Annotated in this window: 50 protein-coding genes, 1 tRNA gene and 2 pseudogenes (1 of these 53 running past the window's edge); 25 read left to right on the forward strand and 28 right to left on the reverse strand. The window is 66.0% G+C overall.

Going from position 1 to position 57671, the window contains the following annotated elements:
- The 7 genes and pseudogenes from HALKA_RS22055 to HALKA_RS0117540 form a co-directional block, all read right to left on the reverse strand.
- A pseudogene (locus tag HALKA_RS22055) lies at nt 1-121 on the reverse strand (Lrp/AsnC family transcriptional regulator); the annotation flags it as partial.
- 1 nt (nt 122) lies between these two features.
- Nucleotides 123-809, reverse strand: coding sequence for a potassium channel family protein (locus HALKA_RS0117515; RefSeq protein ID WP_018257756.1), 687 nt, complete (start codon nt 807-809; stop codon nt 123-125).
- 512 nt (nt 810-1321) lie between these two features.
- On the reverse strand, nt 1322-1810 hold the full coding sequence (locus HALKA_RS0117520) for a phosphopantetheine adenylyltransferase (RefSeq protein WP_018259216.1): 489 nt from the start codon (nt 1808-1810) through the stop codon (nt 1322-1324).
- Between the two features lie 62 nt (nt 1811-1872).
- Nucleotides 1873-2481, reverse strand: coding sequence for a winged helix-turn-helix domain-containing protein (locus HALKA_RS0117525; RefSeq protein WP_018259217.1), 609 nt, complete (start codon nt 2479-2481; stop codon nt 1873-1875).
- Between the two features lie 288 nt (nt 2482-2769).
- Nucleotides 2770-3852 (reverse strand): glutamate--cysteine ligase, encoded by a 1083-nt coding sequence (locus HALKA_RS0117530; protein ID WP_018259218.1) that lies wholly within the window; start codon nt 3850-3852, stop codon nt 2770-2772.
- Nucleotides 3853-3877: 25 nt separating this feature from the next.
- Entirely contained in the window at nt 3878-4519 is a 642-nt protein-coding gene (locus HALKA_RS0117535) for a fibrillarin-like rRNA/tRNA 2'-O-methyltransferase (protein WP_018259219.1), read from the reverse strand.
- Nucleotides 4516-5355, reverse strand: a complete 840-nt coding sequence (locus HALKA_RS0117540) for an NOP5/NOP56 family protein (RefSeq protein WP_018259220.1) — start codon at nt 5353-5355, stop codon at nt 4516-4518. Before HALKA_RS0117540 ends, HALKA_RS0117535 begins: the two co-directional genes overlap by 4 nt.
- A 167-nt stretch (nt 5356-5522) precedes the next feature.
- Here HALKA_RS0117540 and HALKA_RS0117545 point away from each other — a divergent pair, with 167 nt between their 5' ends.
- Complete coding sequence (locus HALKA_RS0117545) at nt 5523-7505, forward strand: AMP-dependent synthetase/ligase (protein ID WP_155119453.1); 1983 nt, start codon at nt 5523-5525, stop codon at nt 7503-7505.
- 112 nt (nt 7506-7617) lie between these two features.
- On the opposite strand, the gene HALKA_RS0117550 is transcribed toward HALKA_RS0117545, so the two are convergent.
- The 3 genes from HALKA_RS0117550 to HALKA_RS0117560 form a co-directional block, all read right to left on the reverse strand.
- Entirely contained in the window at nt 7618-9069 is a 1452-nt protein-coding gene (locus tag HALKA_RS0117550; RefSeq protein WP_018259222.1) for a DASH family cryptochrome, read from the reverse strand.
- A 75-nt stretch (nt 9070-9144) separates the two neighbouring features.
- Entirely contained in the window at nt 9145-9333 is a 189-nt protein-coding gene (locus HALKA_RS0117555) for a hypothetical protein (protein WP_018259223.1), read from the reverse strand.
- A 175-nt stretch (nt 9334-9508) separates the two neighbouring features.
- Complete coding sequence (locus HALKA_RS0117560) at nt 9509-10456, reverse strand: IS1595 family transposase (protein ID WP_018259224.1); 948 nt, start codon at nt 10454-10456, stop codon at nt 9509-9511.
- A gap of 575 nt (nt 10457-11031) precedes the next feature.
- On the opposite strand from HALKA_RS0117560, the gene HALKA_RS21165 reads away from it, so the two are divergent.
- Nucleotides 11032-11898 carry a hypothetical protein gene (locus HALKA_RS21165; RefSeq protein ID WP_155119454.1) on the forward strand — a complete coding sequence of 289 codons (867 nt, stop codon included), beginning with the start codon at nt 11032-11034 and terminating at the stop codon, nt 11896-11898.
- Nucleotides 11899-11981: 83 nt separating this feature from the next.
- Here the strand turns inward: HALKA_RS21165 and HALKA_RS0117570 are convergent, their stop codons facing one another.
- From HALKA_RS0117570 to HALKA_RS0117585, 4 genes are read right to left on the reverse strand one after another with little or no spacing between them, the layout of a single operon-like run.
- Nucleotides 11982-15209 (reverse strand): SpoVR family protein, encoded by a 3228-nt coding sequence (locus HALKA_RS0117570; protein ID WP_018259226.1) that lies wholly within the window; start codon nt 15207-15209, stop codon nt 11982-11984.
- The gene (locus tag HALKA_RS0117575; RefSeq protein WP_018259227.1) at nt 15206-16522 is read right to left on the reverse strand and encodes a YeaH/YhbH family protein; all 1317 of its coding nucleotides are present in this window, start codon (nt 16520-16522) and stop codon (nt 15206-15208) included. Before HALKA_RS0117575 ends, HALKA_RS0117570 begins: the two co-directional genes overlap by 4 nt.
- Nucleotides 16513-18795 (reverse strand): PrkA family serine protein kinase, encoded by a 2283-nt coding sequence (locus tag HALKA_RS0117580; RefSeq protein ID WP_018259228.1) that lies wholly within the window; start codon nt 18793-18795, stop codon nt 16513-16515. The genes HALKA_RS0117575 and HALKA_RS0117580 overlap by 10 nt, the downstream gene beginning before the upstream one ends.
- Nucleotides 18795-20867 carry a PrkA family serine protein kinase gene (locus tag HALKA_RS0117585; RefSeq protein ID WP_018259229.1) on the reverse strand — a complete coding sequence of 691 codons (2073 nt, stop codon included), beginning with the start codon at nt 20865-20867 and terminating at the stop codon, nt 18795-18797. Before HALKA_RS0117585 ends, HALKA_RS0117580 begins: the two co-directional genes overlap by 1 nt.
- Before the next feature lie 423 nt (nt 20868-21290).
- Between HALKA_RS0117585 and HALKA_RS0117595 the strand changes: the two genes are divergently transcribed.
- A complete protein-coding gene (locus tag HALKA_RS0117595) occupies nt 21291-21674 on the forward strand; it encodes a DUF5820 family protein (protein ID WP_018259231.1) in 384 nt (127 codons plus the stop codon).
- A gap of 106 nt (nt 21675-21780) precedes the next feature.
- On the opposite strand, the gene HALKA_RS0117600 is transcribed toward HALKA_RS0117595, so the two are convergent.
- Both HALKA_RS0117600 and HALKA_RS0117605 read right to left on the reverse strand, forming a co-directional pair.
- The gene (locus tag HALKA_RS0117600; RefSeq protein ID WP_018259232.1) at nt 21781-23760 is read right to left on the reverse strand and encodes an ATP-binding protein; all 1980 of its coding nucleotides are present in this window, start codon (nt 23758-23760) and stop codon (nt 21781-21783) included.
- Nucleotides 23761-23806: 46 nt separating this feature from the next.
- Nucleotides 23807-25765, reverse strand: coding sequence for a PAS domain-containing protein (locus HALKA_RS0117605; protein WP_018259233.1), 1959 nt, complete (start codon nt 25763-25765; stop codon nt 23807-23809).
- A 98-nt stretch (nt 25766-25863) separates the two neighbouring features.
- On the opposite strand from HALKA_RS0117605, the gene HALKA_RS0117610 reads away from it, so the two are divergent.
- Nucleotides 25864-26325, forward strand: a complete 462-nt coding sequence (locus HALKA_RS0117610) for a UPF0179 family protein (RefSeq protein WP_018259234.1) — start codon at nt 25864-25866, stop codon at nt 26323-26325.
- 154 nt (nt 26326-26479) lie between these two features.
- Here the strand turns inward: HALKA_RS0117610 and HALKA_RS0117615 are convergent, their stop codons facing one another.
- Together HALKA_RS0117615 and HALKA_RS0117620 are read right to left on the reverse strand one after the other, a co-directional pair.
- Nucleotides 26480-27274, reverse strand: coding sequence for a M14 family metallopeptidase (locus HALKA_RS0117615; protein ID WP_018259235.1), 795 nt, complete (start codon nt 27272-27274; stop codon nt 26480-26482).
- Between the two features lie 48 nt (nt 27275-27322).
- Nucleotides 27323-27817 (reverse strand): DUF309 domain-containing protein, encoded by a 495-nt coding sequence (locus HALKA_RS0117620; protein WP_018259236.1) that lies wholly within the window; start codon nt 27815-27817, stop codon nt 27323-27325.
- A 274-nt stretch (nt 27818-28091) separates the two neighbouring features.
- Between HALKA_RS0117620 and HALKA_RS0117630 the strand changes: the two genes are divergently transcribed.
- The 4 genes from HALKA_RS0117630 to HALKA_RS0117645 all read left to right on the forward strand — a co-directional run bounded on the left by HALKA_RS0117630 (nt 28092) and on the right by HALKA_RS0117645 (nt 30962).
- Nucleotides 28092-28175: transfer RNA gene (locus HALKA_RS0117630), tRNA-Leu, on the forward strand.
- A gap of 273 nt (nt 28176-28448) precedes the next feature.
- The gene (locus tag HALKA_RS0117635) at nt 28449-28646 is read left to right on the forward strand and encodes a hypothetical protein (protein ID WP_015763178.1); all 198 of its coding nucleotides are present in this window, start codon (nt 28449-28451) and stop codon (nt 28644-28646) included.
- Between the two features lie 58 nt (nt 28647-28704).
- Nucleotides 28705-29547, forward strand: a complete 843-nt coding sequence (locus HALKA_RS0117640) for an inositol monophosphatase family protein (RefSeq protein WP_018259237.1) — start codon at nt 28705-28707, stop codon at nt 29545-29547.
- Between the two features lie 248 nt (nt 29548-29795).
- Nucleotides 29796-30962 carry a DUF63 family protein gene (locus tag HALKA_RS0117645; protein WP_018259238.1) on the forward strand — a complete coding sequence of 389 codons (1167 nt, stop codon included), beginning with the start codon at nt 29796-29798 and terminating at the stop codon, nt 30960-30962.
- Here HALKA_RS0117645 and HALKA_RS0117650 read toward each other — a convergent pair.
- The 4 genes from HALKA_RS0117650 to HALKA_RS0117665 form a co-directional block, all read right to left on the reverse strand.
- Nucleotides 30959-32275 carry a hypothetical protein gene (locus HALKA_RS0117650; RefSeq protein ID WP_018259239.1) on the reverse strand — a complete coding sequence of 439 codons (1317 nt, stop codon included), beginning with the start codon at nt 32273-32275 and terminating at the stop codon, nt 30959-30961. The genes HALKA_RS0117645 and HALKA_RS0117650 overlap by 4 nt on opposite strands.
- A gap of 106 nt (nt 32276-32381) precedes the next feature.
- A complete protein-coding gene (locus tag HALKA_RS0117655; protein WP_018259240.1) occupies nt 32382-34115 on the reverse strand; it encodes a SagD/YcaO family ATP-dependent cyclodehydratase in 1734 nt (577 codons plus the stop codon).
- 33 nt (nt 34116-34148) lie between these two features.
- Nucleotides 34149-34967, reverse strand: a complete 819-nt coding sequence (gene tbsP, locus HALKA_RS0117660; protein ID WP_026190405.1) for a transcriptional regulator TbsP — start codon at nt 34965-34967, stop codon at nt 34149-34151.
- Between the two features lie 192 nt (nt 34968-35159).
- Nucleotides 35160-37220 (reverse strand): hypothetical protein, encoded by a 2061-nt coding sequence (locus HALKA_RS0117665; RefSeq protein WP_018259242.1) that lies wholly within the window; start codon nt 37218-37220, stop codon nt 35160-35162.
- 140 nt (nt 37221-37360) lie between these two features.
- Here HALKA_RS0117665 and glyA point away from each other — a divergent pair, with 140 nt between their 5' ends.
- From glyA to HALKA_RS0117685, 4 genes are all read left to right on the forward strand, one after another.
- A complete protein-coding gene (gene glyA / locus HALKA_RS0117670; protein WP_018259243.1) occupies nt 37361-38635 on the forward strand; it encodes a serine hydroxymethyltransferase in 1275 nt (424 codons plus the stop codon).
- Nucleotides 38636-38729: 94 nt separating this feature from the next.
- Complete coding sequence (locus HALKA_RS0117675) at nt 38730-39335, forward strand: hypothetical protein (RefSeq protein WP_026190406.1); 606 nt, start codon at nt 38730-38732, stop codon at nt 39333-39335.
- A gap of 72 nt (nt 39336-39407) precedes the next feature.
- A complete protein-coding gene (locus HALKA_RS0117680; RefSeq protein WP_018259245.1) occupies nt 39408-40301 on the forward strand; it encodes a bifunctional methylenetetrahydrofolate dehydrogenase/methenyltetrahydrofolate cyclohydrolase in 894 nt (297 codons plus the stop codon).
- Nucleotide 40302: 1 nt separating this feature from the next.
- Nucleotides 40303-40785 (forward strand): NUDIX domain-containing protein, encoded by a 483-nt coding sequence (locus tag HALKA_RS0117685; protein ID WP_018259246.1) that lies wholly within the window; start codon nt 40303-40305, stop codon nt 40783-40785.
- On the opposite strand, the gene HALKA_RS0117690 is transcribed toward HALKA_RS0117685, so the two are convergent.
- A complete protein-coding gene (locus tag HALKA_RS0117690) occupies nt 40786-41499 on the reverse strand; it encodes a DUF7117 family protein (RefSeq protein ID WP_018259247.1) in 714 nt (237 codons plus the stop codon). It lies immediately after the preceding gene.
- A 657-nt stretch (nt 41500-42156) separates the two neighbouring features.
- Between HALKA_RS0117690 and HALKA_RS0117700 the strand changes: the two genes are divergently transcribed.
- Nucleotides 42157-42435: a PadR family transcriptional regulator gene (locus tag HALKA_RS0117700; RefSeq protein WP_015763165.1), complete on the forward strand. Its 279-nt coding sequence runs from the start codon at nt 42157-42159 to the stop codon at nt 42433-42435.
- 82 nt (nt 42436-42517) lie between these two features.
- Here HALKA_RS0117700 and HALKA_RS0117705 read toward each other — a convergent pair whose 3' ends face one another.
- Nucleotides 42518-43699: an AI-2E family transporter gene (locus HALKA_RS0117705; protein ID WP_018259248.1), complete on the reverse strand. Its 1182-nt coding sequence runs from the start codon at nt 43697-43699 to the stop codon at nt 42518-42520.
- Between the two features lie 96 nt (nt 43700-43795).
- Between HALKA_RS0117705 and HALKA_RS19830 the strand changes: the two are divergent.
- Nucleotides 43796-45147 (forward strand): annotated as a pseudogene (locus HALKA_RS19830) (MgtC/SapB family protein).
- A 70-nt stretch (nt 45148-45217) separates the two neighbouring features.
- Nucleotides 45218-46552 (forward strand): aminotransferase class III-fold pyridoxal phosphate-dependent enzyme, encoded by a 1335-nt coding sequence (locus HALKA_RS0117715; protein ID WP_018259249.1) that lies wholly within the window; start codon nt 45218-45220, stop codon nt 46550-46552.
- Between the two features lie 33 nt (nt 46553-46585).
- Here the strand turns inward: HALKA_RS0117715 and HALKA_RS0117720 are convergent, their stop codons facing one another.
- Together HALKA_RS0117720 and HALKA_RS0117725 are read right to left on the reverse strand one after the other, a co-directional pair.
- Nucleotides 46586-47818: a digeranylgeranylglycerophospholipid reductase gene (locus HALKA_RS0117720; protein WP_018259250.1), complete on the reverse strand. Its 1233-nt coding sequence runs from the start codon at nt 47816-47818 to the stop codon at nt 46586-46588.
- A gap of 182 nt (nt 47819-48000) precedes the next feature.
- Complete coding sequence (locus HALKA_RS0117725; protein ID WP_018259251.1) at nt 48001-48333, reverse strand: DMT family transporter; 333 nt, start codon at nt 48331-48333, stop codon at nt 48001-48003.
- A 168-nt stretch (nt 48334-48501) separates the two neighbouring features.
- On the opposite strand from HALKA_RS0117725, the gene HALKA_RS0117730 reads away from it, so the two are divergent.
- Nucleotides 48502-49290 carry a TrmB family transcriptional regulator gene (locus tag HALKA_RS0117730; RefSeq protein WP_018259252.1) on the forward strand — a complete coding sequence of 263 codons (789 nt, stop codon included), beginning with the start codon at nt 48502-48504 and terminating at the stop codon, nt 49288-49290.
- 28 nt (nt 49291-49318) lie between these two features.
- Here the strand turns inward: HALKA_RS0117730 and HALKA_RS0117735 are convergent, their stop codons facing one another.
- Nucleotides 49319-49648, reverse strand: a complete 330-nt coding sequence (locus HALKA_RS0117735) for a ribbon-helix-helix protein (RefSeq protein WP_026190407.1) — start codon at nt 49646-49648, stop codon at nt 49319-49321.
- Between the two features lie 97 nt (nt 49649-49745).
- On the opposite strand from HALKA_RS0117735, the gene HALKA_RS0117740 reads away from it, so the two are divergent.
- The 3 genes from HALKA_RS0117740 to HALKA_RS0117750 all read left to right on the forward strand — a co-directional run bounded on the left by HALKA_RS0117740 (nt 49746) and on the right by HALKA_RS0117750 (nt 51649).
- Nucleotides 49746-50663, forward strand: a complete 918-nt coding sequence (locus HALKA_RS0117740) for an HhH-GPD family protein (protein ID WP_018259254.1) — start codon at nt 49746-49748, stop codon at nt 50661-50663.
- Nucleotides 50664-50708: 45 nt separating this feature from the next.
- Nucleotides 50709-50990: a DUF7967 family protein gene (locus HALKA_RS0117745; protein WP_018259255.1), complete on the forward strand. Its 282-nt coding sequence runs from the start codon at nt 50709-50711 to the stop codon at nt 50988-50990.
- Nucleotides 50991-51070: 80 nt separating this feature from the next.
- On the forward strand, nt 51071-51649 hold the full coding sequence (locus HALKA_RS0117750; RefSeq protein ID WP_018259256.1) for an NADPH-dependent FMN reductase: 579 nt from the start codon (nt 51071-51073) through the stop codon (nt 51647-51649).
- A gap of 155 nt (nt 51650-51804) precedes the next feature.
- Here HALKA_RS0117750 and HALKA_RS19835 read toward each other — a convergent pair whose 3' ends face one another.
- The gene (locus tag HALKA_RS19835) at nt 51805-52548 is read right to left on the reverse strand and encodes a CPBP family intramembrane glutamic endopeptidase (RefSeq protein ID WP_018259257.1); all 744 of its coding nucleotides are present in this window, start codon (nt 52546-52548) and stop codon (nt 51805-51807) included.
- 396 nt (nt 52549-52944) lie between these two features.
- On the opposite strand from HALKA_RS19835, the gene HALKA_RS0117760 reads away from it, so the two are divergent.
- From HALKA_RS0117760 to HALKA_RS0117785, 6 genes are all read left to right on the forward strand, one after another.
- Complete coding sequence (locus HALKA_RS0117760) at nt 52945-53619, forward strand: hypothetical protein (protein ID WP_018259258.1); 675 nt, start codon at nt 52945-52947, stop codon at nt 53617-53619.
- A 48-nt stretch (nt 53620-53667) separates the two neighbouring features.
- The gene (locus HALKA_RS0117765; RefSeq protein ID WP_018259259.1) at nt 53668-54285 is read left to right on the forward strand and encodes a YIP1 family protein; all 618 of its coding nucleotides are present in this window, start codon (nt 53668-53670) and stop codon (nt 54283-54285) included.
- Between the two features lie 50 nt (nt 54286-54335).
- Complete coding sequence (locus tag HALKA_RS0117770) at nt 54336-54599, forward strand: hypothetical protein (protein ID WP_018259260.1); 264 nt, start codon at nt 54336-54338, stop codon at nt 54597-54599.
- A gap of 97 nt (nt 54600-54696) precedes the next feature.
- Nucleotides 54697-56868, forward strand: coding sequence for a DHH family phosphoesterase (locus HALKA_RS0117775; protein ID WP_018259261.1), 2172 nt, complete (start codon nt 54697-54699; stop codon nt 56866-56868).
- 93 nt (nt 56869-56961) lie between these two features.
- On the forward strand, nt 56962-57264 hold the full coding sequence (locus HALKA_RS0117780) for a hypothetical protein (RefSeq protein WP_018259262.1): 303 nt from the start codon (nt 56962-56964) through the stop codon (nt 57262-57264).
- Nucleotides 57265-57352: 88 nt separating this feature from the next.
- Nucleotides 57353-57671, forward strand: partial view of a cupin domain-containing protein gene (locus HALKA_RS0117785; protein ID WP_018259263.1) — the 5' portion only. Its footprint extends 197 nt past the window's final position; 319 of the gene's 516 nt are visible here — the first part of the coding sequence; it begins with the start codon at nt 57353-57355; its stop codon lies beyond the right edge, outside the window.

The following is a 57671-nucleotide window of genomic DNA, read 5'->3' on the forward strand; positions in this document are numbered from 1 at the left end:
TGAAGTCTACGTCCCCGGCGACGATGTGAGCGGCCGTGACGCCGTCGATGGCTTCGATTTCGCCCTTGAGCCGGTCGGCGTCGCCGGTGTACACCTTGACCATCACGTAGGCGACGACCATCTCAGGCACCTCCCATGGTGGCCGCGCGTCCGGTCTCGCCGACGACGATGCTGCGCACGTCTCCGAGCGCGTCGAAGTCCGCGAGGACGACGAGGTGATCGCCGAGATCGAGGGTCTCGTCCTCGCCGGGCAGGTCCAGGGGCTCGTCGCGCTTGCCGAACGCGAGCAGTCGGGCGTTGGCCGGCAGTTCGAGTTCGCTGATGGAGTAGCCCCGCATCGGCGACTGCTCGGTGATGGTGAACTCCACGAGCTGGAGGTTCTGATCGATGTCGGCGACGGCACGGATGTTCCCGCCCAGCAGGGCGTTCTTCGCGGCGATCGCCCCCAGGCGCTCGGGGTAGATCACTTCGTCCACGTCGCCGGCGTACTTGCGGTAGATCTCCTCGCGGTAGTCCTCGTCGATGCGCATCACGGTCCGGCAGTCAAACTGTTTGGCGATCATACAGGCTACGAAGTTGTCGTTGAGGTCGCCGGTCAGCGCGCCGAGTGCGTCCGCACGGTCGAGATCGGCGTCGTCGAGGATCGTCTCGACCGCACCGTCGCCCTCGATCACGTCGTGTCCCTCTTCGCGGGCACGCGCTACTTTCGTGGGGTCGTTCTCCACGAGAACCACGTCGTGCCCGCCGTCGTCGAGCACGCGAGCGGTCCGGAGTCCGACGCGACCGGCACCCACGATAACGAATCTCATGGTAACGCTTACGAGTCGGTGGTGGATAAAGGTACCCCGTGGTCCTGAGGTAGTGTTCAGATAAGCCGCTGCATTTTCTGAGTTGGAGACACCGAAAGCCCTCGGCCCGCTATAGTAACAATTGAAACAATTTACACACCGATCGCACTGCAGTCGTGCGATCGGATGTGCATTGATTTTCAATGGCTACTATAGCCCGATCTGGGGCGGCACTATTCGACCGGAGAGAGAATATCCGCCACAGATCGGGCTACCGAGCGGCGTCCGCGGCGCTTGCGCCGCGGGCTCGGAAGAGCGTGCTCTTCGGGCGCTCGATCCCTCCCGGGCGACGGTGAGCCCAGCGGAGCGAGGCGAACGTCGGGAGAGCTTGCTCTCCCGGAACAAGCACGCGCACGGAGTGAGCGCGCGCAACGAGCCCCGGAGCGGTCGAGCGACGCGAGGGCGTTCGGTGACCGAATGACGCTACTCTCTCCTATCTGAACACCACCGTCACGAAACCGCACGCCGGCAGGTCAGGCCCGTTCCGGGCGACCGTCCCGGTCGGGCGTGACGGTGCCGTGCTGGTCGATCTCGCCGCGGACGATCCGCGTGCTCGAAATCACCTCGTCGTCGTCGGCGTAGACGTGCGGGACGACCTCGATGTCGAGCGTGTCGTGGCCACGCTCGCTCCGGATCTCGTTGATCCGCTTGCCACCGGTCTCGGTCTCGGGAGAGACGATCAGTACGTCGAACTGGGGTTCGGTGGCGATTCCGGTCGGTTCCGTCAGCTCTCGGACGTCGTACTCGCGGTCGTACTCCGCGGCGAAGTCGGCGAGTTCCTCGTCGAGGTCCCGGCAGCGCTCGTCGAAAGAGCGGACGTAGCGGTCTTCGTCCCGGAGCTCGGGCGCGAGATCATCGCTGGTCAGCCCGACCGTCACGTCGCCCAGTTCGAACGCACGCTCGAACAGCGCGCGGTGACCATCGTGAATCGGATCGAACGTCCCACCCAGCGCGACCTTCATACAACGTGGCAGAAGGGCTCTCGATTTAGGGGCTTCGACTCCGGCAGTACGAGACGAGGGGGCTACTCGTCGTCGTCAGCGGCCGCGTCGTCGTCGCTGTCGGTCGCCTCGTCGTCGGCCTCGTCGTCGGCCTCGTCGCTGACGCTGATGGTGACCGGATCGGTCTCGGTGTCCTCGGTGTCGCGGTCGCGACCGCCCAGGTAGTTGTCGAGGTTGAACACGGTGTTGAGCTCCGACTGGACCTCGTCGACAACGTCCGTCACGAGGTCGCTGGGAGCCATCGCGGCGTACTCGTAGGGGTTGTTCCCCGCGCCGTCGCTCTCGCGTTTCTGGCGGGCGACTTTCCCCTCCTCGTGGAGTTCCGCAAGCGCTTCTCGGACGGTGCTCGGGTACAGCCCGGTCCCCTCTGCGATCTCGTCGCTCGTGCTGTCGGGACGCTGCCGGAGGTGGACGTAGATCCGTGCCCGAGTCTCCGTGTCCAGCACCCACGACAGCAGGTCGACGATCCCCTCGTCGAAGGACTCGACGGCGCGGTCGGCCTCCTCTTCCAGTCGCTCGCGTACGTCCACGTCGTCGTCCAGTTCCTCGTCGAAGGGGTCGTCGCCGAACGGATCTTCGCCGAAGTCGTCGCCCGCGTCCTCGCGATCGTCGGATGTGTCGTCTGTAGTCATGTCGTTTCTAGAAGGACGGAAGTCGCCAGCGCACTAAAACCTTGGGTCCTTTCCGGAAGGTCAAAATTGCTTTTGCAGGAATATTACTTAAAGAATGGCCGATACCCTCCGCCATTATCGCGGACGAGATGTCTCGGAAACTATTTACCAGATACCCCACAATGTAGCAGTAGCGGTGTGGCATGGGATGGTACACCGCAGGTGGACGTTCGGCCGGCGTGGTGACCCGGCCGACACCGGGATGCCCGCGACGGGTTCGAAGCGACGTGGAGTGGGGGTAGTACCCAATTACGCGTTCTTTTGCAGGACGAGGTCGTCTGCGAGAGTGGCGACGCCTTGCTTCCGGAGGCGGCGCTGGCGATTCGCGCCGCTCTCGCGGTCGTAGAGCGTCCGGAGGCCGTCGATTCCGAGTCGGTCACACTCCCGGTCGACCAGTTCTCCCAGCGGAGCCGTCGACCCCGTTCGGGTGAGCAGCGAGGCGTCGTGACCGTGGCGCATCGCTCGCCACTTGTTCTCGTCCAGATACTCACGCCGGGTGTCGGTTCCCGAGGCACCGTCTTCGAACTGGTCGGCCAGGGACGCGACCAGCGCGTGGACGTACTCGACGAAGGCGAGCACGTACTCGGGGTTCCGCTGGCCGTCCGGCGTCCGGACTTCGACGGTGCCGTGTCCGGAGTGTGGTCGCACGTCGAACCACAGCTCTCCCCGGTCGCGGATGCTGTCGGTCTCGACCATCCGGCGCTCGAACTGCTCGTAGGCCGCGTACGACTCGAACGCGGTGGGCATTCCCGTGTTCGGGAGCCCCTCGAAGATCTTCGCACGAGCGGACGCGAGCCCGGTGTCGTAGCCGTTCCAGTACGGCGAGTTCGCAGACAGCGCGAGCACGAGCGGGAGGTGCCGGCGGAGTTCGTTGGCGATCCAGACGGCCTTGTCCGCGTCGTCGACGCCGACGTGGACGTGGAGGCCGGCCGTGGTGTTGCGGTGCTGGGGGTACTGGATGCGATCCAGCTGGGAGCGGTAGCGGGGCTTCTGGGCGTGTTCGAGTTCGCGCCACTTCGCGAGCGGGTGGAGCCCGGCCGCCGCGATCTGAAAGCCGTTGGCCTCGGCGTGGTCGACCAGTGCGTTGCGAACGTCTTCCAGAGCCGATCGTGCGTCATCGAGCCCGTCGAGTGTCGGCGTCTGAGTCTCGACGACGGTCTTGAACAGTTCGTGGTCGAGCCGTCCGTCGAGGATCGTCGGCGGGTCGCTCTCGTAGACCAGCTCGTCCGACCCTGCGGTCGGCCGGCCGTACTCGTCGACGACGTAGAACTCCTCTTCGATCCCGAGCGTGCCCATCCGGTCGAACGCGGCGGCGGAACCCGTCTCCTCCATCGGTCACAGCGTCGGTTGCCGGGCGTTAAAACGTTCCGTCACGCCGAGGCCCGGCGACGACGCCGAGGTGGTCGTCGTGGTGCGGTGCCAGCGACTCGCTGGCCTCGATCTCGTAGCGCTCTTCGAGCGTCGTCAGCACGTCCTCGAAGACGGCCGCTGGATCGGCGGTCACGTCCTCGCTGCGAGCTTTGATCGACAGCAGGAGCCGTCCGTCCGGGCGGAGGAAGCCTGCGTTGCGGTTTGCGACGAGTGCCTGTCCGCGCGTCGCCACGTCCTGGACGAGCACGTCGACCGGTTCGACGACGTGGGCGTACGACTCCGGCTCGCGGGCGTCTTTCAGGAGCGGGAAGAGGGTCGGTCGCGGGTCCGCCGCATCGAGCAGATCCCTGACGGGCCGTGGCGCGAACTCGACGGCGTAGGTCGGCCCGGCGAAGTCCGCGACGTGGCTCACCGTCGTCCCGGCGGCGGCACCGAGGTAGAGCACCGTCTCGCCGCCCGCCAAGCCGGTCTCCATCCCGAGTGCGAGCATCGCCCCGAGCTTCGAGCGGTCGGGGTCCCAGCGTCGCCACGCGCCGTCGGTCGCCTCGCCGTACACCGGCTCGCCCCGCGTCGCCAGCCCCGTTTCGCCGTCGAAGTCGTGGCGCTCGACGCCGTTCGGGAGCGTCACTCGCCGTCACCTCCCGTTCGGGACTGGATCGCCTCGATCCGCTCGTCGAGTTCCGCCTGGAGGTCTGGCCGCAGGTCGCCGCTGTAGTGGTCGATCCGTGCGGCGATGGTGAGCTTACCCGCGAGCGCGCGGGCGGCCGACCCGCGGTGGTCCGGGTGAGTCCCCCGAACCGCCTCGTGGGTGAAGATGATCCCGTGTTTCGGCGAGGGGGCCGACCCCCGGAGGTGCGCGAACAGCGCGTCTTCAGCGCCCAGGACCTGTACTGTCCCGCTCGGCTTTTTCGCGAGCGATTCGAGCCCGCCGGCCAGCGAGACGAGACGAGCGGCCAGCACGGGCCCGGCCAGTGCCGCCAGATTCGGCGCGACCTCGGGAGCCGTCCGGTCGATGTACGCTCGCAGACGGTCGGCTTCCTCGTCGAGATCGACGACGCGCTGGGCGAGCGACTGCACTCTCTCCCCGGCCGGATCCGACGGCTCACTCGCGGCCAGCTCGCGGGCGTACTCGACGCCGCTGCCGGCGTCCGCCGAGCGGCTCTCGCCCCACTCGGCGACTCGCTCTGCCAGCTCGTTTGCCGTCCGTTCGCAGTCGGCCATCGACCGCACCGCGTGGACGAGCTGGCGGTCGTCGGCACCCTCTCGCTCCTGGACGGCCTGCTCCGCGGCCGCCGTCGTCGCGGCGCGCAGGCGGTCGTAGTAGTCGTCGGTGTCGTCGGCGAACCCCGCGTCGACGGCCAGCCGAGGCCACTCTGCCGGTTCGTCGGCGCTGCCCTCGCGGATCGTGGCGACCGCTGCCTCGTCGTCGTCGGGATCGAGCCCGGCGAACCACCCGTCAGTCATAGAGCGTGTTTGCAGGGCCGCCGCGTTAAAAGGCGCGGTCGGTCCCGTGGATCGCGGGCGAGCGGCTGGTCCGTTCGGAGAGACGAGAGTAAACGCCGAGCAACGGGAACGAGCGGGAACACTGGGACGGTTATACGCCCCTATTTATATCACGGTCGACCGTGTATATGTGTCTCATGGCTGGGTCAAGAACGGTGCCGTCGTGGCGTGAAGCGGAGCGAGAGTACTCGGACGAAGTCGTCGCCGACACGACGATCCCGGAGCTGTTCGAGGCCACCGCACAGCGAAACGCGGACAGGACCGCCCAGTTGTACAAGGGCGGCACCTACGACCGCTCGCTGACACCCGCAGTGATGCCGGCGGCTCCGGACGGAGACTACGCCTCGATCACCTACGACGAGATGCAGTCGATGGTCCACAACCTCGCGGCGGGCTTTCGCGAACTCGGCGTCGACCACGACACTCGCGTGGGCCTCTTTTCCAGTACGCGCATGGAGTGGGCGCTCTCCGACTTCGCGGCGCTGGCGGCCGGCGGCATCGTCACGACGGTCTACACCGAGTCCTCCCCGCGCCAGGTCAAGTACCTCCTGAGCGATCCCGGCGCAGACGGCGTCGTCGTCGAGAACGAGGCGCTGCTCGACCGGCTTCTCGAAGTCGAGGATCGACTCGACCTCTCCTTTATCGTCACGGTCGACGAGTACGACACCGACCGCGACGACGTGTACACGCTGGGAGAGCTCCACGAGATCGGTGCCGAGGCCTACGACGACGCGCGCTACCGGTCCTGGCTCGAAGAGCGCTCTCCGTCGGACCTCGCGAGCCTGATCTACACGTCCGGGACGACCGGCCAGCCGAAGGGGGTCAAGCTCACCCACAGAAACTTCTGCTCGAACGTCAACCAGGTGTACAAGCGACTCGCGCCCCGCCCCGACAAGGACCCGGACCATCCGACGCTCTCGCCCGGCACCACGTCGATCTCCTTCCTACCGCTCGCACACGTCTTCGAACGGCTCGCCGGCCACTTCGTCATGTTCGCCGCGGGCGCGACGGTCGGCTACGTCGAGGATCCCGACACGCTCGCCGACGACATCAAGCTGATCAGGCCCGACACCGGTGCGAGCGTCCCCCGCGTCTACGAGCGGATCTTCGATCGGATGCGCGATCAGGCCAGCGAGTCGCCGATCAAAGAGCGCATCTTCGAGTGGTCGACCGACGTGGCCAGAGAGTGGGCCCGGACCGACGATCCCGGCCCGCTCCTGGGCCTGAAGCACGCGGTCAGCGACCGGCTGGTCTACAGCCAGCTCAAAGAGAACCTCGGGGGCAACATCGAGTTCATGGTCAGCGGCGGCGGCAGCCTCTCGAAGGAGCTGTGCGAGACGTTCCTCGGGATGGACCTCACGATCGTCGAGGGGTACGGCCTCACCGAGACCGCACCGGTCGTCAGCGTCAACCCTCCCGAAGACGTGCGACCGGGGACGATGGGCGTCCCCGTCGTCGACGAGGAGGTCAAACTCGACACCCACGTCGTCGATCAGGACGACTTCGAGACCAGCCGAGACGTGGGCGAGTTGCTGGTCCGGGGACCGAACGTCGCCGACGGCTACTGGAACCGGGAGAAAGAGACCGCCCAGTCCTTCGAGCCCGACGGCTGGTTCCACACCGGCGACATCGTCGAGCGGACCGAGGACGACTTCCTGATCTACCACGACCGCCTCAAGGAGGTGATCGTCCTCTCGACGGGCAAGAACGTCGCTCCCCAGCCCATCGAGGACGCCTTCTCGACCAGCGACCGCGTCGCACAGGCGATGGTCGTCGGCGACGACCAGAAGTTCATCGCGGCGATGTTCGTCCCGAACTTCGAGCGACTCCGGCGCTGGGCCGACCGCGAGGGGATCGACCTGCCCGACAGCGAGACCGAGATGTGTGACGACGAGCGCGTCCACGAGTGGATCCAAGAGGCCGTCGACGAGGTCAACGAGGACCTCGAAAAGGTCGAGACGATCAAGAAGTTCGTGCTGCTCCCGAGGGAGTGGACCGCAGAGAACGACCTCCTGACGCCGTCGATGAAGAAGAAGCGCCGCAACATCAGGAAGGCCTTCGAGGACCGCCTCTCGGAGATCTACGAAGAGCCCGTCGCGATAGACGACTGATACGGTTTATTGTAGTTGCTTACCGGTGATCGTCTACTCCGTGGCGACGATCACCGGTAAATCGCTACAATAATCCGTATGAGACGGCGGCCGTCGTTGCGTACCGGCGGTATCAGCGCAGCTTCTCGTACGACGCTTCGAGGTCGATCATCGGCGCGGGGTAGTCGATCCCCAGTTCGACGCCGTAGTCGGCCTGCTCGCGCTCGCTCATCGTCCAGGGCTCGTGGGCGTATTCCGGAGGGAGGCCGTCCAGCTCGGGACACCAGCGAGTGACGTACGCCCCCTCGGGGTCGTAGTGTGTCGCCTGGCCGACGATCTCGAAGTAGCTGTCTCGCGAGTCGTTGCCGACCTGTGACTGGTACGCCCAGTTACACCAGTTCGAGGCCACGTCGTAGTCGACCAGCCGCGACTCGAAGTAGGCCGCCCCGAGCCGCCAGTCGATCCGGAGGTTGTTCGAGAGAAACGAGGCGACGTTCTGGCGGCCGCGATTGCTCACGTAGCCCGTCGCGTTCAGCTCGCGCATGTTGGCGTCGACGAAGGGGATCCCCGTCTCGCCACGCGCCCAGCGTTCGAACTGCGCACGGTCGCGCCGCCACCGAATGTCGTCCCGGTCGCGGATACCGCCGGGCTGGAACCACTTCGCGCCGTACTTCGCGAGCTGGTACTGGAAGAAGTCCCGCCAAGTCAGCTCGAAGACGAGCCAGTACGTCGAGTCGTTTTCCACCCGATCGGTCTCGTACTGCTCGACCTCGCGGTGGATCCGGCGCGGCGAGAGACAGCCAAAGGAGAGCCACGGCGAGAACTTCGAGGAGTAGTCGGCACCCACGAGGCCGTTACGCGTCTCGCGGTACTCCCGCAGGCAGTCGCGCTCCCAGACGTACGTCGCGACGCGATCCAGCCCCGCCGTCTCGCCGCCGGTCCAGTCGAGGACGCCGCGGTCGTCGACCGTCGCCTCGTCCTCGCCGAAGCCGAAGTCCGCGAGCGTGGGGAGATCGTCGGCACCGCTGGTGGCGCGCCGGCCGCCGTTGGGGGCGTGGACCCACTCCGGGGCCGGTTTGGCCGGTCGGACGGTCGCCTTCGCTTCGGTTCGATCCTTCCACGGCGTGAAGGTGTCCTCGATCTCGTCTGGCGGTCTGGGGAGGTCGTCGCGGTGGTACAGCGTGTGCGTCCAGAACGTCTCGGAGTCGATCCCGGCGTCGGCCAGCCCCGCCCGAACGCTGCCAGCTTCGTCCCGCTCTTCGGGACCCGGAAGCGCCTGCCAGTAGACCGCGTCGGCGTCGAACTCCTCGGCGGCCTCGGGGACGACCGTTCCGGGGTCGCCGCCGCGAACGTACAGTTCGCCGTCCCGGTCCCGCAACGACTCGCGCAGGTCGGCGAGGCTCTCGATCAGGAACTGCGCCCGATGAGGACCGACCCTGTCGAGCCCGAACATCCCTTCGCCGGTCAGTCGATCCGGGAGACAGTACAGCGGCACGACGGTGTCGGCCTCGGCGACGGCGCGTCGCAGCGTCGCGTTGTCGTGACAGCGCAGATCGCGGCGGAACCAGACGACGATGGTGGTCACGTAAGAATGGGAAGGACGCTCACTGAAAATGTAGCATGGATAACAGCGTAGGTGTGTGGCCGCTCGTCGTGCCGCTCAGGAGAGCAACTGTTCGGCCTCCTCGACGCTCGTCGCGGTCATCGCTTCGTCGGCGGCCGCCTGCATCTGGTTGCCGTCGAGCGCATCCCGAATCGTCAGGTAAAGTCGGTGGTTGCCGGTGTCGGCTTCGATCTCGTACGATCCAGTCTCTGTCGGTATGTCCGTGTATTGTTCGCAATCAGCCAAATGAACGCCTCCTAACTCAGTTGGTATCGGCTCGACTACGACACCCACTCGTCGGGTTTGTTGTCATCGTCTAATTATCCGAGTCGTTTGATTTGTGAATTAGCTTCATTGCGAATAACTCCTGATTAGGGTGTTAGTCCAGATACTGGTAGAATATCCAAATGGCAGCACGCTCTTACGTAGACTGGCGAAAAATATCGGCAGCGAAGCAGTCAACGAGTCCGTGGATTGGTGCGCCAGCGAGATTCAATGACCGCAGGAAGCCGTAGGTACGAGCGGCCTGTTCCAAGCCCTGCTTGGACAGGCCGCGGAATTTCTCGATCCACGGTTGCAACAACGACCAGAGACACTCAGCTTNGTTGGTGTGAACNCCCGCATCTGAGACGTATGCTTCGTCGTGAACCACCGTTCTGTGGTCGTGCTCCATCTGTTGATACGGCGGGTACTCATCCGTCCAGACCTCTCCCAGTCGCTGGGAGAGGTCTTCAGCTTCTTCGATCACTGGCTTGAGTTCGTCCTTGAACTTCGTTCCTTCCTCAGCAGAAACCACGCGAAGCACGTCGCGGCAGGCCGCGACGAGCGTCAGTTCATCACCCTGCTCACCGCTCCAGCGTGTGCGACCGCCCTCTGGCGACCCGCCGCGGGACAGACCGTCCCGCGGTGGGTCGCGTCCCTTGTACCCAGAGCAGACCTGCTGGGTTTCATCGACCTGCGTTGGCCCGTCGAGAGTGTGATCGATGCGATCCCAGACGACGGGGAAGCCGCGCTGGAACGCGGCTTCCACGTCACGAATCGCCGAGTGAATCGTGTTGTACGCCCGATCAAGTAGGGAAGCAATTTGATTGATGCTGAGCAACGAATCAGCGTAGAGGACGAAGGCGACGAGGAACTCGCCGGGGGCGAGTTCCGCGTCGTAGAACGGTGTACCGAGCGTGTAGGTACTCATGAAGCCGCAGCCACGGCACCAGATACGGTCGAGATCGTCGTAGGTTCGGATGGTTGTCGCGCCACAATCAGGACAGGGTGCCTGTTCCCAGATGGTCTTGAGACGCCGCTCGACGATGGCGTCGAGCGGCTCGGGCCGAAACTCCAAAGCGCCAAGCGATACAAGTTGCTGAAGCATCCCGCCGAATGCTGGTTGTTTGGTCACAGCTGATAGCAGGAGACGGGATGCTTTCCATACAACGGAGTCTTTTCGCTAGCTTGAGCAAGAGCGTGGCAGCAAATAATCCGACGCCAATAATGCCGAGAACCGTCATTGCTATGTCTGTTGGCACAAGTTGGAAGACCGACTGTAATACGACCAACGTAATCAATAGCCAGAAGGCTTGTGCTGCCGCAATATCAGTTGTTGATTCGTCACTTTCGGATTGGGGGGTACTGTTCGAATATGAAACAGACAGGAAAGCGACGAACATCCCAACTCCGATACGCACAATTCCTTCCACAATTTGTGATTGGTAGATCGTATAACCACCACTCATCAAAAGCACGAGGGCAAGCCCGGCTAATATGTATTTGATATAATATGGATATTCCGTACGTTCGTTAATTCTCGAGGGGGCAGTCATCCTTGTATGAATCACTCCATCACGACGTACGGGAGATTAGGAGGGTAATGATAAAAAAACATTTGAAAATTATATGTAGTGTATTTTCAATCTGAATGATTTAATAGCAATTAGTAAATAGATTAGTATGATATCGCAAAATACAGAATCAGAGATAGATAATCACGTAAAAAAAGTGGACGAGAACGTTGATGGGGGAGGATATGTCGAAGCATGGGAGTCAATGACCGAAGTTCGCTCTGAGAACGATAGCAAGCTCAAACGAAGGAGTTTGGTCAAGGGTATTGCGGCTACCGCTATCGGCCTTGGACTCTCAACTGGTAGTGCGAGCGCTGATGAAACGAGTGAGGTCAGCTTCGAGGTTGAAGATACTGACGAGATTGAAGTTACCGATGTTGAGGACAGACACGAGTTCGTGAGGACCCGCCAGAATGCTCTGAAAAATCCTGAAGTCAGACGAATCTTCGCCAAATTCGCTCATAACGGATGGGACCCGAAGTGGGGAGAAATTGTGGTCAGCAAAACAATTGTCGACGGAGAAACGATTCAGCACACAGTTTCAATTCCCTTCAAAACAGAATCAGGCAATGCCAGTCTGTTCTGGGCTGATAACGACGACATTGATACCAAGGGATTGTACAAACATCCAAATGGTGAGAATGCTGTTAAATTTGAACGATACTATGTCGATGACGGTGAAGTGAAGACTGCCGTCTCAAATGTAACAAGACGTGATATGCAGAAAGCTTTCGACCAAGCCAGTAGTCAAAGTCAAAGCGATATCGAAGTACAAGCGGCGGGTACCGAGTTCCCAGATTGTGAATGGAATTCAAATTGTGTCGGACAGTACGCACTGGCTCTGGGCGCAACGATCACCTGCTGTAGCACATGTTCCTCGCTCATCGGCGCAGCAGCCTCAGCAGGAGCAGCATGTGTTTGCTGTGTATTGAGCGGGATCGGTCTCGTCGCGCTTGAGTGCCCGCTGTGTGAGTGAATAGATTTCGCCACTAAAATTCTACAATTAAGGCTGTGTTGGTCGGGTCCAGAAATTCGTTTTACTGGACAGTGATTTACCGGCTACGACAGCCACTCCTCGGGCTTGGTGTCGTAGTCGATGTCGTCGGCGTCCAGGTGTTCGACCTCGGACCAGTCGACCTCCTGTATCGTGACCTCCTCGCCGTCGTATCGCAGGCGCTTGCCGACCGCCTCGGGCTCGGGTTCCTGGTCGCGTCGCCGCGCGACCTCCACGTCGTGTTCGTCGAACTCCTTGTCGATGGTCAGCAGATTGACTGGCCGCCCCCAGAGTTCGAAGACGCGTTGCAGCGTCTCCGCGGCCTGTTCGAGGTCCAGCACGACGCCGTTGTACTGGTGGGTCAAGAGGAGTTCGTTGCGGTTGCGGTAGTTGCCGTCGGCGACGGTGATCGTCGGCTTGCCGAAGTTGGTGAACTGCAACATCAGCTTCTTTTTCACGTCTTCGGCGGCCGTCGAAGTCGCACGGAAGTCGCCCGAGGAGTGGGTGTACTCGTAGGTGAAGTAGTCGTGTTCGTCGACGAACTCCTGGGTGAGGAACTCGTTGAGGAAGGTCACGTCGTTGTGGCTCTCGCGGACCTCGCGCATCCGGTCCCAGCCCCGCGAGTAGTCCACATCCGCGAGGGCGTCCGCGACGCTCTCGTACCGGGCGTCGTCGAACATGTACCGCGAGATGCGCTCCAGCTCCGACTGGCTGATGCGCGAGACGAATCCGCGGTACTGTGGCTTGACCAGCGAGTAGTGGCGTTCGGCCATCCCCGCTTCGGTCAGGACCTTCCACGGGTAGGTCTCGACGTCGATCTCGCCGTCGCGGGCGCGAGCGAGCGCGTCGGCGTCGACTCGCGGATCGTCGGGGTCGAGATCGTCGAGGCCGGCGAGCACGTCGGTCACCGCCGAATCGGGCGCGATCAGGTCCTGTACCCGCTCGAAGTCGATCACGTCGTGGAAGTTCCGCCAGGTCACGTCCTCGACGCGAAGCAGTCGCTCGACGACTTCCCGGCGGTTCTCGCTGTTTTCGAGATACGTCCACAGTTCGAGCCCGAGCTTGTAGGGGTTGAGCCCGCCCGACCCGAGCACCTTCGACATGTGGTCGGCGTAGAGGACGAACTCGTCGGCGCTCGCGAACTGCTCTCCGGCCATCATCGTCGACTCCCAGTAGGAGTTGTGGTTGACGAAACCGCCGCCAGCGTAGCGGTGCGTGTCTCGAACCGAGATGTCGTAGACAGCACCGGTATCCGCTTCGATCGCGACGACCTCGTCGGTCCACGATTCGGACTCGAACCAAGCGAGGTTGTCGAGGTACGTCGCGAGCGCGGTCGACTTCTCCTCGTATCCGAATCCGATCTCCTCTGCGAAGATATCCGCAGACTTCCCGGTCAGATGCACGTGATAGCAGCCGTCGGTCTGTTCACGGCGACGGCTCAGTATTCCGAAGTTCGAAAGCAAGAGCTGAACAGTCTTCGACAGTTCTTCGCTCGCGGTCGACAGGATCACTCCCTGATCGCCCGCATAGCCGTCGGCGTCGAAGAGTCCGCTCAGGAACGCCGCGACGACCTGGCGTGGTGACCGGAGAATCTGATCGGGGACGGTCTTTTCGCTGGCCGCTTCTCCGGTCGGAAGTTCGAACTCCTCGATCAGTAACTCTCGGAGGTGCTTTGAGTACGCATAGACACGCCACCGCGATCCGTCTCGGTCGACAGTCGACCGATGGCCGAACAATTCCGAGACCAGCCCAGCGAACTCCTCTGCACGACCCTCGTCGCCGGACGTGAATCCGATATGCCGGGAGTTGGACGGGACGTGGCCGTCGCCGATCAGGAGCCCGAGGAATCGACCGAACTGCGCTGTGACCTCGCTGGGAACTCTGATTGGGTCGCGTTGTGACAGGCCGGGATTCGATGCGTCGTACTCCGACAGCGCAGCTTCGATCGCGTCGGCCCGTCGTGCCCGTCCCGTCTCCCGATATCGGATTACGGTCCAGACGGACACACCGGCCTCTTCGGCGACATCGTCGAGGGTCGTACACTCACGTGGATCCCGTGTCACGGCTTCGCGCTCGTCGGCCCAGATACCTTCGCCACCGGTGACGCCGATTTCGTCGCCGAGCGACAGCTCGTCGAGTCGGATCCAGTCGCCATCCGGCTGACGGATGCGATGGTTGTCTGAGCCGGTCAGTTCGAACCCACGACGCGTTTCGATCGAGATCACGTCGTGCTCGGGGATCACGTTCGAGTCGTAGACCTCACGCACCTCGTCCCCGTCTGACACGCGGGTGTGATTGTCGGCAACGTCTTCCATCGGGAGGATTCCGTCAGCGGTGAAAACTGGCGTTTCAGGGGCGACACAGGCCCATCCCTCGTTCATCACCTTCGTCATCTTCTGGGGCGCGAAGTAGTACGCCTCCCGGCGGAGCATCTCCAGTACGTCCGACTGCCAGTCGGCCATCTCGACGGCCTTCTCGCCGTCGGCGTCGTACTGCATGCCGTGTGTCTGGAGGAAGGCGAGCACGTCTTTTTGTGGCTCTTCGGGGAACGTGATCGGTTCGTCGTCCTCGGACTGCGCGTCGAGCCACTCCTCGGTGAACACCTGCCGGCGGACTTCCTCCGAGAGTTCGAGATCGCCGAGCTGGTCCGCTATCTCTTCGAGGTCCGCCTCGTCGGGGCGGTCCTCGCCGTCGACGGGCGCGTAGGGCTGGTGCTGGTCGATGTTGTCTTCCAGACAGAGGACGTGGTCGATCCACTTCTCGACCTCGGCGCGGTCGATCTCGGGGTCTTGCATGTACTCCTCGATCGTCTCGGCGTGGCGTCCCAGCATCGCCGCGGCCTCGGGATTGCTCAGACGGCGCTGGCCGTCTTCGCTGTCAGCGGCCCCCGGGGCCGCTCCGCCCGCGAACAGTCCGAACCAGTCGTTGTTCGCGAAGAAGTCCGCGTGGGCCTCGACGTGGGTGATGACGGCCTTCTGGTCGGCCAGCTCGTTGGACTCCTGGAGGAAGGCGTGGGCCGGGTTGTCGTTGTTGACGATCTCGAAGGCCTTCCCGCCGAGGAACTGCCCCTGCTTTTGCTGGCGGTCGTAGGCCATGCCCCACCGCCAGTGGGGGTACCGCTGCTGGAATCCCCCGTAGGCGATCAGCTCGTTCATCTCGTCGTAGTCGACGATCCAGTAGTTCACCGGGTAGGGGGTCAGACCGAGTTTCTTCGCCAGAGTCGCCGCCTCCTCGACTGACGTTTCGAGTTCGGCGGCGACGCGCCGTTTGCGGATGTGGTCGTCGGTGCTCATGATTCGTCCTCCGTGCTCAGGATCTCGTAGATCGCGTCGGTCACGTCCTCCGGGCTGGAGACGTAGGCCACGGCCACGTCGTCGGTCCCGCGGAAGTGGCGCTCCACTTCCTCGGCGTGGGTCGCGTTGATCGCGTTGCCCGACGGCTGGGTCTCGACGTAGGCGTGGAGGTTCGCCGGGATCTCCTCCATCAGTGGAATGACGTGTTCCTCGGTGTCGTTCGAGGAGTTCTCCGAGTCGCCGGCCGCGAACACGTAGCGGTTCCAGTCGGCCCAGGGGTAGGCCTCTTCGAGCCGTGCCAGCGCGAGTTCGTACGCGCTGGAGATGCGGGTCCCGCCGCCAGAGCGGATGCCGAAGAACTCGTCGCGGTCGACTTCCCAGGCGTCGGCGTCGTGGGCGATGTAGACGAACTCGGCGTGGTCGTACTTGCCCTGGAGGTACCAGTCCAGCGGCGTGAACGTCCGCTCGACGAGCTCTCGTTTCTTCTGGCGCATCGACCCGGACACGTCGCGGATGTTGACGACGACGACGTTCTTCTCGCGCTCCTCCTCGATCTCCGGGTAGCGGTATCGCTCGTCTTCCCGTCGGAACGGAATCTGGTCGACGCCCTCCCGTCGGATCCGGTTGGCGGTGCTCTCCCGGTCGACCGCGTCGGTCATCTCGTCGATGCTGTCCCAGACGGCCTTCTCGTCGGCCGGCAACTCCGCGTAGGCCTCCTCGATCCAGGCCTTCGAGACGGGGATGTGTTGCTCGCGGGCCCACTCGAAGACGGTCGCCGGCCCCCAGCCGTCGACTTTCAGCGCCTCGCGGACGAACGCCTCGTCGAAGTCCATCGCGAGCTTTCGCTTGAGGCCCTGCTTGAACAGCCGCTCGAAGTCCAGCGTCGAGGAGGGGCCGGACCTGGTGATGTCGGTGAAGTCGCCCTCGACCTCCTCGATCACCTGCTTGCCCTTCGGTTCGAGGTCGAGTCCGAGTTGCTCGTCCAGTTCCTGGGCGAACTCCTCGGGATCCATCTCGTAGTACTCGTGGTCGCCGCCGTCCTCGCCGGGCTCGCCGTCCTCGTCGCCGTCGTCGTCTGGCTGGGGCTGGCCCACCGGATCGCCGGGCTGGGGCTGGCCGTCCTGGCCCTGACCGACGCCGCCCATGTCGCGCTGATCGTACTCGAACTCGGGGAGGTCGACGATCTTGATCGGGATCTGCACCGAGTCCTGTCGGCTCTGGCCGAGGTCGCCGTACTGGATGAACTCGGCGAGGTCCTGGCGGCGTTGCTCGCCGACTTCACGGTACCGTTCGAGGTCGTCTCTCAGTCCCATCTGTAACTCACCTGGCTCATGACGTGGCGGCTCGTCAGCTCCGCCGACGCCGCGCTGTAGTCGAAGAGCTCGCGCATATTCTCGATCGTCGTCTCCTTCAGGTCGGCCGTCTCGGTCCCGCTCGGCGGGTTGTCCCACTGGCGCGGGTCGAAGTCCTCGTAGGCCCGCTGTACGTCGGCCCAGTCGTGGCTCCCCAGGACCGTCTGGATGACGGGGATCTCCTTGGGGTTCACGTCGCCGACGCGAAACGTCTCGTCACGGGACTGCCAGGCGTGGCGGTTCAGCGCCGTGATGATCTTCTCGGTCCGGAACGATCTGACGGCGTCGTCGGGCTCGTTGCCGTCGTAGTTGTCCTCCGCGAAGCGGCCGAGGTGCTCGATCTCGAACACCTTCATCTTCAGCGGGTCCGGCTCCTCGTACTCGCCGCGTTCGTTCTCGATCTGTTCCCCGGACTCCCAGGCGTAGACGTGTTCGACGTACTCCTCGACGGTCGACTCGTCGACGCGCTTGTCTCGCATGATGGCGTCGAGCACGTCCCGTTCTTGCTCGGCGAAGACGTGGTTCTTGACCGGGACCACGCGCTCCTCGAACTCGCTGGCCTCGGTCGGGGAGAACACCGGTGCGCTGTCGAGTTGTTCGGCCATCCGGTTGAGCACGTCCCGTGGCATGAGGACCCGTTCGACGGGCAACTCGGCGTGGTGGCGGTCCTGGGCTTCGTGCAGCAGGTCCGCGATCACGTCCCGCGTGAACGTCACGGGGATCCCCCCCTCGCCGTCGGCGGCGGCGTCGGAGAAGTCGAACTCCTCGGCCGCGATCCGGTCGTCGCCCTCCCGGAGGTAGCCACGGTCGAACAGCAGCGCCTTGTCGACGAGATCGAGCCCGCCAGGCAGGTCCGTCGCGTCGAGTCTGGAGACGATCGCGTACATCGCCGCCGCTTCGAGGGTGTGGGGAGCCAGCTCCACGTCGGTCACCTCGTCGGCACTGTCCCGGACGGCGACCGTGAGCGGTTCCTGGATCCACGTCTCCAGTTCGTCCCAGGAGTCGGCCTGCCACACCGTCGTCTCGTTGGTGAGTTCGCGCCGGAGGAGCTCTGCCTCCAGCGAGAGGTTCGTCAGGTACGTGAACTCGTGTTTGTCCAGGCGGCGCTTGAGCGCCTTCAGCGGGTCCTGTCCCTCGCGGTCGGCGTGTTGGTTGAGCTGGGCTTCGAGGTCGGGGTTCGAGATGATGACCAGCTGGGTGTCGATGTCCATCCCGATCCCCTTGTCCAGTTTGACGTGGCCCTCGTCGGGGACGTTCAGCAGTTTCTGGAGCAGATCGGCGTGCTGGGCCGCGTCCTCGACGATCGTTAGCAGGCCGTTGCCCTGCGAGAGGACGCCGTCGTAGGAGAACGCCTGCGGGTTCTTGCGCCCGCGAGAGTCCAGCTCTCGCAACATCCCGTGCATCCACGAGCCGACGAGTCGCTCCTTGGGCGACCCCTCGTCTTCGGAGTGGAGGACGCCGATGCCGTCGCCCACGTCGACGACGAAGTTCTTGACCCGGAGGTGTTCCGGGCTCGTGACCGCAGAGAAGAGGTCCTCGACCCCCTCGCGGCGGTACTGCTCTTCGAGGAACTCGTAGGCCTCTCGCGAGAACGGATCGAGGTCGCCCTCCGAGCGCAGCGTGACGTGGTCGTCGAGGCGCTCGTTCAGCGCCGCGAGGAGATCGCGACGCACGTCCTGTGGGAACACCGTGAGCGGATTGACCTGGACCGGGCTCTCGTACCAGTCGTCCTCGTCGGCCACGGGGTCGTCGCCGTAGCTGAGCGTCCGGTCGCTCTCGCCGGCCCCGGCGACGTTCCACTCGACGGTGTAGCGCCGCCCCTCGTCGGTTCGAGAGTACTCGCGCAGCCCGTTGATGAGACAGCGTTTGAGCTCCGATTTCCCAGTGGCCGTCGGCCCTTCGAGCCAGATGATCTTCTCGTCTTTCCCCCGGCCCGCCGCGATCGATCGCAGGTCGTCGACGAGCTTGTTCAACACCTCGGTGTTGCCCAGGATGGCGTGCTCGCCGTCGTTGTGGGGATCGTCGAAGAACCGGTAGCGGTCCTTTCGCTCGCCCTCCTCGATGACGGTCCGGGTGCCGGCGTCCTCGATGGCGTCGAGCAGGTACTTCGAGGCGTGGGAGGCCAGCGCGGGCCGTCCGAACAGCCGATCGAGGAAGGCCGCGAGGCTCACGGGCTCCTCGTAGGTGCTGTCGAGTGCCTCGTTCGCCCGACCGATGAAGTCCTCGCCGCTCATCACTCTTCCATCTCGCTTTTGGCGACCTCCGCACCGGCGAACTCCAGCACCTCCTTGGCCCCTTCCTCGGAGTAGCCCTGCTCGATCAGCGCGTCGATCCACTCGTTGCGCTCGTCGTCGTCCATCTCGCCGCTGGAGACCAGCGCGGAGAAGTTGATGTTGTGTTTCTTGTCCTCCCAGAGCTTGCGCTCCAGGGCGCGACGCAGGCGGTCGTTGTCCTGTGGGTTGAACGTGTCCCCTTCGCGTGCGCGGCGTGAGACCCAGTTGCTCACTTCCTGCCGGAAGTCGTCCTTGCGGTCTTCGGGCAGGTCGAGTTTCTCCTCGACGCCGCGCAGGAACTGCTCGTCTGGCTCCTGCTCGCGGCCGGTGAGATCGTCCTCGACGGTGTCGTCGTCGATGTAGGCCATGACGTGGTCCATGTACTTCTCGCCCTGGCGCTGGATCTCGTCGACGTCGTAGGCCAGCGCGTGGCGCACGTCCTCGATGGCTCGCTGCTTGTACTCCTCGCGGACGAGTTCGAGGTAGCGGTAGTACGTCGAGAACTCCTCTTCGGGGATCGAGCCGTGGTTTTCGAGGTTCCCCTCCAGGTGATTGAACGTGGTCAGCGGGGAGAGGAACTGCCGGCTGCGGTGCATCGAGTCCATGATCGCCTCGGCGATCTCGTCGCCGATGAACCGCGGCGAGACGCCGTCCATCCCCTCGCCGATGTCGGCCGTCTCGGCGGCCTCCTCGCGCAGTTTCTTCACGTCCACGTCCTCGGCCTCGCCGATCTCGCCGTTGTAGGCTTTGGCCTTCTGGAGCATGTCGACGGTCTCGGAGTCGGGTTCCTCGATCCGGGTGAGGACGCCGAACAGGCCGGCCATCTCCAGGGTGTGGGGCTCGACCTGGATGTCCGGCAGGTCGGCGTTGCGCAGCATCTTCCGGTAGATCCTGGCCTCGTCCTCGTAGCCCAGCACGTACGGGAAGTCGATGCGCTTGGTCCGGTCGTTGAACGCCTCCATCTTCTCGTCGCCCTTCTTGTCCCGGTACTCGGGCATGTTCGTCCGGCCGACGATCACCTGGTCGATGTCGATGCGAGGGTTGTTCTTGGGCTTGATCGTCTGTTCCTGGGTCGCGTGCAGGAAGTCGTAGAGGAACTCCCGCTGGAGCTTCAACAGCTCCTCGCCGGAGAAGATACCGCGGTTGGCGTTACAGAACGCCCCGGAGTAGTCGAACGCCCGCGGATCGCTCTCGCCGTAGATCGCGATCTTCGAGTAGTTCACGTCCCCCGTCAGCTCGGTCTCGTCCTGGTTTTTCTTGTCTTTGGGTTCGAACGTCTCGATCCCCTGACGCTGGTTCTCGTCGGCGATGAGGCGGACGATCTCGACGTGGTTGTCGAGCACGGATTCGAGGTCGTCGTCGTAGTGGGCCAGCAGCCGATCCATGTAGAACTCGCTGGCCGGATCGAGCGACTGCTCGTTTCGGATCGTGTAGGGAGCGTCCAGCTCCTCGTTGATGTCCTCGATGACGCGGTCGCGCTGTTTCTGTGGCAGCAGGACGATTGGGTCCTGGTTCATCGGCGATCGGACCACGTCGTCGGCCGGGTCCTGATCGTCGATCACGTCACAGAGGTTCGTCCACCGGAACGTGTACATCCGGCCGTCGTCCCGGAGCGTGTAGTCCTCGAAGTACCGGCGGATCTGTCGGTCGAAGTCGGACTTCCCGGAGCCGACCGGTCCCAGCAGCAGCTTGATGCGCTTCTCCGGCCCCAGCCCGCGTGCCCCCGACTTGACCTTGTTGACGAACTCGTGCATCGCCTCGTGGACGACGCGTCCGTAGAAGGTGTTCTCGCCGTCGTTGATCGGGTCTTCGGAGGCGAGCTTGTACTCGACGACGCCGGCATCTTCGTCGTACTCGGTGCCGTAGTAGTCGAACATGTCGGCGACGCGCTGGTGGGCGTTGCGGGCGATCGTGGGGTGGTCGTACAGCTCGTCGAGGTACCAGTCGAACGAGTGAGTCGTCCGGAGATCCGCCGGAATGGAATCCTGGTACTCTCTGCTCAACTCCTCGAGTGATTCTTTGGTGCCTGTCATACTATCACAGCGTGTGGTCGGACGCTGACGACGCCGTCAGCCGTGCTGGAACCGGTGTCTCGGGAACCGTTCGGGTCAGCAGTACTGGAACGCTCGGACCGGCGGTCCGGGCGTCTGTTGCTTTTTCGTGCCATGTGTATACGTACCAATGTCCGAGACGGACGCCGCCGTCCTGACCATTGATACCATGTCTCTGATCGAACTGTTTCCGATACTATTTAACGTATGGGTGATGCAGATATATAATCCTTGTCTCGACCGCCACCAGAGCCGCCATTAATTCCAATATTCGTCATCGAGAAAGTACGATTACGTAAGTGGGTCGATCCGCGTGGGCCGGCTGGGACGCTCGGGAATCACCGCTACGCTCGTCACGCCGAGAGCGATCGTCGGACCTTTCTCCGGGGCGACCGTCGACCGCACATGGGACTCGACGCGCTGAATCCGGCCTGGGAACGCTGGAACGAGGAGCGAGGGCGGATCGTGCTCGCGTACCGGCCGGACGTGTTCGACGGCGGGTCGTTGCCGGCGGCGTGTCTGCCGACGATCTACGTGACGCGTGGCAAACGGGGCCGTCGCCCCGGTGGCGAACGCGTCGGTCACGACTGGTTCGTCACGCTGTACCTCGAACCCGACGTCGACTGTGGCACCGATCGGTACGACGATCGGGCGGCGGCGATCGACGCCGCGGTGTCGCTCGCAGACGACTTCGACGCCGGCCGGATCGACTACAGAGACGAGTATCAGGTGCCCCGCGAGGAGTACTTTCGGGCGCTCGACGAAGTGATCGGCCCGACAGACGAGTGAGCGTCGCCACGGAGTAAACGCTCACGCGAAGCGACCACAGCCGTCCGTCAGCAACATCGAACGGTTCTACGACGCCCAGTCCAGACGAAGCAGGGAGACCGGGCCGTCACCACTCGTCGGGAGCGATCCGGCGGATCGAGACGTTGTCGAACGCCGCCGTCGCCCGGTCCCGATCGACTCCGCCGTGGACCGCCAGCCCGAGCGTGATCGGGTCCGACAACGAGAGCGGGCGCTGGTCGATCGTCCGCCAGCCCCGGCCGTCGCGGGAGACGTAACAGGTGAGGCTGTCGCCGATTCGATCGAGCCGGAGCCACCGAGCGTCTGCCACGCCCGATCCGAGGCGCTGGCTGATCGGCGTCGCACGCCGCGTCTGTCGCCAGCAGGTCTCCACTTCGTCGTCCGGCGTTCGGCCGACGTAGCCGTACGGAGCGCCGCCAGCGGCGTCGTCCCTGACGGTCAGTCCGGCCTGGCTGTCGCGTCCGGCCCCTTCGAAGTCGGCGAGGCGGGCACGGACGCTGATCGGTCCGGCGACGCTCGTGTAGACGTAGTAAAACCCGGCGCGCTCGCCGTCGCTACCGCCGCCAGTCACGACCCACTCGTCGCCGTCCTCGCTCGCGCTCCCCGCGAGGGTCGCGTTGCCAACGTCGCGGGCGTCCGTGAGGTCGTACGTCGCGTCGGCCGGCGCGTGGCGTGACGGATCGGTCGCCATCATGCAGTTCCGGAGGGTGATCTTCGCGCCGCCGGCACGACTGTCCTCGACGCCGATCTCCCAGTGCAGCCGGTCGGCGGCGTCGGCGACGATCGCCAGCCCCGTTCCCGTGCCGTCCTCGGCCGTCGTGAAGCCGGCCTCGAACACCTTTGCGCGCTCTGCCTCCGGGATACCGGGGCCGTCGTCTGCCACGTAGAACCCGTCCGCTAGCGCACCCAGCCAGACGGTCACGTCCGAGCCCCCGTGGTCGATCGCGTTGGTGAAGAGGTTCTCCAGGATCGGACGCAGCGCTGACCGTTCGGCGTTGACGATCGTCTCGTCCGGGAGATCGATCCGCAGCGTCGAGGACTCCCGCGAGACGACTTCCCACACGTCTCGGGCCATGTCGGCCAGTCGCGTGTAGTGTGGGTCGCCGTCGTGTGCGCCGCCGACCAGGGTCTCGAAGTCGCTGATGAGCTCCTGCATCCGGCGGTTGGCGTTCTCCACGCGGTCGAGCGCCGCGTGGTCGCCCGCCCGGGCCAGTTCGAGAGAGCCGTCGGCGACCTGGAGCGGCGACCGCAGGTCGTGGGTCACGAAGCCGGTGAAGCGTTCGAGCTGGGCGATCCGGCGCTGCATCTCCCGGCGCTCGCGCTCCCACTCGGACACGTCGCGCGCCCAGCCCACGACGCCGCGCGGTTCGCCCGCTCCGTCGGTCCAGGGGAGGATCGTGCGCTCGATCCAGCGGGCGGACTCGCCGGTGTCGTACCGTTCGACGGCTCCGACGATCGGTTCCCCGGTTTCGAGGACCGACTGCGTTCGGTCGTGTGCGTGCTCGGAGACGTGCGAGGCGCCGTCGCGCTCGCTCGCGAGGTCCGTGTCGGTTCGGCCGTACAGCAGTTCCGGGTCGAGATCGCCGTCGGCAGCGGTAGCGACGTACTGTCCGGCGCGGTTCTTGACAGCGAGCGATCCGTCGTGAGCGTCGCGCAACTGCTCGAAGGCGTCTGTCCGGAGGCGGGCCACTGAGTGGGCTTCCCCCCGGCGGGCCACGTCCCGGACCGCCTCGACGAACGACGCACGCGAAATCGTCGAGAGGGGCAGGTAGATGCCGCCTGCGGCGGCGGTCGCGGCCGCCTCGTCGGCGTCGTAGCTCTCGGAGACGGTGATCCAGGGGACGCCGTCGGCGGTCGACACCGCTCCGGGATCGACGCTCGAACGACCGGAGTCGGCGGCGACCACACAGACGACACCGGGGTCGACCTGGTCGGCCGCGAGCCGTTCTGTGACCGAGCGAACGGCGAACCGGTCGAGCTCGGTCAGCGGGTCCAGGGCGTCGGAGTCGGCTGCTTCGACGGCGAGGATCGTCGGCGTCTGTCCGAACGACCGACGGGAGAGCGTCATAGCTGGGATTACGCGCTGAGTGAAATAAACGTACGGACCGAAAGAATCAGCCCTCGTCGTCGACCACTCGCACCGAGACGTCGTCGAACACCGCAGTACAGCGTCGCTGAGACGCAGTGTCCGAGACGGTCAGTCCGACGTACGCCCGTTCGGACAGTTCGAGCGTGCGCTGGTCGACCAGCTGCCAGGACCGGCCGTCGACCGACACGGAGACCGTGACCCGGTCGCCGTCGAAGGTGAGCCGAAACCAGTCGTGCCGTCCGACGACCGCGTCCAGGCGCTGGCTCGTTTCGTCTGTGGTCGCCGCCGTCTGCCAGCGGACCTCGGTTCCGCCCCCCGCCGTCCGCCCGACGGAGCCAGAGACGGCGTCCGTCGACAGCGACGACCGGATCGCGAGTCCGGCGGTGCCGTCCGGACCGCCCTCGTCCAGCCGACGGAGGCGAGCCGTCATCTCGACCGGTCCGTCGACTGCCGCGTACGCGAACTCGCTTCGCTGCCCCTCGTCGGAACTGCGCCCGCTGGAGAGGGTCCAGCGGTCGCCGTCGACGGCGACACGGCCCTCGAACTGGTCGTTCCCGACGGTGGCCGAGCCGTCGAGCGCGCGGTCCGCGCGCAGTTCGGGGACCCGCGGTGGCCGGGAGACCAGCATGCAGTTGCGGACCTCGTAGCGCGCGACGCCGTCCGCGCGGGAGACCGCGAGCGTCCACCCCTGTGCTTCGACCGTCGACCGAACGCCCGGCGACACCGGCTCGGAGTCGTCGCCAGCGGCGTCGGTGTGGGCGTGTTCGACGTAGAAGCCGTCGTCGAGCGCACCGAGAGACACCTCGACGGATCGGCGCTCCCGGCCGCAGTCGGGGCGGTCGTTCGCGGCGACGGCCGCCTCGAAGAACGCTTCGAGGAGCGGCCTGATCATCGATTCGGGTGCGTTGACGACAGCGTCGTCCGAGAGCGCCACCGACAGCGAGCCTCGGCGATCGCCCACGACCGTCCACACGTCGCGAGCGATCGCCGCGATCCGGGTCGTCTGCGTGCGCTCGATGTCGACGTGCTGACCGTCGACGAGTCGTTCGAGGGCGTCGACGAGTTCGGCCATCCGGTCTGTGGCCTCCGCCAGACGGTCGAAGGCGACCTCGTCGCCGGCCCGAGCGAGGTCGAGGTAGGCGTCGACGACCTGCAGCGGCGACCGGAGTTCCTGACTGACGTAGCTGGTGAACCGTTCCAGCCGGTCGATCCGGGTCTGCATCGCGGCTCGGGCGTCGTGGCGCTCCGTGACGGACCGCTCGATGCCGACGACGCCGACGATCGAACCGTCCACCCGCCAGGGGTAGATCGTCCGTTCGAGCCAGGCGGCTCCCTCGCCGTGACCGAACCGCTCGACGGCCCCGACGATCGGCTCGCCTCCCTCGGCGACCGCAAGCGCGTCCCGGTGACGGCGTTCGAGCAGTGGCGCGTCGGCGTCGCCTTCGCGTGCCAGTTGTTCGTCGGTCGTGCCCAACAGCGAGCGATCCCGCTCGTCGGAGTTCGAGACGGCGAGATAGCGCCCGTCCGAGTCCTTGACGTAGATCGTCTCGCTCCGTGTCGAGAGCAGTTGCTCGAACGCGTCCGCCAGCAGCGACTCGCTTCGCCTGCGCTCGCCCGACTCGGCACCACTGGCCAGTGCCGTCGCGAACTGGCCCCGGGCGGCCGACGGGGGGACGTAGCGGGCTCCAGTGAGGCCGACCGCACCGGCACGGTCGGCCCCGCCGGCCGTCGGAGCGATCAGGACGGAAACGTCGTCAGTGATCTCGAACACGTCGGTCGCGAGATCGTCGCCGGTCCCGTCGGGCAGCGAGTCGCGCGCGAGCAGGCAGACGACGCCCTCGTCGAGCGCTGCGAGCGCCGCCTCGCGGTCGGCCACGCCCTCCAGTTCGTACGTCGGGACCACTTGGGCCACCTGTGGCGGGTCGTCGAATCCGACGACGAGGACGGTCGGCTCGCCGTCGAGGTATCGCCGCAGATAGGTCACTACCCGACGTAGGGACGTTCGGTACGTAAATATGTGGCCCGCGACCGGCCCGTGACCCAGTCGACACCTATAGTGGTCTGCCCCGAGAACGAACGACCATGACTACCGTGACGCTGATCGGCTCCCGCCTCGCGACGGCCGGCGAGGAGTTCGTCTATCGCGGCGAGGCCAGCGGCTGTGACGGCTGTCCCTATCGCGACCAGTGCCTCAACCTCACCGACGGCGTGCGCTACCGGATCACAGACGTTCGCGAGTCGGGACAGATACTGGACTGTGCCGTCCACGACAGCGGCGTCAAGGCCGTCGAGGTCGAACCCGCCCCGATCAAGGCCAACGTCAGCGCGAAAGGAGCCTACGCCGGGAGTAGCGCCACGCTGGAGGGGCCGTGTCCCTACACCGGCTGTCCGAGCCACGAGTACTGCGAGCCGGCGGGAGCGTCCTTCGACGAGGAGTACCGCATCGACGAGATCGTCGGCGATCCCCCCCACGACTACTGCGGGCTGGATCGCGACCTCACGCTCGTCGAGCTGGCACCGCCCGAAGAGCGCAGCGGCCGCTGACGGTCACGCCCGCCGACGCGGACGGCGATGCCGTCGTTCGGTCGACTGGGGAAACGGCGACGAAACGCCGTCTCATACGGTTTATTGTAGTTGCTTACCGGTGATCGTCTACTCCGTGGCGACGATCACCGGTAAATCGCTACAATAATCCGTATCAATCGCCACTCCGGAGGCTGCCGGTCCGCTCGGCCGTGTAGCCGAACACGTCCTCGTAGCCGTCCGGCGAGAGCAACACCGGGTGGAACGGCTCGTCGGCGACGAGGGGGTCGCCGTCGGTGGCGGCGAACGCCTCGCCGGCACCGACCTCCTCGAAGTTATTCGCGTACACCTCGTAGACCTCGCCCATCGCCTTCGGGATCGGCTCGCCGAGTTCGTACACCGGCACGTCTCTGGGCTCGGTGCGTGACGCCGCCGGCAGTACGCCGACCGCCTGGAGGAAGGCCCGCGTCAGCACGACGGCGTTGTCGGCCGCCTGCTCGGAGCCCTGATAGCCACACTCGACCTCGATCGTCGCGGGAATCCCGTCGAAGATCCGCCCCTCGTTCGAGCCGTCCGTCTCGATCACGGCGTCGATCGGGAGTCGTGGGCAGACGCTCCGCGCGAGGTCGTCGATCGTGTCTACGAGCGCGAACATCCCGCCGTAGGACCGCGTCGAGTGCAGCGCCAGCGTCGTACAGTCCCCGATCTCCGCCACCAGCCTGGCCGCCAGTCGCTCCTCGCGAGAGCCGTCCGGCGAGCCGGGGAACGATCGGTTCAGGTCCGTGTCGACGTAACGCTGGCCGCGCTCGATCGACGCCTCGTTGGCGATCACGAACGCGACGGATCGCTCGACGGTCGGCGACGCTTCGAGGAGCGTCTCGACCGCGTGGACACCGCAGGGTTCGTCACCGTGAATGCCACCCACGACGGCGACCTCGGGATCGCCGTCGCCCAGTTGTTCGACGTACACAGCGGAATGCAGCGGCTCCACGGAGAAGTATCACACGCTCGCCGGCCTCTACTCCAGGGACGCGGCGTACTCGAAGTCCCGCTCGCGCGCGGTGGGACACTCGTCGTCCAGCCGGATCTGCCAGCCGTGCAGGGCCGTCGGATTGTCCAGGGCATCGGTCACCACCGTTCGCACGTCGAGCACGTCGACGCCGTAGTAGTCCAGCGGCGTCCCCTGGAGGTACTGCAAGGCGGTCCGAAAGAGGCTGCGCATCCCGTCGTCGTTCTCGAAGTCGAAGTGCTTGTACGCACCCGCGGCGACCTGCACCATCCCGTGGAGAAACGCGCTCTCCGTGGTCCCCTGTCCGTAGTTGTACCACTCCGCTTCGAAGCAGTCGTGGGCCTCGTGAAACTCCCCGGCGTTGTAGAGTCGAACGCCGTGGACCACGGCCCCGCGGAGCGTGCCGTGTTCCCACCCGTTCGACGCGCGACGATCCCGGTCCCAGCCCGTCGGGTTCCCCGAAACCGGCGGGGCGACATCGTGATCGCGGGTGTGATCGTCCATACCGAGTACAGGAGTGGCGGGGAGGTAATCCCTCCGCTCGACGGCGGACGCTACGCGAGCGCCGTCCAGTCGACGTGAGCGACGGCGAGAACGACGACGCTCGCGGTGATCCCGAGCAGGAGCGACGCCTGCACGAACGCGTAGAAACGGACAGTACTCGATCTCGGAGGGCATATCCGGCGTCTCCAGTCGACCGGACAAAACAGTTCGGACGCGACAGAATCGTTCCGTACTGCATATATACTTCCCCACACTGAACCCGAACGCAAAGCGTGCGAGGGTAGCCAAGCCTGGAAACGGCGGCGGACTCAAGATCCGCTCCCGTAGGGGTCCAAGGGTTCAAATCCCTTCCCTCGCATGACGCGGCGACACGACGCGTGTCGGTGCGGAATGCACTCGGTATGTGGCCCACGCGGCCCCCGCAAACAGCGACCGGCGCTGGGAGATCCGACGGAGCGATCTTCCCTCGCAAACTTCTACCGACGCCGACCGAACAGTCGTACCGGTATCGGCACCCACCGAGTGACCAGGAGCACGTCGCAACGAGAAACAGCGGGAGAAAGAGCGGATGTGTCAAGCGTTCGTTTCACCATGGCGTAGATTTAAGCCCGTCGGCGTGGTAGACTGTCACATGGCTACGGATCAGCGCGAGCCAACCGGTCTCGACGTGACACCGCTGGAGAACACGGCGTTTTTCTCCATCGAGACAGACGACGGGTACGTCCGCATCGAACAGTCCCTCGGGAATCAGGTCCTGTACACGCCCGAGGAGGCCCGTGACATCGCTGAGTCGATCCTCGCAGCCGCCGACGAAGCACCGAGAGAGTAGCGTCGACGGGGCGGTCGGAAGCGGTGAGGCTATTTGTCAGGACGACAGATTCCACGGCATGACAGACGTCCACCACCGGGCGGCGATCGCCGAGCGCGCAGCGCGTGCCGGCGGCGTCGTCGCTCGCGAGCGGTTCCGCGGGACCTTCGAGATCGAGACCAAGGCCGACAAGACCGATCTGGTGACGATAGCCGACAGAGAGGCCCAACAGCAGGTCGTTGCGACGATCCGAGAGGAGTTCTCCGGCGACCAGTTCGTCTGTGAGGAGGACAGCCCCCAGATCGCCGGGCCAGAGAGCGACGCGGTCGAAGCGACGCTGGTCGAGAGCGTGCCCGAGTCCGGCCCGGCCTGGATCGTCGATCCGATCGACGGCACGACGAACTTCGTCCGCGGGAATCGGACGTGGGCGACCAGCGTCACGGCGCTGGTCGACGGCGAACCGGTCGGCTCGGCGAACTACCTCCCGGCGATGGGCGACCTCTACGCGGCGGGGCCCGAGAGCGTGACGCGGGACGGCAAGTCGATGCGAGTCAGCGAGGAGACCGACACCGACGCGTTCCTGGTCGCCGTCGTCAACCGCTGGGAGGACGCGACCGCGTTCGGCGAGCTGTGTCGAATCGCCGACGAGGAGCTGGGCGACGTGCGACGGCTGGGCTCGTTCCAGGCGACCCTGTCGCTGCTGGCCGACGGTGGGTTCGACGCCGCGATCTGCACCCAGCCCGCGAACGCCTGGGACACCGTGGCCGGCGTCCACATGGTCCGTGCGGCGGGCGGGACCGTCACGGATGTCGACGGCGATCGCTGGACCCCGGACAGCGAAGGGATGGTGGCGTCGAACGGTGCCAATCACGGGGCCGTGCTCGACGCCGTCGCGCAGGTCCGCGAGGAAAGCGCCGACTGATACGGAAAGTTGTAGGTCTTTACCAGATCGACCGCACGCCGTCGTGCGGTCGACTGGGTAAACGACTACAACCGTCCGTATGATACGATTTATTGTAGTTGCTTACCGGTGATCGTCTACTCCGTGGCGACGATCACCGGTAAATCGCTACAATAATCCGTATGAGACCGCCGCTGGAGCGCGACGCGTGGGTGTGAAATGGACACAGGACCGGAACGCTAAAACGCCCACCTCACGGCGAGACATGCATGGACGCAGTGGCTCGACTGGAATCGAGACTCGACGGCCGCGACCCCCTCCGGCTCTGGGTCGCCTCATTGGTTGGGCTGGTCGGACTCTTCACCGGGGCCGCGCTGGTGGCCACGCAGACTGTCTGGGACCGATTCGTCTGGCAGTACTTCTGGGGCCCCGTCGCGGCCGACGCGCAGGCGGCCCGCTGTGCGTTGCGGGAGGGCAGTGCCGTGGAGTTGGTGTTTAGCGCCGACGCCTGTGCGCAGGCCCAGGCGTCAGGCACGGCGGTCTACGCCGAGCCGGGATACACGATCATCTCGGAGATCGGGTACATGCTCGTGCTCGTGTACATGCTGGTCGGCGTCTACCTCTTCTTGCAGCGCTACGACCTCGTCACCGACATCGACCTGTACTACCCGCTGGTCCCGTTCATGCTGTTGGGGGGCTCGCTCCGGGTGGTCGAGGACGCGACCGACGCCGCCGTCAGGGCCGGCGTCGACCCGGCGATCTCGTACCCCCTGAACTCCCTGCTGGTCAGTCCGGTCATCTACTTCACGCTGTTCGTGCTGACGCTCGGATCGCTCGTCGCCGTGCGCCGGCTGGAACGGGGGGGACAGATCGACGACGGCAATCGTGCGCTGGGCGTCGTCGGCTGGGGCCTGCTCACGCTGAATCTCCTCTATCTCCTCTGGCTGTCGGTCACCAGAGAGTACGTCACGCTGTACCCGCAGATGGTGACCATCGTCGTCGTCGGTGCGATCGCGCTCGCGTACGTCAACTGGAAGGCCATCGAGGCCGCCTGGCCGGAGCTGACCGACGCGACGGCGTACATCGGCTTCTTCGTGCTCTGGGGCCACGCGATCGACGGGATCGCGAACGTGATCACGGGCGACTGGCTCGACGCGCTCGGTATTCCTGGCGAGTACTTCGCAAAGCACCCGGCAAACCGGATCATCGTCGACGTGACCGAAGCTCTCCAGCCGGCCTCCCTGTCGGCGACGATCGGCACGTCGTGGCCCTTCCTCGTCGTCAAGATGCTCGTCGCCTCGCTCGTGTTGTGGCTCTTTACCGAGGAGTTCGTCGAGGAGAGCCAGCGGTACGCGCTCCTCTTGCTCGTCGCCGTGACGGCCGTCGGTCTGGGTCCCGGAACGCGGGACATGCTGCGCGTGACCTTCGGGATCTAGGTCCGACCGTCGGCCCGCCCGATCGCCCGACCGGCGAGCAACAGCGGCGTCCCGCAGGCGACCACCACGACTCCGTAGATCCCGTTCACCAGCGCGAGCAGAATCCCGAGACCCAGCGGCCCGATCGGTAGCCCCTGCTGGAAGAGCGCAGCGGCGAAGCCGACACTGACCGTCGCGAGAGCGAGTCTGTGGCGGTTGCGACCGAGCGCGTAGCCGGCCGGCAGAAACGCGAACAGCGCGACGAGCAGCCCCAGGAAGACGCGCTGAGAGCGGAGGAGGCCGGACTGCTGGAACACCGGCAGCGCGACGACGGCCGTACCGACGGCAGCCACGAGGCCCGCGCCCGCGAGAGCGAGGACGGTCCGATAGGACAGCCGATCGCGGACGGCGGAGACCGATAGCGTGGCACCGACGGCGGCGATCCCGACGCCAGCGCCGACGAGCGGAGCGTCCGCCGTGCCGAGAAACGAGACCGGCGCTGTGGCTACCGTCGCCAGTACGGTGAGGACGCCGAGTCCACCGAGAGCGGTGCCCACCTGCTCGGTGGACGCCCCGAAGTCGAAATCGAGCCACGAGACGGCACCACAGAGTGCGGCCACGACGGTTCCGAAGACCGCCGTCGGGAGCCCGATCAGGACGGCGGCGTTCAGCGCGGCGACCGGCCCCAACAGCGCCAGGAGGGCCACCGTACTCCACACGGCCCCGAGAGGATCACCCCGCTCGGTGAACGTGAGAAAGCCGTATCGATCCAGGTCGGTCAGCGTCATCCGCGTTCGGTCGGGCGAGACGGTCGCACCCGGCACGGTCCGCTCGACCGTCATTCCATCGGGCGCGACGACCGTGAGGCGATCCGCACCGAGCCCGTCCAGAGAGCGGTAGCCGTGGCTTTCGGTGAACGCGCCCGAGCGCAGTGTCCCCCCGGCCGACGGCTCCGCGAAGTCGGGCTCGCGGTAGCGAAGCGTCAGAACGCCGTCCGACGAGACGTTCGACCCCAGAAGCGTCACGTCCCACATCGCCCGATCGGCGATCGCCGTCCGCAGGCTCTCGTTCGCCCGGAGCCGCTCGGCCGCGGGCTCTCGGAGCGTGTTTCGTACGGTCCAGGTCGCCGTCCCGTTTCGGGCGACCTGCACGGTCGCGGTGCTCTCGACGACGGTCGCCTCGACACCGTGTGCGCCCGCGGTCTCGGCGAAGCTCTCGCCACAGGCGTCACAGAGGGGACGAGGCGGCGGCGCACCGACCGCGGGGGCGACGGCGAGCGTGGTCACTGCGAAGATGACGAGACAAGCGACGGCGACGAATCTGCTGGAGGGCATATGCCGGCATCCGATCCGAGATGTTAATAAAGCACTGGACGCTCAAATGGAAATCCGACAGACCGCCAGCGATCCGATCCCACGCGGTCGATCCCCGTGTGTGGATCTACGGGAACGGGTGATGTGGGCGATCGAGTCGCGGCTCGAAGCCGAGTTCGGTCGGGACCGTCGCCGCTCGCTCCCCGAAGAAGGCGTCGCCGAGGAACAGGGGTTGGGCCTCGGGCACCAGCACGCGGACGCCCTCGAAGCCGAGTTCGTCCAGATCCCGCGTCGTCGTCCGCGTCGCGTACGGCGTCAGTCCGGCTTCCGAGAGCGCTGCGACGAGGGCGTCCAGTTCGGCCTCGCCGTCGTCGACGGCGTCTGGGCCGACCGCCTCGGCCGGGATGGTCTGCTCGTACGCCAGCAGGTCGACAGCCCGGTCTGGCTTGTCGGCGTACTCCCCGATCGCGCCGCTGGCCTCCGCGGCCTGTTCGGGGCCCATGCTCCGAAGCTCCATCCAGTTCTGGAGCGCCTCTTCGAGCGCGCCGAGCGCGGCCTGCTCGGGGTCGAGGTCGGCCGCCGACCCGATGGCGAAGCTGGGCCACTCGTCGCGGTGGACGGCGACGGCGACGACGGGCACGTCCACGTCCTGTGTCAGCAGCAGCGGCGTCACCGTCAGTCCCTCCGACGCGGCGCGCTCGTACAGCGTCCCGAACACGTCGTCGTCGACGGTCAGCCCCAGTGGCTCGAACGTCGAGTACCACGACAGCATCGCCGCGTCCCGTTCGATCACCTCGTAGAGTCCGGCCAACAGCGCCTCACAGCCCGACGATCCCAGTCCCAGCCCGGTGGTCAGGGGCGGGCGGACGTGGGACTCGACTGGCGGGTGAAAGACGAGTTCGGCGGGCACCAGCGCCGACTCGTCGGTCGCGAGGTTCCGGGCTCCGATCCAGTCGAGTTCGGTCGTCGCGTCCGCGCCGGTGTCGTCGGGCGCGACGAAGGCCTCGGGCGCGACCGCGTCGTCCAGCGACGCCGCCGTGGCGGTCGTCGTCTCCGCGGCCGTGTACGCGCCGGCAGCGTAGCGCTCGTAGGACTCGCCGAGCGCTTTCATAAATGCCCCGTCCCAGTCGGCCGCGACGCCGGCCGCCTGTCGCGGGGCCGTGACGTCGCTGAATCCGGACGTGTCGGTGAGCCGTGCGAGGTAGTAGGGTGCCGGGAACGACTCCGCTTCGCCGACCTGCTGGACGATCCCGACCCGGTCGTCCAGCGCCCGCTCGGCGCGTTCGAGCGCCTGCTCGGTGTCGACCGCGGCGTGAGAGCGGTCGATCCTCGTCTCGCGCTCGCCGCCACACGAACAGCCCGGCAGCGGGAAGAAACGGCGTTTCCGGTGGGGCAACTCGACCACGTGGCCAAGCACCGACGAGTCAGCGTCGGCTCGCTCGGAGTCGGCAGCGAGATAGTCGGCGACGGCCTCCCCGGCGACGGCACCGGCGACACGGCGCGTCGCCGGGCCGGGTTCGTCGACGCCGTCGGCGGCCGCCGTCGTATTGGCTTCGATACGGCCGCGAAGACAGTCGTAGCACTCGCGGTCGGGGTCGAATCCAGTGACCGCTGCCGGGACGACCGGGCGGCCGCCGACACCGCCGAGTTCGACCGCGAGCCACGGCGTCCCACCGTCGCGGGCCTGCTCGCTGGCGGTCTCGAACGTCGCAGCCCCGGTCTCGTCGACGACGACCGCGAAGTCGGCGCTGTCGACGGCGGGTGCTTCCCGGTGGTCGATACTCACGTCGAGGTCGTCGAGTGTCGCGAGAAGGCTCTCCGTCGCCGGTCCACTCCCCACAACGTCCACTACCGTACCCATACCGGCGAGTAACAGTAGTCGGGGTAAAAAAGCCTAGGAGGCGATAATGCCCTGCGCGACGCTCGCGAGTTCGTCGCTGTCGACCGACTGGAGCCGCTCGTCGCCCAGCATCAGCCGGAGCCGCGGCCGGCCCACGTCGATGGGTACCTTCTCCGTGTCGATCAGGCCCATGTCTTCGAGGGTCGTCTTGGTGCGGGAGAACGTCGCCTTGCTCGCCAGGCCGATGTCCTCGCCCCACTTGCTGATGTCGTAGAGCAGCTCGCCGTTCTTGGCGGCGACCAGCAGACTGATCGTCACCTCGTCGAGCCCGTCGCCGTCGCCGCGTGCGGTCTGGAGCGAGGCCAGCACGCCCTCGAAGTCCGCTGCCGTCTCGGGACCGATGTCGGACTCCAGCGTGTCCATCACGCGGGACATCGCCGGCGTCCGCAGCGAGTAGCTGTCGGCGCGGTCCCACTCGTCGTCGTAGAACGACGAGATGTCGTCGAGGAACGCGTCCTCGTCGGACGTGAGTCCGGCGACCGCGTCGCCGGCGTCGATGAGCGACACGACGCTCTCGGAGCCGATCAGCAGCGAGTGGTTCGGAACGTCCTCGAGGATCTTCAGCTCCAGCACGTCGGCCTCGACCAGGTCCGCGGCCGTGCTCGCGACGATGAAGTCGCCCATCTCGTCTTTCAGGGCACGGTCCTCCGCGAGCAGGCGGACGGCGGGCGGCTCCTCGTGTTCGTCCAGCACCGAGACGAGTTCCGAAAGCGTTTCTCTAGAGGGATTAACAACTGTGAGCGAACCGTCTTCACTGTCCAGTGCTTCGGACAGAACAGTTCTTACGTCGTCTTCGAGTAGGTTCGAACGCATGCTTCTGTTAGACTACTACGTTTTTGTCATATTTAATTTTACTGGCCGGCTGCGATTGAATTCGTCTGCAGAGATAATACTGCCACGCCGTCAAGACATAATTGTTGCCGGTACCGATTGGGTGGCAATGACAGACAGCCCGGCCACGTCGACGGGGAAGCGACGATCGCCCCGCGGAGAGCCCCCGTGCGATCAGAGTTCGTCGACCAGTTCCTCCGACCAGTGGAAGTCGCCGTCGTAGATCACGGGCAGGGACTTGGCGGCGAGGACCTCGCGCAGTTCCGCCGCGGTCACGGTCTTCTCCAGCGTGTCGCCGTTGAGAATCTCTCTGCCGTCGAAGGGGAGGTCGTACCGGTCCCCGTTGGACTGGGCCGTCAACATCTCGCAGCTGACGGCGTAGCGCTCTCCCGCGTCGGCGATCCTGACGACCGCGGGCTGTTTGGGACTCGGCAAGAGCGCGTACGTGCCGTCGCCGACGACGGCGTAGTCTTTCCCCATCATGATCCGTCGACGGGCGAGCTGGAGCGCCCGCTCGATGCTGAAGCCGTGGACGAGCAGCCGCGCGAACGCGGTCCCGACCTTCGCGGCCTGCTGGTCGAGCACTTTCTCGAAGGTGACACCGCCCGCGATCGAGCCCCGCTCGACCAGCGAGAGCCCCTGGTCGTAGGAGCCACAGGCATTGAGGAAGAACGTCTGCGTGTTCGACTCCTCGATCTCGGCCACGTCGAGTGTGCCGTCCGTACACCGCAGCCCGCCGTCCTCGCAGTGCCCGATGTAGTGGACGAAGTCGTTTTTCGCCTCGAACGTGGCCGCCAGTTCGGCGCGGTCGAGCCGCGACTGGATCGTCACGTCGATCGGGAGGTCGGCGGCACGCTCCTCGTAGATGTCGGAGACGATCTGGTGTTCCTCGCACATCGCGTCGTCGTTGAGGACGACGCCGACCTGGAGCTGGTCGTTGCTGCGATGTCGGTACTTGCCGCGGTTGTGGTACGCTTTCGGGAGGGGTTTAAACGCGTGGATCGGCGTCCCCGGCGCGAGCCACGCGTGGAGCTGCCCGGCCTGTAGCTCCGGTTTGAGCACGCCCGACGTGGCGGTCTCGCCGCGCGCAGTGTAGGCGTCTGACAGCGTCTGTTCGAGCAGCTCGTCCCGGTCGAGTTCGGTCGCGCGCGGGAGATAGACGAGACTGAGTCGGTCCAGCAGGAAGGGGAGACACGTGATCCGACCCGGCGTCGGCTTGGCGTACGTCGACAGGTGCCAGTCCGGCAGAAGGGCGTCCAGATTCCGCTCGGACAGCGAGAGACACTGTTCGAGACGGGCCGCAGGGTCGAGCTGGCACAGCGAGTCCAGATCGATCGGGAGCTGTTCGAGCCCGTCGCTTGACGCCCGGTCGGGCGCGACCCGGCGAGCCTGACAGTCGAGGAAGAAGGCCCGCCGCAGGAGCTGCGCACACTGATGCTGGAAACCGGGGAGATCGTCGAACTCGTACCGAATCGAGGGGTCGTCGGCCCGTAACACGGGCGCGTCGTAGTCGGTTACCTCGACGGTCGCGCCGAGGTAGTACGCGAGCGGCGCGGCGACGAAGAGTCGATCCAGTTCCGGCGGGACCAGGAACTCGATCCCGGTGTCCGGCGTCTCGGCGGCGACGGCCGACGGAACACTCGTCTCCGATCCCAGTTCCAGCAAGGGCGGGTGTGCCCTGAAGCTCGGGTGGGACCTGACGGGAGCGGTCGTGTGGTGGGCGGCCGCCAAGTGGGTCAGTCCAGTGGCGAGTCCGGACGGCGTCGGTTCGATCGTGATACGGCCCGGTCCGGCTCGGTTGCCAGACGAGCCGCCGACGGTCACCGTCGTCGGCTCCCAGAACGAGACGACGAACTCCTCGCCGGCCGGCTTGACCGACGCCGGTCCCGGAAATCGCAGGTAGCTCGTCGGCCCGTGGGCCGACGCCCCCGATCGACTGCGGCACCTGAGTAGGTACTCGCCGTCGGGGAGTTCCGTCGGGGTCGTCACGCGGTACTGGGCGTCGAGGTCGAGCGCCGTCACCATCACGTCGGAACACGGGATCGAGAGCCGGTCGGCCTCGCCCTCGAAACACTCGTCGATATCTCTCGGAATCGCAGACGACGACGCCTCGCTCAGTTGATTCAGCTGGGCACACAACGCTGGAAGTCCGGTCGGATCGGCCCCTTCGAATCCCCCCGAAGCGTCCGACTCGGTCGACCGGTCTCCGGCGTATGTCACCCCCCAGGTAGACATACAGCATGGTATGTGTGCCTCGCCTACATAATGGTTGCTGGTCGCGTGCCAGAGTGTCGCATACGCTACCAGTGTGTGAACGGCCCACAGGTGCGCGCCGGAAAGGTAGATTATTGACGGCCGGACCGTACGGTTCGAGTGTGCACTTCGACCATCTGGAGTCGGCCGATCCCGACGTCACCGCCGCGCTGACGGACGAGGTCGACCGACAGAACGACACGCTCGCCATGATCGCCTCGGAGAACCACGTCAGCGAGGCCGTTCTCGAAGCACAGGGCTCGGCGCTGACGAACAAGTACGCCGAGGGATACCCCGGCGAGCGCTACTACGGCGGCTGTGAGCCCGCCGACGAGATCGAGGAACTCGCGATCGAACGGGCCACGGAGCTGTACGGTGCCGACCACGTCAACGTCCAGCCACACTCCGGTTCCCAGGCCAACATGGGCGTCTACCTCGCGGTGCTCGACCCCGGCGACAAGATCCTCTCGCTGGACCTGACCCACGGCGGGCACCTCTCGCACGGCCACCCCGCGAACTTCGCCGGCCAGGTCTACGAGGTCGAGCAGTACGAGGTCGACGCCGAGACCGGCCGCCTGGACTACGACGAACTCCGGGCACAGGCCGAGGAGTACGACCCCGACATCGTCGTCTCGGGCTACTCCGCGTACCCCCGAACCGTCGAGTGGGAGCGCATCCAGGAAGCCGCCGACGCCGCCGACGCCTACCACCTCGCGGACATCGCACACATCACCGGGCTGGTCGCCGCCGGGGTCCACCCCTCACCGGTCGGCGTCGCCGACTTCGTCACCGGGTCGACGCACAAGACGATCCGCGCCGGCCGCGGCGGCATCATCATGTGCGACGAGGAGTACGCCGACGACATCGATTCGGCGGTGTTCCCCGGCATGCAGGGCGGTCCACTGATGCACAACGTCGCCGGCAAGGCCGTCGGCTTCGGCGAAGCGCTCGAACCGGAGTTCGAGGAGTACGCACAGGCGACCGTCGACAACGCGAAGGCACTGGGCGACCGCCTGCAGGAGCACGGCCTCGATCTGGTCTCCGACGGCACGGATAACCACCTCGTCCTGATCGACCTCCGACCGTCCCACCCGGACACGACCGGCAAAGAGGTCGAGGAGGCCCTCGAAGAGGCAGGCATCGTCCTCAACGCCAACACGGTGCCCGGCGAGACCCGCTCGGCGTTCAACCCCTCGGGCATCCGCGCCGGCACGCCCGGCCTCACGACGCGAGGCTTCGACGAGGAAGCCTGCGAGGAAGTGGCAGACCTCATCTACGAGGTCGTCGACGCACCCGACGACGAGGACGTGATCGCCGAGGTCAGTGCGCGCGTCGACGAACTCACCGACGAGTTCGATCTCTACGGCGAGGACAGCGAAGGGCTCGTTTACGAGTAGAGCGAGAGCCCGAGCGTAGCGAGGGGGCGCTGACGGCGACGCAGAGACGCCTCGCTGGTGAATCCTTTTGTCGACGCCGCGAGTGCTGTCGCCCATGTCCCCTCGTCCCCGGAGAGCAGTCTTGCTCGGTCTCGGAGTGGCGCTGAGTACGGTCGCAGGCTGCCGCGAGAGAGAATCGACCCCCACTCAGACTTCGGATAGAGGCCCCGAAACGACTGGCAGATCCGGCGACACCCAGACGGACGCCGGTGACGAGACCACTCGACAGCCGACGGTAGCGGAGGGCGACGAGACCGCAAGGCGAGCAGACGAGACGGAGACAGCGGAGTTGGACCTGCGGGAGGCCAACGTCGTCGACGTAGCGCTCCAGTCGGCAGGCGGGCGAGCGGTCGAGTTCAGTGTGACGCTGTATCACGACGACGACGGAGAGGACGGCTACGCGGACTGGTGGCAGGTCGAGACGCTGGCGGGAGATCGCCTCGGGCGCAGAGAGCTCCTGCACGCTCACTCGACGGCACCGTTCACGCGCTCGGAGACGATCGAGGTGCCAGAGAGCGTCCACTGCGTCGTCGTCCGGGGGCACGACCAGCGCCACGGCTACGGCGGCCAGGCGATGGTCGTCGACGTAGACACCGGGCAGGCCAGGCGAGTACGACAGGGCGGTGACAGCGAGTCCGTCGACGGCGGAGACTGTCCGTGATCGACGGCGCTGTTGACTGTGTCGACACTGTCATAGGAGGGCTTTTGTTTCGCGGGCCACCCCCATCAGGTGATGACCGAAATTATCGACGGCGACGAGGTCGCCCAGGAGATCCGGGACGGCCTCGGCGACGCCATCGCGACGCTGGAGGACGCGGGCGTCACGCCCGCGCTGGCGACGGTGTTGATGAGCGACGATCCAGCCAGCGAGACGTACGTCTCGATGAAGCAAGACGACTGCGAGGAGGTTGGCATCGAGGCGCTGGACATCGAGATCTCGCCCGACGCCGACGCCCAGGAGCTGTACGACACGATCGACGAGCTCAACGGCGACGACGCAGTCAACGGCGTTCTCGTCCAGATGCCGGTCCCGGACCACGTGGACGATCGAGCGGTCCTGCGAAACATCGACCCCGCCAAGGACGTTGACGGCTTCCACCCGGAGAACGTCGGCCGTCTCGTGGCCGGGAACGCACGCTTCAAGCCGTGTACGCCCCACGGTATCCAGAAGCTCCTCGATTCGGCCGGCGTCGATCCCGAGGGCAAAGACGCCGTCGTCGTCGGCCGCTCGGAGATCGTCGGCAAGCCGATGGCGAACCTCCTGCTTCAGAAAGACGAGGGCGGCAACGCCACGGTGACGGTGTGTCACTCCCGGACCGACGACATGGCGGCCAAGACCCGCGAGGCCGACATCGTGATCGCCGCGGCGGGCGTGCCGGAGCTGATCGACGGCGAGATGCTCACCGAGGGGACGACGGTGATCGACGTGGGCGTCAACCGCGTCGAGGCCGACACCGAGAAGGGGTACGAGCTGGTCGGCGACGTGGACTTCGAGAGCGCCAAAGCGAAGGCGAGCGCGATCACGCCCGTCCCCGGCGGTGTCGGCCCCATGACACGTGCGATGTTGCTGTACAACACTGTGAAGGCGACGGCCCAGCAACACGGCGTCGACGTGGACCTCCCCTGAGATGGCCGAGGGACACGACCGCGACGCAGACGACGCGGGCGACGGCGTGGCGCGGTTCGAGTCGACCCAGCGTCTGGACCCCGACGCGTTCAACCACGCCAAGTCGCGGCTCGACGGCGGCTACGAGTGTGCCGTCGCGGCCCTCCTGACGGACGCCGACGGACGCGTCCTCCTGGTCTGTGAAGACGGGCGCTGGAGCCTCCCGGGTGGCGAAGTCGGCGGTGACCAGTCGCGGGAGGCCGCCCTCCGCGATGCCGTCGCGGCGACGACCGGCCTGGAGCTGACCGTCGGATCGCTGGTGGCCGTCAACGACGTGACGCTGACCGACGGGGACCGGGAGGCGTCGCTCGCGTTCGAGATCTACGACGGCGAGATAGCGGCCGGCGAGCCGGAGCCGGCGCGGGCGTCTGTCACCGCCGCCGCGTGGCACGACGAGGTGCCCGCCGCGACCGTCGACCGCGACGTGATCGACGAACTGCGGTAGCTACCCGTCGAGACCGTTGAGCCAGTTGTCGGCCGTCACGAGAGCGCTCTCGTCACCCTCCGCGAGGTATCGACCGAGGTCCCGCGCTGCGTGGACGAGTCGATCGGCGTCTTTCGGGTCCACGTCGCCGTCGAGGGCTTCGATCCGTTTGCGGTGGTCTCGGACTCGACCGGACAGCGACCGGGCCTGCGGGTCGGGCTCGTCGTCGAGGCGCGCGCGGAGATCACGCTGGTAGGCCTCGACGGCGGCCGTCATCGCCAGGCCGTAGGACGGACGCAGTCCCGACGGCACCGCTCGGGGCTCCGGCCGTTCGCCCTCGTCGGCACCTCTGAGTAGCGTGACGAAGTACAGCTCCTGGGCGTCGGTCGGCTGGAGCGTGCGCGCGATCTCGCTGGCGACGTGGCGGAGTTCGGTCGCGGCCACGAAGGTCTCGTCGAGGGCGAGCAGCGATCCGCCGTCGACGAAGCCGCGCCGACGGACGTACTCCGACGACCGCTCGGCGGCGTCCGTGGCGATCTCTTCGAGCGGTTGCTCGTCGATCGACCCGCGCACCGGCGTCAGGTCGTACTCGACGGGGGCGTTCGTGTGGCGCGTGCGGTCGTCGACGCCGACGCTCCGGAGACTCCCGCAGTCGGGGCACTCCACGCTGGCCGTCTCGTAGTACGACCAGCGGCTGCCACACGCCTTGCACTCGCGGTGGCCTCGAACCTTCATGGCTCACTGTCGGCGTGGCAGCCTCAAGTTCCTTCCGTCGCCGGGTCGAACGATCGGTATGCGCGAGCAAGCAGAGAGCAGTACGAGTTCCTCTGTGAACAGCTGGACAGCAAGGAGATGAACCACGATCGCGTGCGGATGATGCTGACGCACTATCGGCGCGCACTGGGGTGGGTCCTCGAAGAAGAGCACATGTAGCTCGCGATAGTGGTCACTGCAGCAACCGGATCTGGCGGCTGGCGACAGGTTTAAGTTACTCAACGACCCACGACCAAGTGACGCTTCGCTTTGGAGGGCCGAAGCGTCAGCGGGGACCAATTCAGGGCGGCAAGCGAATCGGGCCTTCCGCCTGATTCGTTTTCCACTTTCGTTTCGAAACTCGATAGTTGCGACGCCGGCGCTCGGCGAACGGGAACGAGACGGTCGAGCGACTGCACCGCGACCGTCGCCGTTCAGCGGTGGGGTATGATGTCTCTGAGATACGTCGACAGATCGCGATACCGTCAGTGCAACAACTATTCCTTCGCACTCAGCTGACACCGGCGTATCTGGCGAGAGGTCGCCACGAGCGCGTGATTTCGAAGCGAAGCGAAAACGTCGAGTCGGATCCGATATACTTATTAGATTCCGACAATAAATACGTGATAGACTTTACCGATGTACGACCTGACAGGATTCCAGCGAGACCTCCTGTACGTCATCGCCGGGAAAGAGGAGCCACACGGACTGGCGATCAAGGAGGAGCTCGAAGATTACTACGAGAAGGAGATTCACCACGGGAGGCTGTATCCGAATCTCGATACGCTCGTCGACAAGGGGCTAGTGGAGAAAGGCCAGCGCGACCGCAGGACGAACTACTACAGTCTCACGCGGCGCGGCCGACGAGAGATCGAGGCACGGCGAGACTGGGAAGACGAGTACGTGGACGTAACGTAGCGACGCTGACTGCCGTCTGTCACTGTAGCACCCGGCTGACCATCTCGGACGAGGAGTGTGTCACCGACGAGTCTCGACGGTCTCAGGCTCCGCTTGGTGTGCCCTCGTCGCCGTCTCTCTCGCCGTCGACGGCGTCTGCGCCGTCGGTGTCGCCGGTCAACGCGGCCGGGTCGACTTCTCTGGCGCGAATCGGTTCGTCGGTCACCAGCTCCGGCAGGACGATCCGCGCGAAGTGCGTGACCAACACCAGCACGATCGGACCGAGGAAGATGCCGTACCACCCCCAGATGAGCGGCCCGAGGATGTAGGCGAACATCAGCACCCCGGTGTGGAGTTCCCCGCCCGAGACGTAGGGCCGCACGAGGAGGTCCGGGATCACGTCGACGACGACGAAACTGACCGCGGCGAAGGCGACGACGAACCACCACCCCTCGCCGCTGGTCCCCGCCAGGACGGCGAGATAGGCCGCCATCGGAACGTAGACCAGTTTCATGCCGACGATGGGGATCAGGCTCGCCGCTCCGGCGAGCACGCCGACCAGTGCCGCGTACGGAATCGCGACGGAGGCGGGCGCGATCTGGTTGAGCAGCGTGTACACGATCCCACCGACCAGCCCCGTGATCATCGCGTTCAGGATGTTCCCGTAGAACACCTTGTCGAAGCTCTCGTCGACGGCAGCGACGAACTCCTCGAAGACGGTTCGCTCTGCCGTCAGGTGGCCGGCCCAGGCCGCAAAGCGGCGATCGTCACGCAACAGGTAGAACGCGAGCGCGAGCATCACGAACAAGTGTAAGAGTCCCGTGCCGACGACCCCGAGGTAGCCAAGCGCCGATTCGAGCGTCGTCGTGATCGTCCCGACGCCGCCGACGTTGTCCAGCAGCGCCGTCGGATCGCTCAACACCGTCAGATTCAGGTACGGCTCGGCCATCTGCAGCAGATTGTCGATCTGACTGCCGGACCCGGCACCGTCGATCTCGTCGGCGAAGCGATTCAGTTGCTGGAGGGCGATTCCGAGCGTGTAAGCCAGCAACAGGAGCGCCGGGAGGACCATCCCGACCAGCGAGACGCCCGCGGCGACCGACGGCTGTTCGATCCGTCGCCGGACCCGGCGGTAGAGCCGCCGGGTCGCGTAGTAGACGAACAGTCCGAAGACGAACGTCCCGACGAAGCGATAGGCGACGAAGACGAGGGCGGCGGCGAGCACGAACCCCAGGGCGACCCACGCAGTTCGTGGCCAGTCGACATCGAACTCGAACTCGACCATGGCACCGTGTTCGATGGACCCCGAAAAAAAGGTCGGGGTCGGCCCGGAACACGGACCGACCGCGGAGATTTATGCCAGGCGCGTGATGCGGTACCCGTGACCGCGCTGACGACACTCGGACTGAGTCCGGTCGGCGGCGAGGTGGGGCGCATCGTCCTCGCGGCGGCCCTCGGGATGTTTCTGGGCATCGAACGGGAGGGGTCCCAGAAGTCCGCCGGGATCCGCACGTTCGCCCTCCTCAGCCTGCTCGGTGCCGTCTTCACGCTCGTCGAGGTCGACAGCCTGCTCGTGGTCGGCGGCCTGCTCGTCATCGTTCATACGGACGGTTGTAGGCGTTTACCCAGTCGACCGCACGACAGCGTGCGCTCGATCTGGTAAATACCTACAACTTTCCGTATCATGGCGTGTTGCTGGCGGCGGAGGGGTTCAGGGACGAGACGGCTGGGCTGTCCCTGACGACCTCCGTCTCGATGCTGGTCGCCTACGGCGTCGTCGCGCTCGTGATGCAGTCGTACATCCTCGAAGGCGTGACCGTCGCGATTCTCTCGTCGCTCTTGCTGGTGCTCAAACGCGAACTCCACAGCTTCGCCTGGGGGCTCAGTCGCGCCGAGTTGCGCTCTGCGACGGAGTTCGCGATCCTCGCGTTCGTGGTCTATCCGCTGTTGCCCGCCGCTCCGATCTCGGTCTCGGTCGGAGAGCTCTCGCTGGAGCTGGAGTTGCGCGTCGCGTGGCTGCTCGTCGTCACCGTCGCGGGCATCGGCATCGCGAACGACGCGATCGTCCAGACCTACGACGGACGTGGCATCGCGGTGACCGGTTTTTTCGGCGGACTCGCCTCCTCGACGGCGGTCGTCGGGACCATGCTCGACCACGTCCGCCAGCGGCCGGCCGCCGCGAGCTACGCCCCGGCGGCGATCCTGCTGGCCGACGCCGCCATGGCGCTGCGGAATATCGTCATCGCGATCGCGTTCACGTTCGAGCGGGGGATCCTCTATCAGTCGATCGTCCCGCTGGGTGCCGTCGCGGTCGGCAGTGTCGCCGTCGCGGCCTACACCGCCGACTGGACGGAGTCGGTCGAGATGGAACTCGACAGTCCGTTCTCGCTCCGCAACGCGCTCGTGTTCGGCGGGATCTTCCTCGTCGTTCTGGTGGCGAGCACAGTTGCGAGAGCCCAGTTCGGTACCGGCGGACTGTACCTGACCGCGCTGCTGTCGGGGCTAGTCTCCAGCGGCGCGGGCACCACCTCGGCGGTGTTGCTCTATCGGGGCGGTGCCGTCGACTCGAACACCGCGACGATCGCCATCTTGCTGGCGACGGCCGCGAGCATCGCGGTGAAAGCCGGCCTGACGATCGCGAGTCCGGACCGTCGCTTCGCGGTCAGAGTGGCGCTCTGGAGCCTCGCGCTGTTGGCCGGCGCGACCGCAGTGACGCTCGCGGTGATCCTCTGAGACGGGCGTCAGTCGGGTGGCACCCATCCGGCGGGGTCTTTTATTACGAGTGGAGGTGTAGTTCGGTAACATGGATCGTGACAGCGTCGAACCGACGGTCGGGGACCTCCCCGGCGAACGCGCAAGCGAGTGGGTCGAGTACCACCACGAGCACGCAGCCCCCAGCACCTACGTCTACGAGTTCGTCTGGGACCGCGACGCGCCGGCGATCGGTCCCTTCTGTACCGACGTGGACGGCAACGTCCTGATGGACTGGACCGGCCACGTCGGCGCGATGCCACTGGGCTACAACAACCCCAAAGTCCTCGATCCGCTGTCGACGTTCGACCTCGTCGAGCCCACGAAGATCGCGGGACAGGACTTCTACGCGACCGGCACCGGCTCCGATCTCCCCGGCGCGGCCGGGCTGATGGAGCGCCTGACGGACATCGCCAGTCACTACGGGATGGACACCGTCTTCCTCTCGAACAGCGGTGCCGAGGCGGTCGAGAACGCCGTCAAGATCAGCTACGACCACCGCCGTGGGAAGTACGCGATCACCTTCGAAGGTGCCTTCCACGGCCGAACGCTGGGGGCGCTCTCGCTCAACCGCTCGAAGGCGGTGTACCGCAGACAGTTCCCCGAGATCGCGGCGGTCCACGACGCCCCCTTCTGTGACGACCGCCACTGCACGCCCGAGAGCTGTGACTGTGGCTTCTTCACGGGCGACGGCTCGGTGCTGGGACGAATGCTCGACCCCGAGACCGGCCACGTCGACCCCGACGACGTGTCCTACATCATCTTCGAGCCGATCCAGGGCGAGGGTGGCTACCGGTTCCCCAGCGACGCCTTCGCGACGGAGATCGCCGACATCGCCGAGCGACGCGGCGTACCGATCGTCGTCGACGAAGTCCAGACCGGTCTGGGGCGCACTGGCGAGTGGTGGGGCTCGGATCACTACCCGTTCGATCCGGACGTGATCGCCAGCGCGAAGGCGCTCCGTGTCGGCGCGACCATCGCCAGCGCGGACGTGTTCCCCGACGAGAAGGGGCGTCTCTCTTCGACGTGGGGGGCCGGGGACGTACTCGCGTGCGCCCAGGGCGCGCTCACCATCGACGCCATCGAGGAGTACGATCTGCTCGACAACGCGGCCGAGCGAGGGCGGGCGTTCGTCGAGCGGTTCCGCGACGCGACGGCCCAGTCGACGGCCGTAGAAGACGTTCGCGGCGAGGGGCTCTTGCTCGCCGTCGAGTTCGACAGCAAGGAACGACGGGAAGCGGTGATCGAGGCCGCCATGCAACGCGGACTGTTGACGCTTGGCTGCGGTCGGAGGACGCTGCGCCTGCTCCCGCCGCTCGACTCGACGCGCAGGGAGATTGAGTTGGGGTCCGGGCTGCTCGCGGATGCGATCGACGCGGTGGCCTGATTCTACCCGCGTCGAACGCTCCACCGGTGTGGCCTAGACGGGCAGTTCGAACTCGCGGACGTATCGCCAGAGGTAGGAGAGATCGCTCGGCGAGAGGAGTCTGAGGATGTCCCGTCGGCTTCCCTCGTTGATCTTCGAGAGAGTCTCACGATCCAGAGCGTTCAGGTCCCGCATGAGCCGATCGTATCGCTCGTTGGGTACGAGATACAGCAGTCGCGTCATGAACAGGCGACGCTCCTGTCTGAGAGCCACCCGTTCGTGCCAGAGATCGTCGTAGACCGCCATCGCTTCGCGGGACGTATCCACGCCTCCGGTGAGACAGCGATCCGCGGTCATCGCCGCCGCGCGCGCCGAGCGCATCCCCTTGTCGATCCCCTCGCCCCACACGGGATCGACGGAGGGGACCGTGTCGCCGATCGCCACGAACGAGTCGGTACTCATCGATCCCGGCGGCTGAACGTGTGCGGAGCCACGGACCTGGGTCGACTCCACCCGACTGGCGTCGGCGAAGCGCGGGTCGCTGTCGAGCCAGTGGTCGAGGTAGCCGTCGACGGTCCGGTCGTCGCTCGCGTGGGCCCGGTACTGCTCGTTCTGGATGTAGCAGACGCCGACTTTGGCCGTGTCGCCGCCGGTGTGGAAGATCCACGAGTAGCCGCCGGGTGCGAAGTCGTGGTCCAGCCGGAGCATCATCGCGCCCGACAGATCGGCGTAGTCGGGATGGTCCAGTTCGACGCCCTCGAACTGGTGTTCGATGCCGATGGCGTGGTTCCGGCGTTCGAGATCGACGACGCCAAGCTCCGTCGCCAGCGGTGCCGCCGGTCCAGTCGCGTCGACGACGATGTCACCGTAGACCGTCTCCTCCCCGTTGTACCGGACCCCGACGACGGAGCCGTCTTCGACGATCGGGTCGCGGACGCGAGCGTCGAACCGATACTCGGCACCCTTCGCCCGGCCGTCGTCGACGAGGAACTGCTTGAACGCCGGGAAGTCCAGCACGAAACCTGGCTGGTCCTGGACGAAATGGTCGTTCGGAGACTCCAGTACGACGGCGTCGGTCGCGTGCATCACCACGTCGTCCGGGATCCCGAAGGCCGTCATCATCGACGCGAACGTCCCGCCCGTGGACTTGTCGCTCCGGGCCGGGAACTCCTCTGCCGTCTCGGTCTCCAGTACGACCACGTCGTACCCGCGGTCGGCGAGATCTCGCGCACACTGGGCCCCGGCCGGGCCCGCACCGGCGACGACCACGTCGTAGTTGTCACGCATGGCTCTGGGTCAGGCGACCGTGTCGACGGGGACAGTGCGTCGGCGATACGTCGGCGAACAGACAGTGGTGGAGCGCCATAGCGAACTCACGAATCTGTCCGTGGATACGCCAACGACGTAGAAAAGATGTCGAAACGGGCTCCCACTTCCAGTTCGTTGTTACCCGCCGTCGACTCGCGCCATCAGTGGGCGGACATCTGAGACAGGACGTTGACACAGTAGACGCCGCCGACGATGAGGAGAATCCCGACGATCCCCACGGGGTCTATGGGCTCGTCGAAGACGACGACGCCGATCGCTGCGACACCGACGATCCCCAGCGCCGCCCACGTCCCGTAGACGACGCCGATGGGCAACTCTTCGAGCGTCAGCGAGACGAGGTAGAAGGCGACGCCGTAGCCGACGACGACCCCGAGGCTGGGCAGCGGCCGTGAGAATCCGTCTGAGAGCTTCAGGGCGGTCGTACCGACGAGTTCGGAGACGATCGCACCACCGAGCAGGACGTACGGATGCATACCGCCGGCTGGGGAGCCCACCGAAATGGAGGTGTTGAAACGGGTCGGGACTTGCGACTCGTTTCCCGTCGTCTCCCGGGGCCGTCGCTCTGGACCCGCCACGGAGTTCTACAGCCGCGCCACACCGCACGAGATACATATTTACGGACCGGCTCGCAACGAGGGTGCATGACGGAGCTGGGTGCGCTCGGCCTGTCGAGCTACGAGGAGAAGGTGTATCGGACGCTGCTGTCGACGGGTGCGGCGACGGCGACCGATCTCTCCGAGGCCAGCGGCGTTCCGAAAGGTCGCATCTACGACGTGCTCAACGGCCTCGAAGCCCGGAGAGTGGTCCGACTCCAGTCGAGTGATCCGAAGCAGTACGTCGCCGTCGAGCCGGAGGCCGTCGTCGACAGGCTGCTGGCCGAGCGGGCCTACGAGCTGAGACAGGAGTGGCACCACTACCGGGAGCGAGCGGCGGCGGTCCGCACGAACGTGCTCCCGACGCCACCGACCGAGAGCAGCTTCTGGCTGGGCTCGCTGGGCAGCGAGGAGATGCGTTCGGCGCTGCAAGAACACATGCGCACCGCCGAGGAGTTCGTCCACGGCATCGTCGGGACGCCCTACGAGAACGCGACGTGGGAGACGCTCCAGACGGAGTGTGATGCCTTCTTCGAGGGCGCGAGCGCGGATCTGACGGTGCAGCTCCTCGTCAGCGAGAAGGTGGCGCTGACGCTGCCCGAGACGTTCGACCGGCTGATCGCCGACCAGCCTGGCGACGTGGCCGTCAGGACGCTTCCCGACGTGGGACTGTCCTTCGACGTCGTCGACGGAATAGGGACGACCATCGACATCCCGCACCCGGTCGCCGCCGACGATCGAATCGGCGTCCTCGGCATCAAAGACTCGGAGATCGTCGAGGAGTTCGAACGGCACTTCCAGCAACTGTGGGCCGGTGCAGCGCCGCTCGTCGAGTGAGCGGGTCGCGTCGGAGCGTCCCGGCCGTCTAGAACTGGTAGCGCCGGTCGTCTTTCTCCTGGGCCTGTGGGAACTGGTCCGCGCCGGTCATCTCGTCGAAGGTCATCCCCGAGAGGTACTCGTCGTAGGTACAGTCGTAGCCAGAGCGGAGGTGAAAGTCGAGGTTGCCGGTCTCGACGGCGCTCTGAAAGAGCATGTGGACCGCGCGGCGGACGAGTTCGTCGGGGTCGTCGGGGTCCAGCGCGCTGGTCAGCATCGCCAGCTCGTTGCGCGTCTCGCGGTCCAGCGGGACGGCGAGTTCCTCGCCCAGCTCGGAGTACTGTGCCTGTACGTCGTCGGAGAGATCGTCCAGCGTCACGTTCGGGCGGTGGTCCAGCGCGGGAAAACCTCTTTCGTCTCCGCCGGTCGACTGCGGACCGTCACGCACAAGCGCCGTCGCTCGTAACGCCGCGGTAATGACGGAGCTGCCGGGCGCAGTCCCCGAGAACCGCGAGGCCGTCCAGCGGGCCCTGATCGAGTGGTACGAGGCCGACCACCGGTCGTTTCCCTGGCGCGAGACCGACGACGCCTACGAGATCCTCGTCTCCGAGGTGATGAGCCAGCAGACCCAGCTGGGCCGCGTCGTCGAGGCCTGGCGGGCGTTCCTCGATCGGTGGCCCGACGCCGAGGCGCTGGCGGCTGCCGACCAGTCCGACGTGGTCGCGTTCTGGACGGCCCACTCGCTGGGGTACAACAACCGGGCGAAGTACCTCCACACCGCCGCGAACCAGATCATCGACGAGTGGGACGGCGCTTTCCCCGAGACGCCAGCCGAACTGCAGGAGCTCCACGGCGTCGGCCCCTACACCGCCAACGCGGTCGCCTCGTTCGCGTTCAACGCGGGCGACGCCGTCGTCGACACGAACGTCAAGCGCGTCCTCCACCGCGCGTTCGACGTGCCCGACGACGACGCGGCGTTCGAGGAAGTCGCGGGGGCGCTCATGCCCGACGGACGGTCGCGGGTCTGGAACAACGCGATCATGGAACTCGGCGGGGTCGCCTGCGAGAAGACGCCGGCCTGCGACGCCGCCGGCTGCCCGTGGCGCGAGTGGTGTCACGCCTACGACACCGGCGACTTCACCGCGCCGGACGTGCCCACCCAGCCCGACTTCGAGGGGAGCCGCCGGCAGTTCCGCGGGCGGATCGTCAACGTCCTCGGCGAGTACGACCGCCTCGCCCTGGACGACCTCGGCCCGCGCGTCCGCGTCGACTACGCGCCCGAGGGCGAACACGGACGGGAGTGGCTCCGCGGCCTCGTCGAAGACCTCGCGGACGACGGCCTCGTCAGCGTCGAGGACGGCGACGAGTCGCTGGTGGTCGGTCTCAGCGAGTGAGAACGCACCCGGTGGTACTTGCACGTCCGTGACCGACGTTCACGTATGACTGTCCAAGCAGAGACCGTCCGCGTCTGGCTGGTCGAACGGACCTACTCCGACGACGAGCAGAACCTCATCATCCTCACGTACGCGACGCCCGACGGCGAGCGGTACTTCCGCAAGGAGCGGGCGCTCACCTCGTTCGGGGACATCCGAGACACGACTGCAGCCGTCGACGCCGAGCCGGGAAACCTCGGGGCCGTCGACGACGCGGACCTGCGCGAGCGATACGCCACAGAAGCCCGGCAGATGGCAGACGTTCACGACCCCGGGGACGTCATCTAGAGCGGTCGCTAACTGCCGTTCTGCACCGTAGCGATCGGACGAAGGGTACTCATAAATAAACCCCAGTCGTTTGGACCGCTATGACGCGAACGAAGGTCGTCGGCATCTGTGGCAGTCTCCGCGAGGGCAGTTACACGCGACAGAGCCTCCGGGTCGCACTGACGGCCGCAGCGGCGGCCGGTGGCGACACCGACCTGCTCGACCTCCGCGAGTGGGACCTCCCCGTGTTCGACCCCGACGCCGAGGACGCTGGCGACGCAGCGGCGTTCCGCGAGCGGATCCGAGAAGCCGACTCGATCCTGCTGGGAACGCCGGTCTACCACGGCTCGTTCTCGACGCCGATGAAGAACGCGCTGGACTACTGTGGCTTCGACGAGTTCGAGAACAAGACCGTCGGGCTCCTGTGTGTCGCCGGTGGGGGCTTCCCCGTGACGGCCCTGGAGCACCTCCGGTCGATCGGGCGGTCACTGGACTGCTGGGTGATTCCACACCAGGCGGCGATCCCACGCGCGTCGAGCGCCTTCGAGGACGGGCAGCTCGTCGACGAGACGATCCGCGACCGCGTCGAGACGCTCGGGCGCGAGGCCGTCCAGTACGCGAGCATCGAGCCCGATCCCCGGAGTATCGAGAGCTGCGAGAACGTCGGCGCAGACGACTGATACGGACGGTTGTCGGAATGTACCGGTGAGCGTCTACCCCGTGGCGACGCTCACCGGTACGCAACGACAACGTTCCGTATGACATCGCCGGCAGTTCGTCGTCTCGGCGTCGCCGCCTCGGGCGGCGAGTCGGTCCATGGACTGACAGCTATGCGTCAGAAAATCGATAGCACCGATTCGAACGGGATCGTCCACATCATCGCGTGGTTCAGGGCCGTCACGGCGAGGTTCTCGGTCCGCTCGTAGGCGTACCCCCAGAGCAGACCGCCGGCACCCGTCGAGATGACCGAGTACACCGCGCTGCCGGTCGAGAAGACGGCGAAGACTCCGTGCATGAGCGCGAACGCCGCGCCGCTGACGAGGACGACGCCGGCCGTTCCGAAGTGCGGCCGCAAGCGCCCCTGAACAATCCCTCTAAAGAGGAGTTCCTCAGCGGGAGCCGCGACAGCGTACAGCCCGAGGAGTGCGACCAGCCAGAGGGCCGGGCGATCGAAGAGGAGCGCGACGGTCTCGCTGGTCTCGTGAGCCGGGACCGTGAGACCGAGCGCCGGTAAAACGATACCCAGGAGCGCCGAGAGTGCTCCGAGACCGAGCGGCAAGCCGGCGATCCAGCCGAGATCTCTGATCGTCGGAATCCGGACCCGAACGTAGCGGTGCCGGTCCTCGACACGCCACAGGTACGCGACGGCGACGACGCCGAACCCGACCTGGACACCGGAGCCAAGCACCGTGAACGCGTCCGTCTCCGCGACGCCGAGCAGCGAGCCCGAGAGCTGAAACAGCGCGACACCGCCGAATCCGGCGATCCAGCCGCCGACAGCGAGGAGGAGGGCCGAAGCGACCGCCAGCGGTGTGTCGCCGATGGCCGACGACGGCAACCGCTCTGGGAAGACGCTCACGCGTCTCCCCCCAGCTCATACTGCCGGCTGTAACTTCGTTCGGATATTCGCCACCGCGGGGTGGCGAAATCCGTGACAGATGTACAGCCGGTAGTATCACCAACGGCGGGGCGACGTTGCTCGCGCGTTCGGGTGCGATGCGCCAGAGATCCGTCCTCCGGGCGCGGAGGTCGTGGGCAGTCGTCAGCCATCACCACCTCGTACCACGAGGGGCCACAAGAACGGGGACCTCCGTTTATTTCCGAATCGGGAGGTGGACGAGCGTACACTGGCGCTCGTCGACCGCGTATACGGTCGTACACCGGCCTCGAAGAGGCCCGGAGCGGGCGATCTCTTGGGGCCAGCACCTCGAATGTCGACACGATTAAGAGCGCGTCGGCAATAAATTCGGCCGTCTTGCCAGAGAAACCGGCCGCCCTGCTCACGAAGGCACAGCGAGAGCGCATCGCGAGTGACTTTCGCGAACTGTCCGACGCGAAGCGCCGCCGCGATCAGCGACAGATTCGCGAACGCGTCGCCGCCGGGCTCGACGACTTCGGGTTCCTGGTCGACTATCCGGACGAGCAGTTCGAACTCGCCTTCGACCAGTACGACGACGAGACCGTCGAACGGATGCTCGGGGAGTTGTCGCTCGTGACCGAGCGCCTCCGCCTCCTCCACGACATCGATCGGGAGACAGTGGTCGGTCGTGCGCGGGGCCGCGTCGTCGACATCGAGACGAACGAACGGACACTGGCGGCGCTCGACGTCGACGAGGCAGTCGGGAGCGGCGACGGCACCGCCAAAGCGAGCGATCGAGACCGGCTGCGTCGGCGCTCCACGCAGTCCCTGAAGCTGGGTATCGCCGTCGGGATCCCCGGAGCCCTGTTCGCGGCGATTCCACCGGGGACCGTGCCCGCAGCGGTCGACGGTCCCGTGGTACTGCTGTCCTTTCTGTTCGCTGGTGCCACGCTGGGCATCGGGCTGGCGGGGGTCGCGCTCCACGGCCTCAAGCACGACCTCCTCCCCGCGCTGGGGCGCTTCCGAGAGAGTCCGCGGGAGGCACTCCGGGCAGCGTGGGAGCGACTGTGACCGTCGGGAAAGGAAACTGACTAACGCTCGCTGGACCTACGACGACCCGTGACACAGTGGGTCGAGAACCCGACGGGCGGGCGCGACCGCGGCCCGATCGCGCTCGTTCGCGCGTGGGCCGAGATACTCCTGCGACCGCAACGGTTCTTCCAGGCTGGGATCGCACCCGGCGATCAGGCACCGGGACTCGTCTTCATCGCCGTCGTCGTCCTCGTCGAGGAAGGCTCGCGGTTCGCGGTCGTCGAACTCGCTCAGCGCGGACAGCTGTCGCTCGGGCCGTACGACTACCCGGTGATCGGTGACCTGGAACCGCTGACAGCGCTGCTGGCGCTGGTCGCCATCGTCGTCTTCGTCGCGCCCGCAGTGCTTCACCTCACGGCGGCCGCCCAGACGCTCCTGTTGGCACCGCTGGCACCGGATCGGGGCGGCATCAGCGAGACCGTGCAGGTGATCGCCTACGCGACAGCTCCGTGTGTCTTCGCCGGGCTACCGCTCCCGGAGGTGCGGATCGCCTGTGGCATCTGGGCTGCCGGGCTGTACGTCTACGGAATGGGGACGATCCACAACCTCTCGCTCCCGCGTGCCCTCGTCGTCAGCGCCGCACCCGCGGTCGTCCTCTTTGGCTACGGCTTTCGGGCCTTCGCGGCGGCCGACGCGTTGCTGTAGCGCCCGGACACGTCGAACGGTTTAGGTGGCTGCCGACCGCCGCCTCGAACATGCTCACGCTCGACCTGGACGACTTCATGTTCGAACTCAAAGACGGCGCAATCAAGCACGTCGGCCCCTCGAACCGGACCGCGACCGCGAAGCTGTACGATGTCGAAGGCATCGACGTACGGGAGTTCGGCGACGAGCGCGTCAAGTTCGCCTTCGAGGACGACGACGGCAGCCGGTTCGAGGTCGCCCTCACCCCCGAGCAGGCGAGCGAGGTCGCGCGTGGCGTCGAGACGCTCGAATCGGAGAGCCAGATCTACGAGTAGCGAGACGGAACCGACCGACAGCAGGCCCCGCCCGGCCGATCGGCGAGCGACGAGGATTTCGACAACCGTTTTAGTGCCGAAATGCTTTCACCGGTCAATGGGTTCGTGTATCATCTGTGGCACCTCCGTCGACGGTCACATCTGTGACCTCCACGAGGAGGACGTCCTGTTCGAATTCCGAGGCGACCATCCGAATCAACTGACGACCAACCGATACTACAGCGGCTCCGTCGACGGCTTCGCCGAGTTCGGCGTCTTCGTCGACATCGGCGATCGCGTGACCGGGCTGCTCCACCGCAGCGAGCTGGATCAGCGACTCGACTCGCTGGACTGGGAGCCGGGCGACACCGTCTTCGTGAAGGTGAAAAACGTCCGGGACAACGGCAACATCGACCTCGGCTGGTCGATCCGACAGGCCGAGCGGGAGTTCCGCGGCACGCTGATCGACGACCCCGAGTTCGACACGGCGCGACTCGCCGACGATGTCGAGGAGGACGAGTCGGGAAACGGGCGTGAGGAGCCGGCGACGGGCGACGACGCCGACTCCGAGCCGTCGGCAGACGACCAGACCGCCGAAGCGACGACGACGACCGACACAGACTCGTCGACAGACGACCAGACCGCCGAAGCGACGACGACCGACGCCGACGCGGCGAAGGTCAGCCAGGCCGACGACAGCGAGCGCGTCGAGCGAAGCGCCAGCGTCGTCGGACAGGGCAGTACGGGGACGGCCGAGAGCGACGATGCAGTCGACCAGCAGCGAGACCACCCCGTCGTGGCGGTCGACAGCCTGGACGACCACGAAGGCGACGACGTTCGCCTCGAAGGCGAGATCGTCGACGTTCGCCAGACCAGCGGGCCGACGGTGTTCGAGCTCCGCGACGAGACCGGCACCGTCGACTGTGCGGCCTTCGTCGAGGCGGGCGTCCGCGCCTACCCCGACATCGTCGAAGAGGACATCGTCCGACTGGACGGCGACGTGCGCCGTCGCCGCGGCGAGATTCAGGTCGAGACCGAGGCGCTCGTCGCGCTCGACGACGAGGAACGCCAGACTGTCGAGGACCGGATGGCCGACGCGCTAGACGACCGCGCCCGGCCCGCCGCCGTCGACGCACTCACCGAGGACCCGACGATCGAGGCACTGGCCGACGATCTCGTCGACGCCGCGACGGCGATCCGGCGCGCGGTCATCACCGATCGCCCGGTGATCGTCCGCCACTCCGCGACCGCCGACGGCTACGTCGCCGGCGTGGCCCTCGAACGCGCGACGCTCCCGCTGGTCGCCGACGAGCACCGTCGAGCCGACGCGCAGTACCACTACTTCGATCGCCGACCGCTGGAAGGCGGCGTCTACGACATGCAAGACGCCACCAAGGACGTGACGAACATGCTCGAAAACCGGGAGCGCCACGACGAAAAGCTCCCGCTGTTCGTCTTCGTCGCCGCCGGCGGGACCCGCGAGAGCCTCGACGGCTTCGATCTGCTCGACGTGTACGGCGCACCCCGCGTCGTGATCGACGACGCCGTCGCCGACGAACTGATCGCCGACTCGGTCGACACGCTCGTCAGTCCGTCGCTGGCCGGCGCGTCGCCGACGACGGCGACGGCGCTGGCGGCCAACGTCGCCGCCCACGTCAACGAGCACGTACAGGACGATCTCGTCCATCTGCCGGCCGTCAGCTTCTGGGACGAGACGCCCGCGTCCTACCTCGACGCCGCGGCGGCGGCGGGCTACGACGAAGCCTCGGTGACGGAGCTTCGCGACGCGGTCGCGCTGGAAGCGTACTACCAGTCCTACGAGGACAAGCGCGAACTGATCAAGGACCTGCTCTTTGGCGACGACGAGGACGACGTGACCGGGCTCGCCGGCAACGTCGCCGAGCAGTTCCGCGAGAAGCTCGCGACGGAGGTCGACACCGCGACGGCCAACATCGAACACGAGACGATCGGCGGGACGACCGTCGCAGTCCTCGACACCGACGCCTTCACGCATCGCTACGACTTCCCGCCGTCGACGATCCTGCTCGACGAGCTGTTCCGGCAGGCCGACAGCGGGACGGACGCACTCGTCGGCGTCGCCGACGACACGCTGTTCGTGCGGGCCGACCAGACGGTCGACGTACACGACCTCGCCGACGCGATCGACGAGGCCGCACCGGAAGCGGCCGTCCGGACACGCAGCGCCCGCGAGCAGTCGATCCGATTCCTCTCGGGCGAGCGCGACGCCGTCATCGACGCGACGCTGGCCGTCGTCGGCGAGCAGTTCTGACGGCAGAGTTCGTTTCGTCGTGCTCGTTGGCACGACACTGTTCGTTCACCAATCGAGCGGTGCGCATTTATTTTCGGCCGACGAGCGACCGATATGGTCAGCCTGATCGATGGTATCCTATTCACGTGCCTCCTCCTGAGTCCCCTCATCGTGTTCGCCGTGACCCGTTGGTGGGGTGCGATACCACAGTGGAAGCTCTCGCTGGTCGCGGGCAGTTGGCTAGGCGTACTCGCCGCCGTGACGAACCGGGTAACCGGGAACGAAGCGCCCCTAAGTGGACTCGAAGGTGCGCTCGTGGTGGCGATTGTCATCTGCTCCTCCCTCGGCGCCATCGCCTTGCTCTGCTACAGCCTCCGAATTCGCCGCAACCGGCCCGACGCCACGTACAGCTTGTAGACGGCCAGATTCCTGGATCGGAACAGAACCGTCAGAGTCGGTGACACCCGTGCAGAACTTTCTTGAACTCGATCGGTGAACGAGATCTATGGACGACCGCGTCGTCGACACGGACAGCCTGGAGTGGAACGACGTCGAGCACGGCGACCGCGCGTTCCGCGGCAGGCGGTTCACGCGAGCCAGCGCCGCCAGCGAACTGGGCTGTAGCCTCTACGAGATCGAACCGGGCAAACGGGGCTGGCCCGCGCACTATCACGAGGGCAACGAGGAGGCGATCTTCGTGCTCGACGGCGACGCGACGCTGTGGCTCGGCGGCGACCGCGAGGAACGCGACCTCGAAGCGGGCGACTTCGCCGTCTTCCCCCGCGGCGAGGACGGCCAGCACGAACTCGAAGCCGGACCGGACG

The organism is Halomicrobium katesii DSM 19301 (genome assembly GCF_000379085.1).
Lineage (GTDB): Archaea > Halobacteriota > Halobacteria > Halobacteriales > Haloarculaceae > Halomicrobium > Halomicrobium katesii.

Coding starts and splice junctions, on each gene's coding strand:
- HALKA_RS0117610 (WP_018259234.1), top strand. CDS start 25,864: ATGACTACCGTGACGCTGATCGGCTCCCGCCTCGCGACGGCCGGCGAG.
- HALKA_RS0117690 (WP_018259247.1), bottom strand. CDS start 41,499: ATGAAGGTTCGAGGCCACCGCGAGTGCAAGGCGTGTGGCAGCCGCTGG.
- HALKA_RS0117540 (WP_018259220.1), bottom strand. CDS start 5,355: ATGACTGACGGGTGGTTCGCCGGGCTCGATCCCGACGACGACGAGGCA.
- tbsP (WP_026190405.1), bottom strand. CDS start 34,967: ATGCGTTCGAACCTACTCGAAGACGACGTAAGAACTGTTCTGTCCGAA.
- HALKA_RS0117525 (WP_018259217.1), bottom strand. CDS start 2,481: ATGACTACAGACGACACATCCGACGATCGCGAGGACGCGGGCGACGAC.
- HALKA_RS0117575 (WP_018259227.1), bottom strand. CDS start 16,522: ATGGGACTGAGAGACGACCTCGAACGGTACCGTGAAGTCGGCGAGCAA.
- HALKA_RS0117600 (WP_018259232.1), bottom strand. CDS start 23,760: ATGACGCTCTCCCGTCGGTCGTTCGGACAGACGCCGACGATCCTCGCC.
- HALKA_RS0117585 (WP_018259229.1), bottom strand. CDS start 20,867: ATGACAGGCACCAAAGAATCACTCGAGGAGTTGAGCAGAGAGTACCAG.
- HALKA_RS0117545 (WP_155119453.1), top strand. CDS start 5,523: ATGTGTCTCATGGCTGGGTCAAGAACGGTGCCGTCGTGGCGTGAAGCG.
- HALKA_RS0117700 (WP_015763165.1), top strand. CDS start 42,157: ATGTACGACCTGACAGGATTCCAGCGAGACCTCCTGTACGTCATCGCC.
- HALKA_RS0117595 (WP_018259231.1), top strand. CDS start 21,291: ATGGGACTCGACGCGCTGAATCCGGCCTGGGAACGCTGGAACGAGGAG.
- HALKA_RS0117620 (WP_018259236.1), bottom strand. CDS start 27,817: ATGGACGATCACACCCGCGATCACGATGTCGCCCCGCCGGTTTCGGGG.
- HALKA_RS0117655 (WP_018259240.1), bottom strand. CDS start 34,115: ATGGGTACGGTAGTGGACGTTGTGGGGAGTGGACCGGCGACGGAGAGC.
- HALKA_RS0117570 (WP_018259226.1), bottom strand. CDS start 15,209: ATGAGCACCGACGACCACATCCGCAAACGGCGCGTCGCCGCCGAACTC.
- HALKA_RS0117685 (WP_018259246.1), top strand. CDS start 40,303: ATGGCCGAGGGACACGACCGCGACGCAGACGACGCGGGCGACGGCGTG.
- HALKA_RS0117680 (WP_018259245.1), top strand. CDS start 39,408: ATGACCGAAATTATCGACGGCGACGAGGTCGCCCAGGAGATCCGGGAC.
- HALKA_RS0117520 (WP_018259216.1), bottom strand. CDS start 1,810: ATGAAGGTCGCGCTGGGTGGGACGTTCGATCCGATTCACGATGGTCAC.
- HALKA_RS21165 (WP_155119454.1), top strand. CDS start 11,032: ATGATATCGCAAAATACAGAATCAGAGATAGATAATCACGTAAAAAAA.
- HALKA_RS0117720 (WP_018259250.1), bottom strand. CDS start 47,818: ATGCGTGACAACTACGACGTGGTCGTCGCCGGTGCGGGCCCGGCCGGG.
- HALKA_RS0117515 (WP_018257756.1), bottom strand. CDS start 809: ATGAGATTCGTTATCGTGGGTGCCGGTCGCGTCGGACTCCGGACCGCT.
- HALKA_RS0117740 (WP_018259254.1), top strand. CDS start 49,746: ATGACGGAGCTGCCGGGCGCAGTCCCCGAGAACCGCGAGGCCGTCCAG.
- HALKA_RS0117725 (WP_018259251.1), bottom strand. CDS start 48,333: ATGCATCCGTACGTCCTGCTCGGTGGTGCGATCGTCTCCGAACTCGTC.
- HALKA_RS0117750 (WP_018259256.1), top strand. CDS start 51,071: ATGACGCGAACGAAGGTCGTCGGCATCTGTGGCAGTCTCCGCGAGGGC.
- HALKA_RS0117650 (WP_018259239.1), bottom strand. CDS start 32,275: ATGCCCTCCAGCAGATTCGTCGCCGTCGCTTGTCTCGTCATCTTCGCA.
- HALKA_RS0117640 (WP_018259237.1), top strand. CDS start 28,705: ATGACAGACGTCCACCACCGGGCGGCGATCGCCGAGCGCGCAGCGCGT.
- HALKA_RS0117645 (WP_018259238.1), top strand. CDS start 29,796: ATGGACGCAGTGGCTCGACTGGAATCGAGACTCGACGGCCGCGACCCC.
- HALKA_RS0117580 (WP_018259228.1), bottom strand. CDS start 18,795: ATGAGCGGCGAGGACTTCATCGGTCGGGCGAACGAGGCACTCGACAGC.
- HALKA_RS0117635 (WP_015763178.1), top strand. CDS start 28,449: ATGGCTACGGATCAGCGCGAGCCAACCGGTCTCGACGTGACACCGCTG.
- HALKA_RS0117705 (WP_018259248.1), bottom strand. CDS start 43,699: ATGGTCGAGTTCGAGTTCGATGTCGACTGGCCACGAACTGCGTGGGTC.
- HALKA_RS0117665 (WP_018259242.1), bottom strand. CDS start 37,220: ATGTCTACCTGGGGGGTGACATACGCCGGAGACCGGTCGACCGAGTCG.
- HALKA_RS0117745 (WP_018259255.1), top strand. CDS start 50,709: ATGACTGTCCAAGCAGAGACCGTCCGCGTCTGGCTGGTCGAACGGACC.
- HALKA_RS0117715 (WP_018259249.1), top strand. CDS start 45,218: ATGGATCGTGACAGCGTCGAACCGACGGTCGGGGACCTCCCCGGCGAA.
- HALKA_RS0117675 (WP_026190406.1), top strand. CDS start 38,730: ATGTCCCCTCGTCCCCGGAGAGCAGTCTTGCTCGGTCTCGGAGTGGCG.
- HALKA_RS0117530 (WP_018259218.1), bottom strand. CDS start 3,852: ATGGAGGAGACGGGTTCCGCCGCCGCGTTCGACCGGATGGGCACGCTC.
- HALKA_RS0117730 (WP_018259252.1), top strand. CDS start 48,502: ATGACGGAGCTGGGTGCGCTCGGCCTGTCGAGCTACGAGGAGAAGGTG.
- HALKA_RS0117770 (WP_018259260.1), top strand. CDS start 54,336: ATGCTCACGCTCGACCTGGACGACTTCATGTTCGAACTCAAAGACGGC.
- HALKA_RS0117780 (WP_018259262.1), top strand. CDS start 56,962: ATGGTCAGCCTGATCGATGGTATCCTATTCACGTGCCTCCTCCTGAGT.
- HALKA_RS0117775 (WP_018259261.1), top strand. CDS start 54,697: ATGGGTTCGTGTATCATCTGTGGCACCTCCGTCGACGGTCACATCTGT.